The 57,671-nt window shown below is 46.2% G+C and carries 44 protein-coding genes, 2 tRNA genes and 1 pseudogene (2 of these 47 only partly in view); 20 read left to right on the top strand and 27 right to left on the bottom strand.

The features are described 5' to 3' along the window. On the top strand, positions 1–1,941 hold the final stretch of the coding sequence (locus QUB12_RS05220; RefSeq protein ID WP_333305783.1) for an AAA family ATPase. 3,531 nt of this gene lie to the left of the window's left edge; only the last 1,941 of its 5,472 coding nucleotides appear in the window; its start codon lies off the left edge, out of view; its stop codon occupies positions 1,939–1,941. A gap of 416 nt (positions 1,942–2,357) precedes the next feature. Here QUB12_RS05220 and QUB12_RS05215 read toward each other — a convergent pair. The 9 genes and pseudogenes from QUB12_RS05215 to QUB12_RS05175 all read right to left on the bottom strand — a co-directional run bounded on the left by QUB12_RS05215 (position 2,358) and on the right by QUB12_RS05175 (position 11,240). Next, positions 2,358–2,444, bottom strand: a tRNA-Ser gene (locus tag QUB12_RS05215). 60 nt (positions 2,445–2,504) lie between these two features. Next, positions 2,505–5,114, bottom strand: a complete 2,610-nt coding sequence (locus tag QUB12_RS05210; RefSeq protein WP_333140058.1) for a ComEC/Rec2 family competence protein — start codon at positions 5,112–5,114, stop codon at positions 2,505–2,507. Positions 5,115–5,343: 229 nt separating this feature from the next. Further along, positions 5,344–6,613, bottom strand: a pseudogene (locus QUB12_RS05205) (RNA-guided endonuclease InsQ/TnpB family protein). A gap of 133 nt (positions 6,614–6,746) precedes the next feature. Continuing rightward, positions 6,747–7,226: a DUF4079 domain-containing protein gene (locus QUB12_RS05200; RefSeq protein ID WP_333140054.1), complete on the bottom strand. Its 480-nt coding sequence runs from the start codon at positions 7,224–7,226 to the stop codon at positions 6,747–6,749. Positions 7,227–8,074: 848 nt separating this feature from the next. Beyond that, positions 8,075–8,413, bottom strand: coding sequence for a DUF1815 family protein (locus QUB12_RS05195; protein ID WP_015176985.1), 339 nt, complete (start codon positions 8,411–8,413; stop codon positions 8,075–8,077). Between the two features lie 317 nt (positions 8,414–8,730). Continuing rightward, positions 8,731–9,462 (bottom strand): RadC family protein, encoded by a 732-nt coding sequence (gene radC, locus QUB12_RS05190; protein WP_333140050.1) that lies wholly within the window; start codon positions 9,460–9,462, stop codon positions 8,731–8,733. A 122-nt stretch (positions 9,463–9,584) separates the two neighbouring features. Then, a complete protein-coding gene (locus QUB12_RS05185) occupies positions 9,585–9,803 on the bottom strand; it encodes an excalibur calcium-binding domain-containing protein (protein ID WP_333140048.1) in 219 nt (72 codons plus the stop codon). A gap of 264 nt (positions 9,804–10,067) precedes the next feature. Further along, complete coding sequence (locus tag QUB12_RS05180; protein ID WP_333305781.1) at positions 10,068–10,547, bottom strand: hypothetical protein; 480 nt, start codon at positions 10,545–10,547, stop codon at positions 10,068–10,070. Between the two features lie 450 nt (positions 10,548–10,997). Then, positions 10,998–11,240 (bottom strand): hypothetical protein, encoded by a 243-nt coding sequence (locus tag QUB12_RS05175; RefSeq protein ID WP_333305779.1) that lies wholly within the window; start codon positions 11,238–11,240, stop codon positions 10,998–11,000. 238 nt (positions 11,241–11,478) lie between these two features. On the opposite strand from QUB12_RS05175, the gene QUB12_RS05170 reads away from it, so the two are divergent. The 3 genes from QUB12_RS05170 (at position 11,479) to QUB12_RS05160 (ending at position 14,054) form a co-directional block, all read left to right on the top strand. Beyond that, positions 11,479–12,495, top strand: coding sequence for a succinate dehydrogenase/fumarate reductase iron-sulfur subunit (locus tag QUB12_RS05170; protein WP_333140042.1), 1,017 nt, complete (start codon positions 11,479–11,481; stop codon positions 12,493–12,495). A 94-nt stretch (positions 12,496–12,589) separates the two neighbouring features. After that, positions 12,590–12,778, top strand: coding sequence for a chlorophyll a/b-binding protein (locus QUB12_RS05165; protein WP_333140040.1), 189 nt, complete (start codon positions 12,590–12,592; stop codon positions 12,776–12,778). 139 nt (positions 12,779–12,917) lie between these two features. Further along, entirely contained in the window at positions 12,918–14,054 is a 1,137-nt protein-coding gene (locus tag QUB12_RS05160) for a leucine-rich repeat protein (RefSeq protein ID WP_333300243.1), read from the top strand. Between the two features lie 292 nt (positions 14,055–14,346). On the opposite strand, the gene QUB12_RS05155 is transcribed toward QUB12_RS05160, so the two are convergent. From QUB12_RS05155 to QUB12_RS05130, 6 genes are all read right to left on the bottom strand, one after another. Further along, on the bottom strand, positions 14,347–14,967 hold the full coding sequence (locus QUB12_RS05155) for a pre-peptidase C-terminal domain-containing protein (protein WP_333140036.1): 621 nt from the start codon (positions 14,965–14,967) through the stop codon (positions 14,347–14,349). A gap of 132 nt (positions 14,968–15,099) precedes the next feature. Beyond that, the gene (locus tag QUB12_RS05150) at positions 15,100–16,548 is read right to left on the bottom strand and encodes a trypsin-like peptidase domain-containing protein (protein ID WP_333305776.1); all 1,449 of its coding nucleotides are present in this window, start codon (positions 16,546–16,548) and stop codon (positions 15,100–15,102) included. Positions 16,549–16,658: 110 nt separating this feature from the next. Continuing rightward, positions 16,659–17,783 (bottom strand): redoxin domain-containing protein, encoded by a 1,125-nt coding sequence (locus tag QUB12_RS05145; RefSeq protein WP_333305773.1) that lies wholly within the window; start codon positions 17,781–17,783, stop codon positions 16,659–16,661. Positions 17,784–18,070: 287 nt separating this feature from the next. Further along, complete coding sequence (locus QUB12_RS05140) at positions 18,071–18,880, bottom strand: Ycf66 family protein (RefSeq protein ID WP_333305771.1); 810 nt, start codon at positions 18,878–18,880, stop codon at positions 18,071–18,073. 281 nt (positions 18,881–19,161) lie between these two features. Continuing rightward, entirely contained in the window at positions 19,162–19,281 is a 120-nt protein-coding gene (psbX, locus tag QUB12_RS05135) for a photosystem II reaction center X protein (protein WP_190741405.1), read from the bottom strand. A gap of 121 nt (positions 19,282–19,402) precedes the next feature. Further along, positions 19,403–20,590 carry an RNA-guided endonuclease TnpB family protein gene (locus QUB12_RS05130; RefSeq protein ID WP_333305768.1) on the bottom strand — a complete coding sequence of 396 codons (1,188 nt, stop codon included), beginning with the start codon at positions 20,588–20,590 and terminating at the stop codon, positions 19,403–19,405. 126 nt (positions 20,591–20,716) lie between these two features. Between QUB12_RS05130 and QUB12_RS05125 the strand changes: the two genes are divergently transcribed. Further along, positions 20,717–21,001: a YggT family protein gene (locus QUB12_RS05125; RefSeq protein WP_006634856.1), complete on the top strand. Its 285-nt coding sequence runs from the start codon at positions 20,717–20,719 to the stop codon at positions 20,999–21,001. Between the two features lie 130 nt (positions 21,002–21,131). Here QUB12_RS05125 and accC read toward each other — a convergent pair whose 3' ends face one another. After that, the gene (gene accC, locus QUB12_RS05120) at positions 21,132–22,487 is read right to left on the bottom strand and encodes an acetyl-CoA carboxylase biotin carboxylase subunit (protein ID WP_333140026.1); all 1,356 of its coding nucleotides are present in this window, start codon (positions 22,485–22,487) and stop codon (positions 21,132–21,134) included. A 228-nt stretch (positions 22,488–22,715) separates the two neighbouring features. On the opposite strand from accC, the gene QUB12_RS05115 reads away from it, so the two are divergent. The 5 genes from QUB12_RS05115 (at position 22,716) to QUB12_RS05095 (ending at position 24,504) form a co-directional block, all read left to right on the top strand. Next, positions 22,716–22,799: transfer RNA gene (locus QUB12_RS05115), tRNA-Leu, on the top strand. A gap of 115 nt (positions 22,800–22,914) precedes the next feature. After that, complete coding sequence (locus QUB12_RS05110; protein ID WP_333305766.1) at positions 22,915–23,085, top strand: hypothetical protein; 171 nt, start codon at positions 22,915–22,917, stop codon at positions 23,083–23,085. A gap of 31 nt (positions 23,086–23,116) precedes the next feature. Further along, positions 23,117–23,329: a helix-turn-helix domain-containing protein gene (locus tag QUB12_RS05105; RefSeq protein WP_332973393.1), complete on the top strand. Its 213-nt coding sequence runs from the start codon at positions 23,117–23,119 to the stop codon at positions 23,327–23,329. A 21-nt stretch (positions 23,330–23,350) separates the two neighbouring features. After that, positions 23,351–23,920, top strand: coding sequence for a hypothetical protein (locus QUB12_RS05100; protein WP_333140024.1), 570 nt, complete (start codon positions 23,351–23,353; stop codon positions 23,918–23,920). Further along, a complete protein-coding gene (locus QUB12_RS05095; protein WP_333109560.1) occupies positions 23,917–24,504 on the top strand; it encodes a hypothetical protein in 588 nt (195 codons plus the stop codon). The genes QUB12_RS05100 and QUB12_RS05095 overlap by 4 nt, the downstream gene beginning before the upstream one ends. Here QUB12_RS05095 and QUB12_RS05090 read toward each other — a convergent pair. Then, positions 24,480–24,722, bottom strand: a complete 243-nt coding sequence (locus QUB12_RS05090; protein WP_333109561.1) for a hypothetical protein — start codon at positions 24,720–24,722, stop codon at positions 24,480–24,482. The genes QUB12_RS05095 and QUB12_RS05090 overlap by 25 nt on opposite strands. Positions 24,723–24,744: 22 nt before the next feature. On the opposite strand from QUB12_RS05090, the gene QUB12_RS05085 reads away from it, so the two are divergent. Continuing rightward, complete coding sequence (locus tag QUB12_RS05085; protein WP_333300238.1) at positions 24,745–25,125, top strand: hypothetical protein; 381 nt, start codon at positions 24,745–24,747, stop codon at positions 25,123–25,125. Here the strand turns inward: QUB12_RS05085 and QUB12_RS05080 are convergent. From QUB12_RS05080 to QUB12_RS05070, 3 genes are all read right to left on the bottom strand, one after another. After that, positions 25,122–28,445 (bottom strand): CHAT domain-containing tetratricopeptide repeat protein, encoded by a 3,324-nt coding sequence (locus QUB12_RS05080; RefSeq protein ID WP_333305764.1) that lies wholly within the window; start codon positions 28,443–28,445, stop codon positions 25,122–25,124. The two genes, QUB12_RS05085 and QUB12_RS05080, sit on opposite strands and share 4 nt — an antisense overlap. A gap of 80 nt (positions 28,446–28,525) precedes the next feature. Beyond that, positions 28,526–29,203 (bottom strand): DNA-binding response regulator, encoded by a 678-nt coding sequence (locus QUB12_RS05075; protein ID WP_333140017.1) that lies wholly within the window; start codon positions 29,201–29,203, stop codon positions 28,526–28,528. Positions 29,204–29,541: 338 nt separating this feature from the next. Beyond that, positions 29,542–30,813: an FAD-dependent hydroxylase gene (locus tag QUB12_RS05070; RefSeq protein ID WP_333305762.1), complete on the bottom strand. Its 1,272-nt coding sequence runs from the start codon at positions 30,811–30,813 to the stop codon at positions 29,542–29,544. An 89-nt stretch (positions 30,814–30,902) separates the two neighbouring features. On the opposite strand from QUB12_RS05070, the gene QUB12_RS05065 reads away from it, so the two are divergent. Beyond that, entirely contained in the window at positions 30,903–31,025 is a 123-nt protein-coding gene (locus QUB12_RS05065) for a hypothetical protein (RefSeq protein ID WP_333109292.1), read from the top strand. Between the two features lie 259 nt (positions 31,026–31,284). Here the strand turns inward: QUB12_RS05065 and QUB12_RS05060 are convergent, their stop codons facing one another. Next, the gene (locus QUB12_RS05060) at positions 31,285–34,791 is read right to left on the bottom strand and encodes a PAS domain S-box protein (protein WP_333305760.1); all 3,507 of its coding nucleotides are present in this window, start codon (positions 34,789–34,791) and stop codon (positions 31,285–31,287) included. A 580-nt stretch (positions 34,792–35,371) separates the two neighbouring features. Continuing rightward, positions 35,372–36,538, bottom strand: a complete 1,167-nt coding sequence (locus tag QUB12_RS05055; protein WP_333305758.1) for a serine/threonine-protein kinase — start codon at positions 36,536–36,538, stop codon at positions 35,372–35,374. A 261-nt stretch (positions 36,539–36,799) separates the two neighbouring features. Here QUB12_RS05055 and QUB12_RS05050 point away from each other — a divergent pair, with 261 nt between their 5' ends. After that, positions 36,800–41,746, top strand: a complete 4,947-nt coding sequence (locus QUB12_RS05050; protein WP_333140008.1) for an FG-GAP-like repeat-containing protein — start codon at positions 36,800–36,802, stop codon at positions 41,744–41,746. A 101-nt stretch (positions 41,747–41,847) separates the two neighbouring features. Next, entirely contained in the window at positions 41,848–42,384 is a 537-nt protein-coding gene (locus tag QUB12_RS05045; RefSeq protein WP_333140006.1) for a GUN4 domain-containing protein, read from the top strand. A 462-nt stretch (positions 42,385–42,846) separates the two neighbouring features. Here the strand turns inward: QUB12_RS05045 and QUB12_RS05040 are convergent, their stop codons facing one another. Continuing rightward, the gene (locus QUB12_RS05040; RefSeq protein ID WP_333140089.1) at positions 42,847–43,512 is read right to left on the bottom strand and encodes a glycosyl hydrolase 108 family protein; all 666 of its coding nucleotides are present in this window, start codon (positions 43,510–43,512) and stop codon (positions 42,847–42,849) included. 99 nt (positions 43,513–43,611) lie between these two features. Here QUB12_RS05040 and QUB12_RS05035 point away from each other — a divergent pair, with 99 nt between their 5' ends. From QUB12_RS05035 to QUB12_RS05020, 4 genes are all read left to right on the top strand, one after another. Then, positions 43,612–45,792 carry a tetratricopeptide repeat protein gene (locus QUB12_RS05035; protein ID WP_333140004.1) on the top strand — a complete coding sequence of 727 codons (2,181 nt, stop codon included), beginning with the start codon at positions 43,612–43,614 and terminating at the stop codon, positions 45,790–45,792. A 208-nt stretch (positions 45,793–46,000) separates the two neighbouring features. Continuing rightward, on the top strand, positions 46,001–46,597 hold the full coding sequence (locus QUB12_RS05030) for a tRNA isopentenyl-2-thiomethyl-A-37 hydroxylase MiaE (RefSeq protein ID WP_333140001.1): 597 nt from the start codon (positions 46,001–46,003) through the stop codon (positions 46,595–46,597). Positions 46,598–46,688: 91 nt separating this feature from the next. Next, positions 46,689–47,186, top strand: coding sequence for a GNAT family N-acetyltransferase (locus QUB12_RS05025; RefSeq protein WP_333139999.1), 498 nt, complete (start codon positions 46,689–46,691; stop codon positions 47,184–47,186). Between the two features lie 83 nt (positions 47,187–47,269). Next, the gene (locus QUB12_RS05020) at positions 47,270–48,658 is read left to right on the top strand and encodes a cytochrome P450 (RefSeq protein WP_333139997.1); all 1,389 of its coding nucleotides are present in this window, start codon (positions 47,270–47,272) and stop codon (positions 48,656–48,658) included. 56 nt (positions 48,659–48,714) lie between these two features. Here QUB12_RS05020 and QUB12_RS05015 read toward each other — a convergent pair whose 3' ends face one another. Beyond that, the gene (locus QUB12_RS05015) at positions 48,715–52,557 is read right to left on the bottom strand and encodes a PAS domain S-box protein (RefSeq protein ID WP_333305756.1); all 3,843 of its coding nucleotides are present in this window, start codon (positions 52,555–52,557) and stop codon (positions 48,715–48,717) included. Between the two features lie 69 nt (positions 52,558–52,626). On the opposite strand from QUB12_RS05015, the gene QUB12_RS05010 reads away from it, so the two are divergent. Continuing rightward, positions 52,627–52,797, top strand: coding sequence for a hypothetical protein (locus QUB12_RS05010; protein ID WP_333305754.1), 171 nt, complete (start codon positions 52,627–52,629; stop codon positions 52,795–52,797). 240 nt (positions 52,798–53,037) lie between these two features. Here QUB12_RS05010 and QUB12_RS05005 read toward each other — a convergent pair whose 3' ends face one another. From QUB12_RS05005 to QUB12_RS04995, 3 genes are all read right to left on the bottom strand, one after another. Further along, the gene (locus tag QUB12_RS05005; protein ID WP_333305752.1) at positions 53,038–54,429 is read right to left on the bottom strand and encodes a malic enzyme-like NAD(P)-binding protein; all 1,392 of its coding nucleotides are present in this window, start codon (positions 54,427–54,429) and stop codon (positions 53,038–53,040) included. Between the two features lie 81 nt (positions 54,430–54,510). Continuing rightward, on the bottom strand, positions 54,511–54,639 hold the full coding sequence (locus tag QUB12_RS05000) for a hypothetical protein (protein WP_333305750.1): 129 nt from the start codon (positions 54,637–54,639) through the stop codon (positions 54,511–54,513). A 649-nt stretch (positions 54,640–55,288) separates the two neighbouring features. Further along, positions 55,289–55,684 (bottom strand): hypothetical protein, encoded by a 396-nt coding sequence (locus tag QUB12_RS04995; protein WP_333305748.1) that lies wholly within the window; start codon positions 55,682–55,684, stop codon positions 55,289–55,291. A gap of 716 nt (positions 55,685–56,400) precedes the next feature. Here QUB12_RS04995 and argS point away from each other — a divergent pair. Then, positions 56,401–57,671: the 5' portion of an arginine--tRNA ligase gene (argS, locus tag QUB12_RS04990; RefSeq protein ID WP_333305746.1), read on the top strand. It continues 508 nt past the right edge of the window; 1,271 of the gene's 1,779 nt are visible here — the first part of the coding sequence; the start codon lies at positions 56,401–56,403; its stop codon lies off the right edge, out of view.

Raw genomic sequence — 57,671 nt, 5'->3', positions numbered from 1 at the left:
ACTGTTGCCATCTTCCATTTCTACGATTCTTTGGTGCGGTTGGCAGTGTATTCTGACACTCCCCAGTCTGAACAACAGGGCATTCTTGACAGAGTACAAGCTAACCAAGAAAAAATGCAAAAGTGGGCGAATCATGCCCCCATGAATCATCTGCATAAATTCTATCTAGTAGAGGCAGAACGGCATCGCGTTTTAAACCAAAAAATAGAAGCGGTCGAGATGTACGACAAGGCTATTGCCCTCGCCCAAGAAAACGAATACCTCAACGAGGAAGCACTTGCTCACGAACTCGCTGCCAAATTCTACTTAGAATGGGGCAAAGAAAAACTGGCAAAACCATATTTAATTGATGCTTACTATGCTTACGCTCGTTGGGGAGCAAAAGCAAAGATTGACCATCTAGAACAGCGCTACCCCCAATTGCTTGCTGTGATCCTGCAACAGGAGCGAACTCGCCAGAATCCGAGCGAAACAATTCACACATCGACCCATAGTGAATCATCCCTATCTAACACGAATAGAACAATTATCGGTAGCACCAGCAGTTGGGGCTTAGTAGATTTGCCGACCGTTATCAAAGCTTCTCAAGCTCTATCTAGCGAAATTAAACTCGATCAATTGCTCACTACGCTCATGCAAGTGGTGGTGAAGAATGCCGGAGCGCAAACCGGAGCATTAATTTTGAATGAAGAGGGAAACTGGAGGATAAACGTCCACTGCACAAACCGTCAAGACTGCCTTCTGCAATCTATTCCGGTTGAGGAGAGCGAAGTAATTCCTCTCACCCTAATCAACTACGTCAAACGTACAAAAGAAACCCTTATTTTTGATGATGCTAGCAATCAACCAAGATTTGCATCTGACCCCTACATAGTCCAACAGCAACCTCAGAGCGTGCTTTGCACTCCGATCAGCGAGCGAGGGAAAATGATGGGGATTTTGTATTTGGAAAATAATTTAGCCACAGGGGTATTCACGGGCGATCGCGTCGCCATCCTCAACATCCTGTGCTCCCAAGCAGCAATTTCCTTACAAAACGCCCGACTGTATCAACAATCCCAGGAATATGCCCAAAAACTAGAGCAGTCTATCCACGATCTCAAACAGATGCAACTGCAATTGGTGCAGGGTGAGAAGATGTCTGCTTTGGGAAATTTAGTCGCCGGTGTAGCCCACGAAATTAACAATCCCGTAGGCTTTATCGCGGGAAACTTGCAACCGGCTCAAGAATACGTGGGGGATTTATTCAATTTGATTGATTTGTATCAAGAAAAATTTCCCAATCCGGGAGGGGAAATTGAAACAGAAATTGAAGATATGGACTTGGAGTATTTGCGAGAAGATTTGCCTAAATTGATTGGCTCGATGAAGGAAGGAGTCGATCGCATCCGCAATATCAGTATAAGTTTGAGAACGTTTTCGAGGGCTGATAGCGATCGACCAGTTTCTTTCAATATTCACGATGGACTCGAAAGCACTCTGCTAATTCTCAAGCACCGTTTAAAAGCCAGCGAGTTCCGCCCTGCCATTGAAGTTGTGAAAGAGTATGGTAACTTGCCCCTAGTGAAATGCTTTCCCGGCCAGTTAAACCAGGTATTTATGAACGTACTGGCTAATGCCATTGACGCTCTGGAGGAGTCAAATAAGGAGCGCAGTTTTAAGGAAATTAAAGCCCTACCTAATCAAATCACGGTTCAAACTGCTCTGAGCGAAGACCAAAATCAGGTTTTGATTCGCATTAAGGATAATGGAGTGGGGATGTCAGGCGAAGTCAAGGAAAACATCTTTAACCACTTATTCACTACCAAGTCGGTGGGTCAAGGAACTGGATTAGGATTGTCTATAGCCCACCAAATTGTTGTGGAAAAACATGGAGGTACGTTACTCGTGAATTCTTCTTTGGGCCAGGGTTCGGAGTTTGTGATTTCTATTCCGGCGTGAGCATTTCGTAATAGGGCTGTAACGCAATTAGTGCCGCGTCGCAATTACCAGTTCCGTTATTAGCAGAAACAGGAAACGGGACACGGGGAACGAGCAACAGCCTAGGGGTTTTCGTGCTCGGAACTAGCGACTATGGACTAGGGAAACAAAGAATCTCGACTAATTCCCCCATCCTCCGCCCGCACCTTATTGGTGATTGAGACAGCGGTTTGCAACCGCCCGCTTTACCAACTCTCTTCGCTTTTTTTGTGCCCGGTTTTGAGTTAAGAGTTCCCTTGAGTTTTTCAGCCTCTACCTTACCGAAATGAAAGCAGCTATCATGCTACTGAGATTGGGGAGTTGAATTTCATAATATGATAAGGTGCGCGCACCCTAGGTTAATAAGGTGCGCGCTTGACGCTTGACGCTGAGATGTACGGAGAGGGTGGGATTTGAACCCACGTTAGAGTCACCCCTAAAGTAGATTTCGAGTCTACCGCATTCAACCGCTCTGCCACCTCTCCAATTGATTTGAGATGTGAGCTAAAAGTATTTTACCGCACAGTGCGCCAGATTGTAAATCTTTATAAAAAAGAAGTTTGATTTTCTTCAGATTCCAAAGTGGTCTTAAATCCCCCTGCAGGAGTCCACTGGAGGGCTCCGTCGCGCCCTGTCCAGAATATCTGGGTTTTGGTTTGGCGCAGTTGGGCTGCGGTTTCTGGGTCGATTTCGTCAGCAGAGGCGATCGCCACTTGTGGCCCAACCGCGCCCAATAACTCGGCCGTCAGGGCTTTTCCTGACCACCACAGCACTTGAGCCGGCTTCAAGGTTCCCGTTGCTGCCAATTTTTTTTGCGCTTCCGGTGTCATTTCACCGACGAGCAACCAAGTTCGATTTCCCACCAGGAATTCTACCACCGGAATCTCCGCATTCACGAACTGCAACCGCGTCGAACCCAGATCAACTGTACTGCTAGTTTCTAAAGGAATGTAAACGCCTTGGCGAGATTGCACAGCCGTTATAAATTCCTGATTGTTGCCACGGTGAATTTGTTTGGGAGCATTATTATCATAAAATGTTTTAATTGGCAAGCGTTCTAGTAATTTTCCCCAACCACTGCTCAAACCTAAATGACCGTGAGTGGCGATCGCAAAATTCACAGAATTAACTCCTTGCTTCTGCAAAAAAGGCAACACTGTAAACCTTACGGTATTTTCATCACCGCTATTAATTAGCGCCACTTTTCCCCTATCTTGAATTACTAAAACAGGCTCACCAGATGTCGCCAGCAAAGTAACTTGAAATAAAGATGATTGAACGTGCCAAGCTGGCAAAACTATGATACTTATTCCCGCCACCAGCGCCAGCGGTAAAATCCAAGCCGCAGAAAAAATCGGCAGTGCAATAACTCTGCTTTTCGCCTTCTTCCCTTTCCCCTTTTCCTGGTTTTTTCCTCTGACTGCTTCCGGCTTCCGTCTTTTTTCTTCCTTCCTCCTTCTATCCGTTACATCCGTTACAGAATCCGTTGCCGAACTTCCCCCGATCCAAACCCAGCAAATTAAACTGTAAAGCGCGATTAGCTGAAACACCGATACTTGACCGACAGCTACCGAATTACCGGGTAATTGCGAGAAATATTGGGCGATCGCAATTAACCCCTTTGCCGGATAGTCCAGCAGTTGCGCTAAAATACTGCCAGCGGGCGGAAAAATCAATCCAGCTAAAGCGCTAACCATCCCCCCAATACTCAAAATCCACAGCAAAGGAGCCGCAATAATATTGACTAAAATGCTGTAAGGTGATACCACACTAAAAACGTAAAGTAGCAGCGGCAGGACCCAAATTGAAGCTGCAATCGGAACCACAACAATCGAAGCGATCGCGGGCGGCATCCATTCCAACTTTGCCATCAGCGGCGGCGTTGTCACGATTAACCCCAAAGTTGCCAAAAAACTCAGTTGGAAACCTAAATCCCAAATCCACAAAGGGTTAACCAGCAGTAAAATAGTAGCAGCAATTAACAGCAATCCCAGCGGCTTAACTTGGCGGTTCAGCACCAAAGCAAATAGTGTTCCCAATCCCATTAAAGCGGCGCGGCATACTGAAGCTTCAAAGCCGGTTAATCCCACGAGGAAAAATAAAGCACCGACGCCAAAGCTAAATTGTAATTGTTTGGAAAAACGCCTGGTTAAAGCTAGAACTAAAGCCAAAACCATCGAAACTTGAGTGCCGGAAGCTGCGATCGCGTGGGCCACTCCAGCCTGCACAAAAGAGTCGCGGATGTTGTAAGGTAAATCTACTGCTTGTTTGCCGAGGGCGATCGCACTGATCAAGGGCCCTTCTGGAACATTTAACTGCGATAGTTGCGATCGCACGATCCGCTGCCGCATCGCTTGAATTTTCGATGGCTGCATCCCGCTTGACTCCCAGAAAGCAGCCGCTTGGCTGTTAACTCGATTTACATCCGCGATCGCATTTTCTCTCCTCCAGTCAATTTGACGGCCTTTGAGTCCGACAAAAGCCCCTTCTCTGGCTAAATATTTTTGAAAATCAAAAGCCCCCGGATTCGACGGCGGCTGCGGTTTGTACAAGGAACCCACAACTGCGATCGTATTGTCGGCGTACAAGCCAGTTGCTTGCAGCAGGGGCACTGTAACGTAGAGTTTGCCGGATACTGGGCGGTTGACAACTACTCCTCCCTCGCCGCCGTTGATTTCGCTAACTAAATCTGTTTCTAGCCAAAATTGCGATCGACCCGATCGAGTCAATCGAGGCGTACTGGCAACTCTACCGCGAACTGTCACCGCCACTTCTTGAGTGTTTCCAACCGCCGGAATCAGTTTGCTGATGTCATCTATTGCTGGTTGGGGCGATCGAACTGCAAAATAAACGCTAGCTAGAAATGCCACCAAACCCGCAACTGCCCACACCCATTTCCCTCGCGGCAGCATCTCCAACAAACTCAACTCTTCCCTCGCATCTAAGGGTGCTTCAAGAGCATTTTCTTTTTGTCTGCTGCGTCTTTTCTTAGTAACTTGGACAGAATTTTTAGTATATTTTCGCAACAATTTCGGCAGGGCGATCGCTACCGCTATTCCCAAAGCAAGTATCGCGTATCTACCCCAAGAAACCGCTGTAGAAATCAATCCCAAAATGTAGGCAAGACAGAAGATGACACCCGTTGCTTGATTCATTAATTAGCAAGTAATTAGCAATTTTTACTGTCAAAAGTAGAGTTGGTTTCAGTCCAGAACACATAATATCAATTCCGGTTATATCGGAATGATTTAACCACAGAGAACGCAGAGAACGCAGAGGAAGAGAAGAGAGAGAGACGAATAATGCCGATGAAGAGAGGATTTCATATAACCTCTGTATGTAGGGTACACATTGCGACCCTACATATAGCTGGTAAAAGTATAGTCATTTATAGGCATGGGAGGCTTCAAGTCCCTCCCCCTTCACTTTTACTTTGAGCGGATTAACCCGCATTGGCCCAACTACGCAGCTCCCTATCCCATCGCTGAAGGCATTTGGGATTGCTTTTCTGAGGATATTGTACGCTGCATTCACATCGGAATTAATTAACCGACCAACCGATGTTTTGTACAAACCTCGCTTGATACGCTTACCAGTAAACACAGGCTCTTTATCAGTTGTTCCGTAAACAGGAATTGGGTCTAGACCCAGAAAGTTGGCCCGTGAACTATAGGATTCTTCCTGCACAATTACCTTGATTCCCGCCAGCCGAGCTTTGTATTCCAACATCTCAATTAATCGAGAGTGAGGAATGTTGACAAAGTTTTGGTTGGTTTGCTTACCTAAGTTAATTTCGGTTTTCCACTGTGCATTTTTGCCGATGACCAGCGTTCCAATTTGGTTCACTACCAAATGGTCAACAATCACGCGACTAGCATGATGCAAGTAATTATCAACTTTTTGATGGCGACAACGAGTTAAGCGCGCTCATCCGGGGTGACGTTTTGCGGTTCCCTTTTAAGTGGGATTGCAATCGTGCTTTCCGCTTGTTGTAGAACTGGTTGATCGATTTCAATGGTCGCCCGTTAATCAACAAAGGGATAAATCCCGGTTGATTTGAAGTTAACGCCACTAAATTATCCAGTCCCAAATCAATACTAGCTACAGAGTTGGCATTGCCAAGGGTGGACTCCGTTTCATCATAAATCACCTCAATTACATAGGCATCACATTTCGGAACCAGTCTAACTTGACAAATCAGGTTGGGATTGAGTTTGGTTTTAATTGAAAGTTCAGTGCCGGAAAGTTTAATGATTCCTTTCTTCAACTGTTTGCTGCTAATTGCTTGAATCGTGTAGACGAGAAGGTTTCGCCCTTTAGTCTTATCTTTGTACTTTGGCAATTTTGGGCTACCCGTGAATCTTGAAGAGTCAGCTTTGTAAGCTTTAACGGCTTCAAAAAACGATTTCCAATTCTTGTCTAGCACCATCAAGATTTGCTGACTTACTTTAGCAGGCAAAGCCTTATATGCTTCGTGAGACTTCATCAATCGGTTCATTTCGTTATAACTGACATAACCCCATCCATAAATAAAGCTCTGACGAATGACGTAATTGGCGGCATTGTAGAGGTTTTTCGACTGGAAAGCTAGTTCGTCTATTTGGGCGAAACGGTGTTCCGTTGATTTAATGATGTGCCTCTGTGTTAGTTGCATTTGAGACTTGCGTTTTTTGGGCTATGCGTATTCCTTGTTCAACACTCACAACAATAGAATACCATTATTGTTTATAATTGCTTATAAACTCAATGAAGTTTTACAATACTACCACTGCCTAATAAGTCTTCTTCTAAATAGACAGCCCCAATTTTAAACCGAAAGCCGCGTGCAGCACCATAAGTGCAAGGGCCGTCGTGCCTAAATAAGCGTGAACCGCGCGCAGTGCTAGCTTATTGCCCCCAAAACCCGTTAGCGAAATCAAGCTGCCAATAGCCAGCAAAACCAGCACTGCCGAACCCGTCCAAAAATGCGGGCTTTCCATGACTGGCTGGTGCTGCATCACCAGCGACAGCAAGCCGCCTGTATAGCCCAAAGCTAGAAACAGAAACATCCACGGTGCAAGCTTGCGGTGATCCGAGCGACTTGTGAGTGCGACATCTTTATCTGTGGCCAAACGTCCCTGCCATCCCGTATACCCGACAAAACTGCCCATCGCCACTACCACGATCCCCATCATTACAGGGTGTCCCCAATGGGTAATTGGTTCGGGAATTCCTAGACTGCGAAATTGACTGGCGATGGGTTCTAGTAGTTCGCTTAAATTTACCATTTGATACTGACTCCAAACTTGGCGATAAATATTTTCGGACTAATCATTAAAATATTATAAAATATTAGTGTAGCAAGTGCGATCGCGATTTCTAAGAGCTGTTTAATATCAAATCCTTGCTTCATCGTCGAGCGTAAAGTCTCCTTCAATCTGCAACCAAATAGAAGCACAATTTTCAGTTTTTGGGTTCACAGTCAACAGTCAACAGTCAACAGTCAACAATTCCGGAGGAGTGCAACCAGAATCTATCTAACATGATGGTCAAACATTGCGCCGAAGCCTGGATATAGGCAAAACTTAGCCGGCTTGGGCCGGCTGTGAGATGTTTTACAGCAGTGATGCTGCTTCAAGTTAATTCTTAGCCTGATAGGCTAAATCTAAGAGCAAAAATAAACGCCATTCGCCCGCACATCACACCCCGTGGGCTGCCTTTTGCCCAATCTTCACAGCCTCATCCTCACTCTGGATGTTAAATTTTACCTGCCTGCTCAAAGTTAATTTCAATTCCTTGACTTTTGAATGGCCAAGTGAGAAATTAACATCGCAGCCGACGAACCGTCACACTTCTACATTTTGCTAATCGTTCTCAAGGGAGAATCAACTGCTGAAAAAAACTAGAGGTTCCAAGTTTGAGACTTCTGGCATAAAGTATGCCGTCTGCCCAGGCTCACTTCGATCGACTGATCGCTAAACTGTCTCAAGGCACCCTGATAGCACCCTTGGCTGTTGAGCAGCCATCGCTGTGCACCTAAATGAACCCTCTCAACTAACTAGCTGGGGATTCGGTTTTAGCAGACAAGCAGTGACTTTCTTGCGTCGCCTTCCTCGGAACCGTGCAATCGCTACACTCACTGCGCCGTCGCTAAAGTAGCTTCCGAAGGTTGGATTTGATACTTTACGAGATTTGCCAGTTCTTGTAACTGATTAATCGCTTCTGCACCTTCTAGTTTCATCAGTTCGCGGTCGTCCCGCATCTCAGTCCAAGTGATACCGTAATCTGACACTAAAAATCGAATCAGATGGTTGTCCGTCAAACTGACCATAAATGAGGCACTGTTCATCTGACCCCCGCAAGTGTAGCAGGATGCCAGATAACCCCGATGCTCTAGCACGATCGCTAAAGCTTGGAGGTTCATTACCAAATCTTGAACGAATTTACGGTGTTGTTCTGCAAGTCTCAGAAACACAGTTCTCCTCCTATCACCACACCGTGTATTTTACATCCCATTTAATAATTTCTTAATAAGTGGGTATTTAGGTGCTGGTTCAGTATACGTTTAGTATGCTCAAAAAAAATCGGATTAGCGACCTCTTCAGCCTACCTATACTACATTAACCCAGTTGTGCTCGAAACGCAGTATCAGCAGCGACATTCAGCCAAAACAGGCTCTAGCGGGGAACTCCAGCCGGAAAATTTGCCTGCTGTCAGGGCTGATTCAGCCGTCGCAGAGCCCAAAGATACAAATAACTAATGATAGTAATGAAATTAGTTAAGTAGAAGAGTTCAATCACCCTGGGGATACTCCTCCCAAAGCGTCGTCGTCTGCCGCAAGCTCAGAAAATCGCCATTCCCCAAAATCAAGTGATCCAGTAGCGGAATCGACAAAAACTGCGCTCCCGCCAGCAACTGTCGCGTCAAAGCAATATCCTCTGGGCTTGGTTCCACAATCCCCGATGGGTGATTGTGCGAGATAATCGCCCGCGTCGCCCCCTGGCGGATCACCTCGCGAAAAATATCCCGTGGGTGAGCCAAAGTTTCCGTTGCTGTGCCGATCGTAATTACCTGAGTACCCAGCAGCCGATTTTTCACATCCAGCAACACCACAGCAAAACGTTCCTGAGACTGCCACATCAAATCCTGACTCAGGGCATCCGCCGCCGCTTGGGGAGAGTCAACCACAGCCATTTCCGGCGGCCGCGACTGAAACACCCGCTTCCCCAACTCCACCGCAGCCAAAATCGAAGTCGCCTTAGCAGGGCCAATCCCGTGAATCTGCGTCAACTCCTGAACGCTAATAGTGCGTAGCACAGCCAGAGGATCGCGGTGGTGCAAACTCAACTGATTTAAAATATACTGTCCGAGCCCGACGGCCGAAAGTTTGCCGGGGCCCTGACCAGTACCCAGGAGAATCGCAATCAATTCTGCAGTCGCCAAACTTTTCGGGCCACCCGCCATCAACCGTTCCCGTGGCCGTTCACTCGTTGGCAAATCGACAATTCTCAAGCTGTAAGTCATAGCTGCACCCGCACCGCAAGCTCAACAATTAGACAATTTTAGCCGATCGATTTGCCTTCTTCAATTCGTACAATCACCGAAAAAAGCCTTCATCATTAACCGAGGATTTTGGCAGATTAAATCTAACCCAGCGTTTCGCAAGCGATCGAGTCTTGATCTCGATCGAGCTTAAAAGGATCGCCCGGATATGCCTCTAAAACTCGCTGCGCTTCAGCTTGAGTCGCAAAGTCCGAACAGTTGCAATCCGAGTTAACGCAACTCGGAAAATCGGCACTTTTAACCTTTGGTTTAGAAGACTCTTGACATACTCCCCTGCCTAAAGGCGAGAGGATTCTTAACACTTCATCGACCAATGCTACCGAAGTAGTCTTACGAGCGCCTCCATGTTCATTTTAAGTCGTGGCAATGCCCTATCCCGACTATATGTATCGTTTTGTTTGAAAAACATTAACAATACTTTGTTTTGCTTCCAGGTTGGATTTTAACCATTGCCCTTGGGTCTTTCCCTATTACTGGATCAGTCCCGGTTTCAACTCAAGATGAGTATATATCGCTGCAATCTTAGGTGGGGATTTCAACCAATTAAACTATAGCATAAAGCCGTCCTAAAAGGACGGGGCTTGCATCCCATTTTCTCGGTCAATAACTTTCTTGGTATCTTTTTTTGGCTGCTGTGCATCAAGAGCAATCTCTGCGGTTCGTTCAACAGATTTGACTGAAGATGGCAATTTGCGATCGGGCTCTGGTTTGGCAAGTGCAGGTGCGGGAGTAGAAATGGCAGGTTTCGGTGTTGGTGTCGGCGTTTTCACAGTCTGAGACTTGGGTGTCGGCACTGCCGAAAGCGGTGATGGCTTAGCGGTTTGAGATGATTCTAGCCGATCGGTTGGGGCCGGATGCGCCACCGAAACTTCCTGAGACGGATTGGGTGCGGCGACGGCAACAAGTACAAACGAAGCCGCCATCAACCCGCCGTACATCGCAGCCGATCGCTTGCGGGTTGGTGCACCCACCCATTTCGGATTAACAATACCCAGAAAAAAGGCAGGTATCGACACTAGAAAGCTTAAGATGAAAAAATTAAACATAGCGACTTTTACCAGTAAAAAAGAGAAGTAATCCAGGACGCAGAAACCGGGTTTCTTTTAGCAAAATCCGAGGTGAAGCACGAAGGATATCTGTTTAAACAACCCAATTTCTTTAATTTCTGTGTGTAAGTCCTGAGAAGTTAACTTCCTTATTTATCCGCAGGCAAACTCACAAATCCCTATGATTTACGAAGTAAACTAGAACGTTGGAGACCCGACCCTGGTGCAACCGGGTTTCTGATCGTATTTCTCCTTGCTAAGACCACGATTTTTTCCTACAGTTCGCGAGCGCACTCCGACGCCTAGAAACCTGGGTTTTTAATTGCAGTAAATTAGTAGAACCAAGTATTTTTCTTAAAAAACTAAGTTTCTCGCCCCAACCGGGCGTAACTCCTGGTAAAATTTCTTGTAATGCTGCCAAAAAAGTGAGAAGCATACCCCCAGCTACTTTCAGCGCAAAGGTGCGCTGACCCTCAATTCTGGCCATTCACTTGAGGCCAGCAGCCCCGATGAAACTGCTTGCGGCGGCTTAGGTGCTGTAACCCCAAGCAAAACGAACGAAACTGCCATCAAGCCGCCGTACAAGGCAGCCGATCGCTGGCGAGTTCCCAGTCCCACCCATTGAGGATTTAGCAGACCCAGACAAAAAGCCGGTGTGGAAAACATGAAAGTTAATACAAACAAGCTGGACATCACGCACCTCCGACTAGCGAATTGCAGCGATTAATTACTTTTATCTCCAATTAATAGCTCACAAATCCGCTTAAAAAAGTTGCAATTTATGATTTATAACTTTAGAATTATTGATGTTTATCAAACAATAATAAAACTTTTAAAATCTCTTACTTTCGGTAGTTGTTAAAAAAATAATAGGTTTCTAGAGAGACCAAAAATTTAGCTTAAAATAGAAACTAAATTCCTTACTCAAAATATGAAAGTCCGCTTTAACGTAGTCCGCCAAAATCAAAACGAGGCTCCCCGGGTTCACACTTACACCCTAGATGTGGAAGAGAGCAATACCATCCTAGACTGCCTCAACAGTATTAAGTGGGAACACGACGGCACTTTAGCTTTTCGCAAAAATTGCCGCAATACAATTTGCGGCAGTTGTTCTATGCGAATTAACGGTCGATCGGCATTAGCTTGCAAAGAAAATGTAGCCAGCGAACTCGCAAGATTGCAAAAAATAGCTGATTCCAGCTCAGCAGAAAGGCCGGCCGATTTCATTCCAGAAATCACGGTAGCCCCAATGGGAAATATGCCAGTAATTAAAGATTTGGTTGTTGACATGACCAGTTTTTGGGACAACCTGGAAGCAGTGGAACCCTATGTCAGCACAGCCTCGCGAGCAATTCCAGAACGCGAATTTCTGCAAACTCCAGAAGAGCGATCGAAACTCGACCAAACCGGCAACTGCATCCTCTGCGGCGCGTGCTATTCTGAGTGCAACGCCCGCGAAGTCAACCCGGAATTTGTCGGCCCCCACGCCCTCGCCAAAGCTTACCGCACGATCGCCGACTCCCGCGACAGCGAAACCGAAAATCGGCTCGAAAAATACAACGAAGGCACCGCAGGCGTCTGGGGATGCACGCGCTGTTACTACTGCAACTCGGTTTGTCCGATGGAAGTTGCGCCGATGGATCAAATTGGTAAGATTAAACAGGAGATTCTCGATCGCAAAGATGACCAAGCCAGTCGATCGATCCGCCATCGCAAAGTTTTAATCGATCTCGTCAAAGAAGGTGGCTGGATAGATGAGCGCAAATTTGGCATCGAAGTAGTAGGAAACTACTTCCGCGACGTTAAAGGTTTGCTGAGTCTGGGCCCGTTGGGTTTGAGAATGATCGCTCGCGGCAAGTTCCCGCTGTTTTTTGAGCCTTCAGAAGGTACCGAAACCGTGCGAAATCTGATCGAATCGGTTCAAAGTTTAGAAAAGTCAGCAGATTAGCGATCGGCGGGCATTTTCCTGGTAAATTACAAGTTGTGCGATCGTAAAGCTTCCCACAATTCATCACTCAAAACACGAAACTTAAAACTTTTCAATGACTGCTCAAACTCCTCCATCCTCAAAACCGACAACCCCAAATACCCCAAAACCAGAACCAGCCTTTGGGTGGAATGCCTACGCCGAACAAATCAACGGACGATTTGCGATGGTGGGATTCGTGGGACTTTTGCTGCTAGAATTCTTCACCCGTCAGGATTTTTTTACCTGGCTGGGCCTGCGTTAAATTAATCAAAATCAATTAAAAAAGGAAGCTGAAAAATTATCTATATTTCAGCTTTCTTTTGATTTTTAAGAGTTATTGGAAATACACTTTATCAAATTAGAGGTACCAAATTATAACATTTATAGTGGCATACAAACATATGAATTTACCCAAGTGGATAGTAGTTACTTGTAGCGCGATCGTCCTAGCATCATGCGGAAATGGATCTTCCACCTTAATCTCCGAACCGAAACCGGGAAACAGTGGACGAACATTTGCTGATTGGTGTCGCCAGCGGGCTTCTTTGATTCCTGAAGCTAAACGTACTGTTGATGTGCTGTTGCAGAAAGCAGGGACTACTGAATGCGATGAGGCTAATCAGAAACTTTCTCTGCTCACGGAACTCAGCCTCCGCAGCCATGAAATCAGCGATATTAAACCGCTAGAATCCTTGACTAACCTGACTGTGCTCAACCTCAGAGGCAATAAAATCAGCGATATCAAACCGCTAGAATCCTTGACTAATGTGACTGTACTCAACCTCAGAGGCAATAAAATCAGCGACCTCAAACCCTTACAATCTTTGACTAAGCTGACTGAACTCGACCTCAGCTTTACCCAAATCAGCGACATCAAACCGCTAGCATCTTTGACTAAACTAATCGATCTCGATCTGGGTGACAATAAAATCAGCGACATCAAACCCTTAAAATCTTTGACTAAACTGACACACCTCGTCCTCAGTGGCAATGAAATCATCGAATTCAATAAACCTTCCCCGTTAGTCGCAAAGAGGCAACCCGGAAAGAGTGGACAAACATTTGCGGATTGGTGTCGCAAAAAGGCTGATTTGAGTCTTGAAGCTAAACATACTGTTGAGGTGCTGTTGCAGAAAGCAAGGACTACTGAGTGCGATGAGGCCGATCGAGAACTTTTCCGACTCACAGAACTCGACCTCGGCGCCAATCAAATCAGCGACCTCAAACCGCTAGAATCCTTGACTAAGCTGACTGAACTCCACCTCGGTGCCAATCAAATCAGCGACCTTAAACCGCTAGAATCCTTGACTAGGCTGACTGAACTCGGTCTGATCAACAATAAAATCACCGACATCAAACCCTTACAATCTTTGACTAATCTGACGGGACTCACACTCGAAAGCAATCAGATCGGTGACATCAAACCGCTAGCATCTTTGACTAAACTAACTTTTCTCTCCCTCGGTCTCAACCCGATCGTTTCCAAAATTTGCCCGCTCAAACCAGAGTCTATCTGTCGCTGGGAACCCGTAAGTTAAATGCCAAATTTTTAACTTTACTGGTGTAAAAATTAGATGTACAAGATTATGAGTTTTATAGTTGCACGCCAACATATAAATTTACAAAAGTTAATAGTAGTTACTTGTAGCGCGATCGTCCTTGAATTATAGGGACACGGCATTGCCGTGCCCTGAATCCGAAGTTTCGTTCATATTCTGTTCGGTCGATGGCCCCTAATACGGTAGGGGCGGGTTCACGAAAAATATCTGCCAATAATTGACAATCTCAAAAACCCGCCCTTTTAATCGTTCGAGCAGACATGATATCAAACTAATTTCCAGTTGTTTCACGGACGGTCAAACTGTACTTGCCTCTACCTTTTGGAGGCGGATCGTAAGCGTTGACAATGACGCGATAGCGACCGTTCGCAGACAAGGTAACAGTAAGCTCTGAATTGGAATTTTGCTGCGTCGCATCATCATTTTCTCCAAGTAGCTCCCCCTGGGAGTTGAAAATAGCGAGATAAGTATCAAACTCGGTACTTTCTACGGTAATAATCACTTTTTGACCCTGAGTGCCTTCAAAGGTATACTCGTCGTACAAACTGCTGTCCGAGGGCAGTACAGAAGACTTAGCAGGGCTGAGTTCTCCGTTTTGCTCTAAAATTACCTTAGATGAACCCGCATCAGGACTCGATCGAGGTTCTACACTTGGGCTCTGAGTTGGCGAACTTTGTGGTGATGGCGACGGGTTGGGGCTTGCTTGAGCTAAAACCGCCTTGCCAGCAGGCTTCGCATCAGTTAAATTTTGAGGAAATTCTGCTGAAATGAGGGTGGAACTACTGTTAGCAACTCCACCTAAATTGGAAACTGGCAGGGAGACAGTCGGCTTGCCAGAAAAAGTAGCTACCAGAGCAATTGGCGCGATCGCCCAAAATCTAACTTGACGCATGAATTACCTCGATTTGCAACGAAGAAGGAAGGAAGAAGTCAGTAGTCAGTAGTCAGTAGTCATGGATTATTTGTTAGGTGCTACCAATGCCCCATGCCCCATGCCCCATGCCCCATGCCCCATGCCCAATTTTCACCGGACAGTTAGAGTGTAACGACCCCGGCCCGAAGCATCGTAAGCATTGACAAATACGCGATAGCGACCCGTAGCGGGCAAAGTAACGCTTAGAAACGCATTTTTAGTCGAATCGCTCCCTTCGTCATTTTGTGCCAGTAATCGGTCGTTAGGGCCAATGATAGCCACATACGGCTCGAAATCTGTACTTTCGAGGGAAATGGCTACAGACTGACCAGCTCGACCTTCAAAAGTATACTCTCGATACAGACTGTTGTCAGACGGCAATACTGGGCCGCCTGCGACTAAAGCGCCTTCTTCTTGCAAAATCGCCCGAGAAGGCGCGGTAGCACTCGCTTTCAGTTCTAACGTATAAGCCCCCGACTGCCTAGCTTCGTAGGAATTTGCCACTAACGTGTAAGTGCCGTCTGCTGGCAGCCTGACTGTAATTCTGGCGTTTTTACTGCCGGCTCCGTCATGGTCTTGCGCGATTCGGCGCTGGTTGGGCCCGAGCAATATTAAATAAGGGTCAATTTCTTGACTTTTCATTTCTATTGTGATTTGCTGGCCCGCTTTTCCCTCAAAGGAGTAGAGGTCAAAAAAGCTGTTGTCTTCGGCCAGAACGCTAGAATTGTCGGTGAGTTTACCGCTGATGGCGGGCCCGTTGAGCGCGAGTTTTTCAGGTGATTTGTTGCCACCAAAGGGCGATCGGGCTTGAGCCACGCGGGGAGCTCGCCCTTCTCGTACCGCTGTCAGGAAAGCGGGTACTTTGTCTGCTGAAATTGCAAAACCGATACCGATATTACCTCCACCCCGATCGCGAGTCAAAATAGAAGAATTGACGCCGATTAATTCTCCAGAACTGTTGAGCAGCGGCCCTCCAGAATTGCCGGGATTGATGGCGGCGTCGGTTTGAATTAAGCCCCGAGAAAGGTCGATGCGGCTGACGATTCCGACTGTAAAAGTACCTTGAAGTTGACCGAAGGGATTGCCGATCGCAAATGCTTGTTGCCCGACTTTCACCGAACCGGGACGGGCTAAAGGAATGGTCGGCAAATTGTTTTGACCGCGAATCTTAACCACGGCTAAGTCTAGACCTTCTTCGCCGAATCCGACAACATCGCCGACAAGTTTTCTGCCGTCTGCCAGAATTATATTCACGGTACCGCCGGCCGAAACGACGTGGGCGGTCGTTAACACCATGCCGTCAGGGCTGATAATTGTGCCGCTGCCCTTAGATTTACCGGTATCGACGGTAACAACCGCCGGACTGGCCTTTTCGTAGACCCGAATATTGGTTTGTTCTGCGACATTTTGGGCGATCGCACCCTGGGAATGCACCGAGTTAAATTCTGTTAAATCTGTTGATTGCCGCCCAGGGGATGTCGTAACAACCGCACTGGCGCTGGCTGTTACCCCAACCGTTAAAATTCCCGATACTGCTAAAGTTAGAAGTTTTAAATTCATGGCGATCGATTTAGTATTTAGCGATGGGTAGCTAGGAATTAGGTTTTGTGCTTAACCGCTAACTACCTTCTGTAATTATTTTAAGACTTGCACCACGGTAGTGACATTCCTCACGCCGGTTCTCCAATTCGGGAATCTGAATCAGCAGCTAAATACTTAAAATTAGCTTGTCGTAGCGCAGCATCCTCATTGCCGTAGAAAAAAGACAGCAAAGCAAAACGCTGGCCGCTAATCACCGGCGTCGCTTCATGCAGCAAAGAACACGAAAAAATAATCGCCGTGCCAGAATCGCCTTTATAACCGTGCGGCGCGTACTCGGGAAACCGTAAAAATCCCCCCGTGTACTCTCCCACATTCAAGTTTAGCGTCATCGCAAACCTACGGTGCACCGTAGCTTTGCTAGTGTTGTCGCGGTGCGGCAGAAAATAACCGCCGCTGTCAGCATCGTAACAACCTATCAAATACCGCTCAAACCTGGTAATTGTAAACTGAAAAGCTTTTTCTACTTCCGGCCGCACCCGGCGCCAAATAATCGCACTCAATCGCTGCTGTAACTTCGGGTCTTCAATAAAGAAATCGCGGCGCTTCTTGAAAGTGTCGTCGTGCAGGCCAACTGTTTTCCCGCCTATTTGCCTCATAAAGCCGGAAGGACTGCCACCGTGATTTTTGTACATATCGATTAAACTGCGGCAAGATGCTTTGTCCAAAACGTTAGGAATTACCAACACCGGGGCGTGGCGAGTGGCCGATCGGGCTTCCTCAATTGGGGGTAAAGTTTTGAGAAAATCTAATACTTGTTGGGCGTGTTGGTGCGGTTCGCCCATCGGCAAAATATTAATTACCTGAAGGTTTTCGTTGAGAACAAAAGTTTGTGGTGCATAGTGAACTCCGGCAACTCCATTTTCTTCGACATCTCGGAAAACACCGTACTGCTGGCTGACTGTTTTATCCAAGTCCCAGAAAAAGATGAATGACGGAGCAATTGTTGTTGGTCTGTTTTGTTCTTTGTCTGCTGGGTCAACGCTCACTCCAAACTGCGGTACTTGCAAGCTTTGGAATTCTTCTGAAAGCTCTTGAAAGCTTTTGAGGATAACTTGGATTTGTTCAAAAGCTGCGCTGGCAAAGAAAAACAGCACGACGCGCCGGCCGGCAACGGTTGAGAAATGAAATAAGGGGTTATTTGTAGAAGGAATGGAAAACCAGGGAGCCGGATCTCCTATTTCGAGTAATGGCATCTTGCTGATTTAATAATTGGGATTTTATATTTAGATTATTATGCTGTCGATTAGTTCCACATATTCGGTATGTTAATATTGTTTTTTTATACAAAAATTAGCTTATATCTGTGTATATCTGCGTTTTTCTGCGGTTTTAAACTCGCAATTTAGAGTCTTTTTAATAAGTTGTTTAATATCGGATAATAAGTAGATGGGTATCAATAAACGCAACTTAGATTTCTGCGGTTTCCCAAGCCAGATCTACGGGATAAATGTTTAGTTTCACCCATCTACTTAGTGTTTGCCTATTTGTCGAAACTGGGGGAATTATCCGGTTGGTCTTCCGGGTATTCTACAGGTCGATACTCCACGTAATCTGACGGCGGTGCTTCCACGTCGCGGTTGCTGGGGCGAGACCTCGATGATTCCGTAGGACGGGGTTTTTTGGTTCTCGGCGGCGTATCGGAACTGCGGTTTTCCGAAACCGGGGGGCGACTGCTGCGGCTGCGGGTCGGTCTTTCTTCGGGGTTGTCTGAAACGTCCCAGTTGTCAGACTCTTGGGCAGGCGGGGCTTCTGGGCGAGAGGGACGTTTGCGCGAGGCTCGATCGGGCGAGTCGGGCCGTCCGGTGTTAACGCTGCCGTTGCGATTCGAGGGGCGGCGGCGGGGTTCGTCGTCGTAGGCTTCCCGAGAGGAACGGTAGTCTTGGCTGCCTCTGATGCGGGGACGCGGCGGATAGTCTTCCTCTGGTTCTAGCTGTTCCATTTCGGAATCATAGCCGTCGTAACCATAGGCGTTGCTGACCGGTCGCTCTTCATCTACGTATTGGGCGCGACTTTTGGCTTGGGCTGTGGTCGCTCCTCGCAGCTTAATGCTTTCTGTTGCAAAAAATATGGCGGTACCGCTGAGCAGAAATTGACCGAATGCCAGAATTGGGTCAAGCCGCCACCCTTGAAATAACAGAATACCGCCGCACAGCAAGCCGACTGCTGCAAAAAAAATATCGTGGTCTCGGGCTAGTTTGGGACGCCACGATCGCAGAAAATACAGTCCTGCCCCTGCTACTGCTAGGATAATCCCTAACAGGCTGCTCCAGTTCAATCCTAAATTGACCATTAGCCTATCTCCTATGTCTTTCCTATGTTAGCGAGTTAGATTTTACATCTATCATTAAGTCTGTCAGCCCGACTGTGCTTTCTGGGGCAGCGTCCGGTCAGGGTTTCAGCTTGGGAAGTGAGTATAATAATGAGTTTAACGGGAAAAAACCTCAGCTTGGCAGTCAACTGAAGGTTTTGCCTTGACAGTTGCTGGCAGCCGAGGTTTCTCGGATCGGGCAAATGCCCGACGTTTAGCCCACAATTGACTTGCAGCGCCGGACTTAGAAACCCGCTGACTTTTTAGGTGCGCTTGATTTTGTCTTTTTGGCTGATGAAGATCAGGGCGATCGTTGCTGGAATCACTACTACCACCACGCCCACCAGCAGGCTGTACAAAAAGTTCGCGAGAGAAGGAGTCATAGATTCAAAGCCTTTGTTACAACAATTTGATTTTTATTAATTTTATACTTTCGATCGCACCTGTGAAACGGTTAAAATTTTGACATCCACCCCGCCGTAGAACGGCGAGGACTCCCAAACCTCACGATTTAGGTTTCTGCTTCTGTCCCTTACGGGGTTTCGCACCTGCCTTAACAGATTTACTCTGTTCGGGTCTTACGGTCGCTCCACAGACTGACACGGCAAGCCCTGCCGCCAAAATATTCTTTGCCGCGTTGATGTCTCGGTCATGGTGCGTCCCACAATTAGGACAATCCCATTCCCGGATATTCAACGGCATCTTGTCAACGATGTGTCCGCAATTGCCACACCGTTTTGAACTCGGAAACCATCGGTCAATCTTAATTAAAGTACGACCGTACCAATCGCACTTGTAGTCAAGTTGTCTGACTACTTCCCCCCAACTTGCATCACTTATAGAAGCGGCAAGTTTGGGATTTTTAATCATATTCTTCACAGCTAAGTCTTCTACGGCGATGGTTTGGTTTTCGCGCACCAACCGCGTTGTTAACTTGTGAAGGTTATCTTTTCTTGCATCAGCAATTTCTTGATGTACTTTCGCTACTTTGAGTCGTGCTTTGTGACGGTTGTTTGACCCTTTCTGTTTCCGGCTTAAAGCTTTCTGCGCTCTTCTAAGTTTGCGATATTTTGCCTTGAATCCTTTGGGATTGGCAATCTTTTCACCACTGCTAAGAGCGAGTAAACTTGTAATGCCCAAGTCAATACCAACTTGACTGCCTGACTGAGGTAATGCTTCAATTTCAACATTCACCAACAGGGAAACTGACCACCTACCAGATGGTGAAAGCTTCACCGTAATGGTTGATGGTCGGCAACCGACAGGTAGCATCCGGCTCCAACGAATTGGCAACGGGTCGGCACACTTTGCTAAGTAAACTTGTCCATCCTTAAACTTGAAAGCAGATTTGGTAAACTCTGCGCTACCACCATTGCGTTTTTTCTTGAAGTTGGGATATTTCGCCCGCCCATCAAAAAAATTGGTGTAAGCCGTTTGTAAATGTCGCAAGCATTGCTGTAACGGTACGCAGCTAACTTCCGACAGAAAATCTAACTCTTCTGTTTTCTTCCATTCGGTTAGCATTGAAGAGGTTTCAGCATACCCTACCCGTTTTTGGTCTTTGTACCATGCCTCGGTTCTTACGGCTAAGGCACGGTTGTATACTAAACGAGCGCAACCCATTGTCCGTCGCAACAAACTCTCTTGTTCCGGAGTTGGGTAGAATCGATAGCTGAAGGCTTTGAGCGTCATGCTCACAGTCTAACACTTCGATTGTGATATTGTGCTAGACTCAATCTAAAATCTTTGTAAAGCCGTCAAGCGAAGGCGATGCACTGAGCGTAGCCGAAGTGACGGGGTTTCAAACCCAAATTTCTGATGACTGGTATTACCGTTGCAAGTTGGATTCTGGGCTCTGTCCTAGTCGTGATGACCTTGCTGTTTATTTTTCGGATCGTCCTGACTTGGTATCCCGAGGTGAACCTGAGCAAGTTGCCGTTGAGTCTGATTGCTTGGCCGACGGAACCTTTTTTAGCCGTAACTAGAAAGATTGTACCGCCGATCGGCGGGGTGGACATTACGCCGATTATTTGGGTGGGTATCTGTAGCTTGCTGCGAGAAATGATTCTCGGCCAGCAAGGGCTGCTGACGATGATGATGTAAGAGTCAGCGGGCATGGGGCATGGGGCATGGGGCATGGGGCATGGGTTAGTTGCCAACTGCCAACTGCCAACTGCCAACTGACAACTGACAACTGACAACTGCCAACTGACAACTGCCAACTGCCAACTGACTAATGACTGTTTTGGTTCAAGAACTGTTCGACGAAATTCGTGTAAACTTCGCCGCTGAGAAACTCGGGGGAATCGAGGATTTTTTGGTGAAAGCCCAGGGTGGTAGGAACGCCAGTGATGGCGCATTCCCGCAATGCCCGTTTCATCCTGCGGATGGCGGTCGGTCGATCGCGCCCCCATACAATTACTTTACCGATTAAAGAATCGTAGTAAGCGGGTATTTCGTAATCGGTGTAAACGTGAGAGTCCATCCGCACGCCAGGGCCACCGGGAGGCAAATAACCGCTGATTATGCCGGGGTGGGGTCGGAAATTGCGATCGGGGTCTTCAGCATTGATGCGGCACTCGATCGCGTGGCCGTTGAGAATTACTTGGTTTTGCTTGATTTGCAGTTTTTCTCCTTGGGCGATGCGGATTTGTTCGGCTATCAAGTCGAGGCCTGTAATCATCTCGGTGACGGGATGTTCTACTTGGATGCGGGTGTTCATTTCCATGAAGTAGAACTTGCCCGATTTGTCAAGCAGAAATTCGACAGTGCCCGCACCCGTGTAGTTGATGGATTTGGCAGCGGCAATGGCGGCGTGACCCATTTGATCTCGCAGTTTCTGGCTGAGGGCGGGGCTGGGGGCTTCTTCGAGGAGTTTTTGGTGTCGGCGCTGAATCGAACAATCTCTCTCGCCGAGGTGGATGACGTTACCGTAGTTGTCGGCGAGGATTTGGATTTCGATGTGCCGGGGTTTTTCGATGAATTTTTCGAGGTAAAGTCCGGGGTTGCCGAAGGCTGCGTCGGCTTCGCCTTGGGCTGCTGAGAATAGTTTGGGGAGTTCGGATGCTTCTTTGACTAGCCTCATCCCGCGGCCTCCACCGCCGGCGGTGGCTTTGATCATCACAGGATAGCCGATGTCGCGGGCGATCGCCAAAGCTTCGCGATCGTCCGCCAGCAATCCACCGCTACCGGGAACTGTGGGGACTTTCACTCGCTGCATAGTTTCTTTGGCGGTGGATTTGTCGCCCATCGCCCGCATTGCTGCCGGAGAGGGCCCGATGAAGGTAATTTGATGGTCGGCGCAGATTTCGGCAAATCGGGCGTTTTCGGCGAGGAAGCCGTAACCGGGGTGAATGGCTGCGGCGTTGCGTGTCAGGGCAGCCGCGATGATGTTGGGAATGTTTAAATAGCTTTTGCTGCTGGTGGGGGGGCCGATGCAAACGGCTTCGTCTGCCAACTGGACGTGCAGGGCGTGTTTATCTACGGTGGAGTGTACGGCGACCGTGGCAATCCCCATTTCCTCGCAGGTCCGCAATATGCGGAGAGCTATTTCTCCCCGATTAGCGATTAAAATTTTCGAGAACCCCATCTTCGCTGCTTAATTCACTCAATATTCTGTACAATAATGCCTTTCGGTATGTTCTGGATAATCGTTTTCCAGAAATTGTTCACAAAAATTTATTTTACATTTTGCTGGTAGTGGTGCTATGATTGTAAATCGGCGGTGTCAAAGGGCAAGTTACAAGTTAAATGTCAGGAACCTCAACCTGTGAATCTTTAACTGGTAACGCAAAAATCCCGGAGATTGCCAGAAAGAGCGGATGTGGCGGAATTGGTATACGCGCACGCTTGAGGTGCGTGTGGCAATATGTCCTTGCGAGTTCGAGTCTCGCCATCCGCATTGAATATAAAAAACAACTGTTGACGGTTTTGGCTGTCGGCAGTTGTTTTGTTTTTGATGGGTGGGTGGGCAGAAACCGGGTTTTTGCGAGAATATTTGGTTACGGTGGGAAGATTTGGGAAAAAACCCGGTTTCTTTGATTGTGCGCGAGTACGGTAGGGTGCAGATTCATCCGATATCCTCAAGTGCGATTCCCTACGGGATAGCTTCGCTTCACGAACTTCTGACAGATCCGCACCCTACAAAATACTGTTTAACTGTCGATCGACAATTGTGTTTGAATTAAAAACATAGATACTTATCGTTTGTCAAGTAGAATGGGGTTAGTTAGGTTCCGAATCCGAGAGTTGGCTGACGAAAAAGGATGGACGCTAAAGGATGTTGCCGATCGATCCGAGGTTCCGTACAGCACAGTCAGGCACTATGCTCGATCGGAAGGACTAGCAACGGTTGATATCACATCCATTCAAAAAATAGCTCGCACCCTCGATGTTTTGATTGAAGAGTTGATGGATGTTGTCAAAGAGTAATAATGAGAATGGTGTTGGATAGTGCCACAATATTTTGGGGAGGCTAATCAGAAAGAAATCCGTCAATATGCAGAAATTATCGCCATGACGGATGATGTGTATACAATAGCTAATTATCTAGAGATTTCTGAACAAATTATCCGCCAAGTAAAAGAGCACATATTTATCAAGGAACACGAGCTTGACATTCCCAATGATGAGACAAATACTATTAGTCATGTCCGAGGTAATTTTACACCCGATGGTGAGATTGCTGATTTATGGATAAGTGCAAAAAATGGTGAGCTACAACCGAGAGAACTTAACAAGTTTAAACGGTTGATAGCCCATGAGTATATAGAGCAAGCACTAATGGCTGATGGACTTCCTTATCGATCGCCTAAAGCTTGGATAGACCATCCCATGTATGGTTTTGGCAACTGGCCAACCCCGGAGAATTTCGGAGCACACGATATAGCTCCTCATACCAGCAAGCCCAATCCATTTTCCCACTGGGTTAACATAATAGGTAAGTCAGCGGAAGGACTGAGGCTTGCGGACAACCTCTCGAATCTTGATGAGTTGCTTGAAGCTATTAGAGAAAGAATATGACTGCGAAAACAATTACCGACACTGCACTAGAGCGAATTTTAGCAATTAAATGGGAGCCAGACGATAGTCGCGTTAACTCTCACATTGCCCTTTTGCGAGAATACTTGAGACGTGCTGCACTGTGGGCCAAGGCTTTAGATTGTACGGATGAATGGCCGTTTTTTGATGTGGCGGCTCATATTGATTCTCTAGATGCCGATGAAACTAAGGTTAAAGTGCTTAAGACTCATTTCACAGAGACACCGTTTTATGTGGCGGGTATTATTGAGAAAACCTGCGAGTGGTTCCTTCATTGGGATAGCGCGAAAAATTCACCAAAAGTCAGTGAATTTACTCTACCTGAACCCTACGAACCGCTAATCCTAATGTATGAACGCGGTGGCATATTCTCTATGGAACATGGATTTTTTGATTTTGCTGTTGGGGGTTTTCCTAGAGGTAAATGGCAGAAATACGACCAAATCATGCCTTTGTTGAAACTAGATGCGAGAACTTTAGATCGACTAGATATTGATTCGGGCGATGGGTTGAATGCAATTAACCCGAAAGCAGAGGGAGGTTACACATCAATAGAGCGATGTTGATTTTCGGAACTAGGTAAACTTGTCTGCGCGGATGATGGTTTTAACACTTTACGATCAATCAGCCAAGCAACTCCTCCCAAGACTCCACCGCCTAAGCAACTAACTATAATGGCAATAAAGAAGGGATGAAGTTTCTTTGTTTGTGTAGCTGCATTTTCAACCGCCAGGTTTCTACACAAAAGAAGTACAAAAATTATGGCAAAATAAGAATTACTCATTTATTTGCTCGCCATTATCCCAATGACTACCGTTACCCAATCAGAAATTGAACAGTATCGCTCCCAATTACAAGAATATCCCGATGCTCTAATAGCTCTTGATGTACTTGAAGAGTGTGAAGGCGATTTAGAATATGCAGCCGAAACCTTAGCAATTAAGTCAGGAGAATTAGACAACGATCTAGATGCAAAAAACCCAAATGAGCCTAGCTGGTTAGAAAAATCAGCCGAGAAATTGCGTCCTCATATTTGTACGCAAGCCTTTAAAGACGTATTGAGTCAAGGTTTTGCTGTTGCATTGGGTTCGCTAATAACTGCTGGCGTTTACCCAGGAGTACCATTAACACTGGTACTTATTTACATAAGCACGAAAAATTTGGACAATTTTTGTCAGGATTGCTAAACGCCGATTGCAGTGAAGCCAGCCCAGTAATGAGGTTCAGCAAAAGGAAACGGCTTCCGGTTCAGTGCGCCATCCAGAGGAGCATTAACAAAGCGTGTGCGTTCTTTTTTGGGCAACAGTTTAAATGTTTGATCGATTTGCGGTTTGAGGCATTTTAATAATGCTTCAAGCGCCTCTGAGGTCAGATTCCGCAGCCATTGTTGTGCCTCATTGAGAGCAGTAACCGTTGATAGAGTTTCTAGGTTTTCATAGAACCGAATCAGTAACAAAGTGCTGGCGAGTTCATCCACTTTCCAAAGGGTACTTACCATACTAGGGCTACCTGCTAAGAGAAATCCGAAAGGTAAGCCAATATATTCATCGCTGGTTCTGGATTCTGTCAATCCAGTTTCGCAGGCGGAGAGAGTGACAAGACGACATTGATTTAGGTCAAGATTAAAGATTTCCAATAGTGTCAAACGTTCTTTATTGGCGAATACCAGGGATGATTCCAAAGGGGAGGCAGGCTCGAACTTGCCGTGACAACCGAAATGGGCGCAGTTGGCAAAGCTGAGTTTCGCGTTTAGAATTGCGTTCTTATTAGCATCATCTTTTGCCAAGAAATCATTAGACTTGAATTTGTGACGGATGTTAGCGGCTTGCAGTTCAAGTAAGTAGCGGTCTTTGGTAGGATTGGCAATAGCAAATAGGTGAGAGAAATTAGGGCGTTGTCGCTGTTTCGCCTGTTGCAGTAGTTGGCAACTAGGGGCATAGCTGACTCCACCAGGGAATAAGTCGAGAAGGCACGATTCGGATTTGGACAGGGATACAGTGATAGAAGAATCGATTTCATCGGTGCATCCGCTTTCAAAATCCGTTTCGTGGGAGATTGGCAACGCATGAAGGGGGAAAAGATGCAGGAAGCGATGGGGAATTAAAATCAGTTGATCGCACGGTTTCGGAATATTCTTTAATATCTCATCAAGATGCAAAATCTCAGCTAGGTTTTGGAGGCGGGAGGCTAGTTTTTGCTTCCATTGGGGTTTTATCTCTTTGTACTCTTTCCGATACTCGTTATCCCAATTTACCAAGGCTTGAAAGTCTTCTGTTGAAGATTGCCAGATTATTGGTGTTGGGGATTGCGGGGTGATGATGAAAGTTAGAAATTTATCGCCTATGATGTACCACTCAAGAATAGCGGTGTTTTCACCTGTCAGAGTTTGAATGTCTTTGTAGAGGATGGGCTTAACTTTTTGGGTTAGGCTAAAATCAGGATCAATTGATGTAATTTCATGAGCAATCAATTCATCTAGTTGTTTACGCAAATTGGTGAGATGAGTAGAATCGCGACTAGTGGTTAGGCTGTCGATTTTGAGGCTGGGTTCTCCCAATATTCTGCCACCATTACTGTTACGGTTTATCTGTTCGATTTCCAGTTGTCGCTGTTCGGCCTCAATTTCTCGACGGAGGCGCGACAATTCGTTGAGAACAGTTTCGGGGATATTGCCTTTAGGTTTGATGTCACGGTTGGCAAAGAGTTCTACAAGGTTGCGGGCTTTGCTGCGTTCGGCATATTCCACAGCTTCGGTGTAGCGTTGCAGTTCGATGCAAACTTCTACCAGGCCCAGATAAAGTCTATTCCATTCTTCGGCTAATTTCTGTTTGGTTTCATCCCCAGATTGAATCTCGCCCCGTAAAAATTCTACTGTTTCAATCGCTGGGGCATAGGTATCATAAGCTAGTTGCCATTGCTGGTTACTTCGGTAAAGATTACCTAAATTAAACAAAGTTTTTGCATGATTTTGTGGGAAAGCTTCGCGGGTACGAATTGAAAGTGCATCTCGGTAACAAAGGATCGCCCGTTCCAGATTTTCGGCCTCGGAACCGCTGATTCTGTCACTGTAGGTCATAGCTAAGTTATTTTGAGTCATTGCCCAATCTTCGGGGAAATCCTCACGGGTACGAACTGTTAAAGCAGCCTCATAAAACTCAATCGCCCTCTCCAGATTATCCGCCCGCGAACCTTTGATTGTGTCACTGTAGGCATTACCTAGGTTGTTTTGAGTCATTGCCCATTTTTCAGGGAAATCCTCAAAGGTACGAACTGTTAAAGCACCCTCAAAAAAGCCGATCGCCCGTTCCAGATTATCCGCCCGCGAACCCTTGATTCTGTCACTGTAGGTCATAGCTAAATTATTTTGAGTATCGGCCCATTGTTCAGGGAAATCCTCAAAGGTACGAACTGTTAAAGCACCCTCAAAAAAGCCGATCGCCCGTTCCAGATTATCCGCCCGCGAACCCTTGATTCTGTCGCTGTAGGCATTACCTAGGTTATTTTGAGTTATTGCCCAATCTGCTGGGAAATCCTCAAGGTTATAAACTGTTAAAGTAGCCTGAAAGAAGCCGATCGCCCCCTCCAAATTATCCGCCCGCGAACCGTTGATTCTGTTTCTGTAGGCATTACCTAGATTATTTTGAGTCATTGCCCATTTTTCGCGAAAATCCGCAAAGGTATAAACTGTTAAAGCAGCCTCATAAAACTCGATCGCCCGTTCCAGATTATCCGCCCGCGAACCTTTGATTCTGTGAGTATACGCATTAGCTAGGTTATGTTGAGTCGCTGCCCATTGTTCAGGGAAATCCTCACGGGTAAGAACTGTTAAAGCAGCCTGAAAGAAGCCGATCGCCCGTTCCAGATTATCCGCCCGCGAACCTTTGATTCTGTGAGTATACGCAGCAGCTAGGTTATTTTGAGTTTGAGCAAACTTTTCGCTCCCCGGTTCCCGATTATTTAAAACTATTTGATAACCAGTAATTGCTATTTCAATATTATTTGTTTTCTTCCCACCGGGAAAGTTACTAATATGAATACTTAAATTTCCGCTGTCACGGAGAATTAACTCAATTGCTTCTGGATGTTTGGCAATTAAATTCTTAGCCACTTCCTGTAAAATTTCGGCAAAATTAGCATTGAGGAGATGTTGCCGTTTACGGAGAATGGAGTAAATTACTTTAATATTGCTACTGCTAGGTTCGGCTTGCAATAATTCTAGGATAAAGTTTTCATACTCTTGTGAATTTTCAATTTCACAGTAATCGCGCTCTCCGTCATCGTTCGTACCCAATAATTGCCCTATCTGACTGGCAAAATTCCGTAAAAAATTAGCGTGATTTTCCTGTCCTTCCTCTGCCAGGTTTTCTGCTACTACCTCGCAAACTTGGAGAAACCCCGAATCTACCAATTCTAAGTTAGCCTGTAATATCTGCTGTGTCTCACCTTTGGGACAAGTCAGGAGTGTCTCTATCAATTGCCGATAAGCTTGGGTGCGGGTTTCTTCCATTGTGGGGAGTTGTCAGTAACACCGATGTTTATTTTACCATGATTGATGGTTTGGCGGTTGACGCTCCCCCGTATCAATTTCTACCCCATCCCGAACAAGTAATCGAAGTTACCGTCTCCCACAGAGTTTTTAAGCGTATTGATAATTTTCCTTGTATTATCGTGAGGCCCTTCAATATAATAAGGTTTTCCATTGCGACCGAATTTCAAGCCAATTTCGCTGGTTGATTCTCCTAAATGAGCCTTCGACTGCTCGAAATCGCGATGCGGTTCAAAGCCTAATGTTTTGGCATAAGCGATCGCACCCCAAACCAGGGCTTGTGCTTGCTCTAAACTAATCTCCTCGTACTCTTGCATAAACTGCGAGTAACAAAGCTGAACGAAATTTTTATATTGGCTATCGTTGCAGTTACGTGGCGGGATGGTATCCTTGACTCCCAAACACCAGTAGTCGATCAAATAAGAGGCTGTAACAAAACGATTGTATCCCTTGGAACGAGTCACCACCACTAAACCCAAACCGCTCGTTTCAGAGGTTTCATTCCCCAACAATACCTTCGCAAAATTTACATCCACGAGACATTGAGCAACGGGCAATAACTCTCCTTTTTCGGCGCTAGCGAGGGCTGTTTGTTCTGCATGAGATTGAAGAAAGGTACTGACTTCGGATGCTTTCAATCCTAACTTTCGGGCAATTTGTTTGGGCGTTAATTGGCGATCGCGCAGGTTGAGAATTTCTTGTTCTTGTTCGGGCTGCATAGTTTTTCTATTGCCGTCAGGGCTGGGTTCGAGCTGAGTCGATCATTGTACCGCGTTTTTGCGACCAACTTCGTAACATTGCAAAGATTGAGGAAAAAACCCGGTTTCTTTGATGGTGCGAGTGGCGAGAAACCTCGGTTAGCCCGATAGTCCGCCAGGGGTTGAAACCCCTGTCTCATAGCAAAAGTCCTCTGAAGAGGACTAAAGAGTTTTTCATTTTTATATCGGATTTTCAGTCGGTTTCAACCGACTTTCGCTATTAGCCAGGGGTTTCAACCCCTGGCGGTTGTGGCAACACCGCTAGAATGCAAGCAACATAGGAAAAAACCCGGTTTATTCTAATTTTGCGCTAATTTGGGCGGCCGCCCCATTAAACCGGTCATCAAGCGCAAGGCTAAAAATCTCACTGGGGGAATTGTCCGCAAACACCACAATCCGAAGCGGCGAAATGCTACAATTGGCAGCCAAGTATTAGAAAATAATCTGTCTAGAAAATCGGTAAATCCTAACACGATTAAATTCTCTTTTTTGCGCCAGTTGTGATACCGTTTCAATACTCGCAAATCGCCGATGTCTTCGCCTTTTTGGTGCGCTTGCTGCAAGATTTGGGCGATCGCCCCAGCGTCTCGAATGCCCATATTTAATCCCTGGCCGCCCACGGGATGGCAGCAGTGGGCCGCGTCCCCAATTAGTGCTAATCTGGGCAAAACGTAGCGATCGCTCTGCATTAACTGCACCGGAAACAAAAAGCGATCGCTCTCCAATTCCAAACGCCCCAAAAGCCCGCCCGTGCGCTGTTCCAACAAAGTCAAAAACTCTGTTTCATCCATTTGTTGCAAAGCTTTTGCTTCCGCGTGGGGTGCTGTCCAAACAACTTGACAACGGTTCCCAGGTAATGGTAAAACTCCCATCGGGCCGCTCGGCCAAAAGCGCTCAAAAGCGATATCATTGTGCGGTTTTTCTGCTTTAATAGTGATAGCAACGCAGGATTGCCAGTATTTCCAGCCGCGAGTGCTGATGTTGGCTTCCGTGCGGATGCGCGATCGCGAACCGTCGGCGGCGACTAATAATTTAGTGCGAATTGTCCGAGTTTCGCCGTTTTGTTTGACTTCTATTTCCGCGCAATCGGTTAAATATTTTACCTCGACTACTTCCGCCGGACAAACCCAACTAAAATTCGGGTTTTTTGCCAAACATTCGTGCAAAGCTGACAGCATGACTCCGTGCTCGCCAACGTAACCTAAAGCTGCTTTTGGTACGGGCAATTTGCCAGTATTTCCCAAATCCGGGCGGTGGAATTCGACGACACCGGGATAGTCGCCGTCGCAGAGGCTAATTTGCTCGAAGGTGGTGATTTGCGGCAAGATTTGCTGCCACACGCCGATACCTTCTAAGATCATTCCTGATAGCAGGGTGATTGCATAGGCTTGTTTTTTGGCTGCGGCGGCGGCGGGGAGTTGGGTTTCAATTATAGCGATTTTTAATCCAGAATCTTTTAACGCGCTGGCTAAGGTGGCCCCGACTATGCCACCTCCGACGATGGCTATGTCAAAGTCGAGTGTCGGTGTTTGCGTGGAGGCTGTTGTTGGAGAAAGTTGGTTTACAGGCATTTTCAAGGGATTTATTTAAGTGAATAATCATATTTACTATTTTATTGTAAAGAATTATTGCAGTTTGGGGCGATCTTGAGGCAGAGCTTATGTCATATCAATTCTGGCTGTGCCGGAATGATATCAAATCCCATCGCACATTTCTCTCAAATTCGATCGCCCATCAACCCAAAAATCCCATCGGCCATCAACCCAAAAACCCCGGCGGTTGAAACCGCGTCTACACAGACAAAACCCGCCTCCGCGGGTTGAAGAGTCGTAGCGTAGCGGGGCGTAAGCCATCGCACATTTATCTCAAATTCGATATTTCTTCGTCCGCGGAGGCGGACATCGTTTGTGTAGACGCGGTTTCCAACCGCCCGGTTATATCAAATCCGCTAGCTTCGGAATGATATAATTGTAGGGAAACGGCACTGCCGTTTCCTGATTTCGGGTAATATTAATTCCGATGCCACCGATCGCAACTAACAATTAACTACCAACTGCTGCTAATTGATTATTTCCTGTGACTAGAGGCGATACTTTTTGGCAAATGGGAATCTCGATGACAAACTCTGCACCTTCCCCAGGCGTGGAAATACACTGCAATTTGCCTCGGTGTTTTTCAACTATAATCTGATAGCTGATTGACAGCCCCAAGCCTGTGCCTTTGCCGACTGGTTTAGTAGTAAAAAATGGGTCGAACAACTTGCCAATAACTTCTTGATTGATTCCCATGCCGTTGTCGGCAATCCGAATTGTTACTGTCTCGGAATTCGCACTTGTGCTAATCCGAATTCGGTTGTGACGAGCATATATTTCTTTTGAAGAATGAGTGCTGTTGTACTCTTCGAGGGCGTCGATCGCATTTACTAAAAGATTCATAAATACTTGATTGAGCTGACCTACATAGCACTCGACTTTTGGAAAATTGCCGTATTCTTTGATAATCTCAATAGCGGGACGAAGTACATTAGCTTTAATCCGGTGCTGCAAAATTAGCAAAGTGCTTTCGATTCCTTCATGAATATCTACTCGCTTCATCTGCGATTCGTCGAGTCTGGAAAAGTTGCGTAAGGATACAACTAAGTCGCGGATGCGATCGGCTCCAACTTTCATTGATTCCAAAATCTTCGTAAAGTCTTCCATTAAGTAATCGACTTCAATATCTTCGGCTGCTTCTACAATTTCCGGGACGGGATTTGGGTATTTTTCCTGGTAAAGGTGGAGCAAACCGAGCAAGTCTGTGGCGTATTCGTTGGCGTGGGTGATGTTGCCGTAGATGAAGTTAATCGGATTGTTAATTTCGTGGGCGACGCCGGCGACTAGCTGGCCGAGAGAAGAGATTTTTTCGGTTTGGATTAGTTGAGTTTGAGCTTGGTGCAACTCTTGGACAGCTTTTTCGAGCTCGGCTGCTTGCGATCGATACTGTCCCTCGGACTGCTTGAGTGCTTCCAAAACTTGGACTCGATCGCTAATGTCGGTGTGAGTTCCCACCCATTCGCGAATGCTGCCGTCTGCTGCTAAAAGGGGGACGCCCCGCACCCAGAAGTGTCTGTAGCTGCCGTCTGCGGCCCGCAAGCGGTGCTCGACTTCGTAGAGACTTTTTGTTTCTATGGCCCCCATCCAAGCTTGAATTGTGCGATCGCGGTCTTCTGGGTGCACTGCTTCTATCCAGTTGTCCTTCTCTTTCCAACTCATGCCCGTATAAGCTATCCAATCAGGCTGAGGCTTGTCGAAGATTCCGCTAGCGTTGGTCGTCCAAACCATCTGTGCGGTGGCCATTGCCAGCGATCGGTATCTTTCCTCGCTCAGACGCACAGATTCTTCGGCTTGGCGGCTGGCTGTCACGTCGCGCAAAATAGTTGTGAATATGATTTCGCCTGCCACTTCGAGTTTGGAAATAGAAACTTCGGCGGGAAATTCCGTACCATCTCGGCGGCGGGCGAAAATTTCTTTGCGGTTGCCCATTTTTCGGGCTTGTTTAACGCCACCGCCGAAATTGCTGACGAGGTGACTATGATGCGTGGCAAAAGCTTCGGGCAACAGCAGGCTCAGGGATTGCCCGATCGCCTCAGCAGCCGTCCACCCAAAAATCCGTTCTGCACCTTGGTTGAACAGGATAATTTTTTGGTCAGCATCCACAGAAATAATCGCGTCCTCGGCAATTTCTAAAATGCCGGCGAAACGAGCTTGAGACAGTTGCAGCGCCTGTTCAGCTTGTTTGCGATCGCTCATGTCGCGGGCGATCGTCGAAATGTATGCGAGTTTGCCGTCCGGTGCGGAGTGGGAGATGATAACTTGGCTGATGGGAATTTCGAGTCCCGTTCCTGACACGAAGGCTGTTTCTCCACTCCAAAAGCCCTCGGAAACAGCGGTGGCGATCGCTTGATTCAAATTGCTGCGGCCTGACGCTGGCGTGAATTCTGCAACTTGTCGCTTGGATATATCTTCGTTTTCGCCTATACCCACCATTTTTCTGCCTGCTTTGTTGATGTAAATCGGGCGTCCTTCGAGGTTGGAGATACCTACAAAATCCGGGGTCGCTTCCAGAATTGCTGCCAGACTTCTGTTGGCGATTTCGGCTTGTTTACTCTCAGTAATATCCCGCGCGATGCTAACTATACCGCTGATATTTCCTTGCCCGTCCCGGTAAGCGCTTTTTGTAGAAAGAAATGTCCGCAAATTGCCTTTAACTGGCAGTTCTTCTTCGATCGCTTCCGTTGTTCCCGCTGCCATAATTGGGCGATCGGTTTTTATAATATTGCCCGCAATTTCCGGCGGAAATAACTCGCTGTCATCTCTGCCGATAATGTCGTCTACAGACTTGCCAATTATACTGGCTCCTGCAGCATTAAGCATTAGGTAACGGCCATGAATATCTTTGACAAATAGGGCGGCGGGCGTACTGTTGATGACTGCCATCAACAGGTTATAGTTTTTTTGAAGCGCCTGCTTTGTTGTTTGAGAGTCGAAAATTTGCTGCTGCAATTGCTCGTTGGTGATTTGCAGTTGGAGAGTCCGTTTCTCAACTTGAGTTTCTAAGTCTAATTTAGCTTTCCTCAGTCCCAGTTCCGCTCGATAGCGCTTCCGGTCTGCGCTGCAGAGAGTTTTGGCATTCTGCCAAATCAGAACTGTAAAAATAATCACGTTCAATACACTTAACAGCGATATCCCTACCTCCGGCGTGTAGGCTTGTAACCGATCTCCCAATAGGATGAAATAACCGACTAAAGGCGGGATAATGATTGCCCGTGGCAACAAGCGCCTCGCCATGATGCCGCCCGCGCGATCGCTCGTCATTACTGATATCAATCCTCGCTCTGGACTGGCAAATAAAATACCGAAGCTCAGCAACATAAATGCTGCGGCAGTGTGCAAAGCCATGCCGGTATTTTTGCCAATTTGGTAAAATAAAGCTTTGTCGTAGAAATAGCCTATCAAACCCATAAAGGCAATTAAAAATGCACAACAGCTTAAAATTTGAATCCGCAAGTATTTAGGCCGACGTTCTGACAGCAGCAGCAGCGCTATTCCCAGCAATAAAAAAGCACCAGCAGTATTCGGTGCCATGCGTCCTGGTGTTCCGGGGGTTGTCAACCTGTAACTTTCTTTAAATAGCAGTTGGTCGATGCCTAAATCTAAATTAAAGCTATATTGAACTAGGGTTAATAGGCTAATTAATATAATTAAAAATGAACATACCAAAATTAAATATTTATGCTTTTTTTGATACTTTCTTGCTGTTAATTCTGGCCGCCGCCGCTGTTGGATGAATAGAGAAAACCCGCCCAAAATAAAGCACACCGCAGTATTGGCTTTCATCGTCACGAGTCCGGGCAGAATGCTTTTTAAGAGTGGCAGATCGAATATCCACCCCAAAATGACTATACAGCCGATCGCCATTACTGCAATACTCGCTTTTTTGGAAAAAGACTGGACAGCAGCCATTCGGGTTGAGGGCGTTTGCAGTTGTTGTGCTCGTTCAAAAACTTCCAATTTCTCGCTCCCTCCAATTATTGGGGTTTATACGTATCCAAGGTAACAATTAAGACTTTAGGTATATTGTCGCCCGCTATACAAAGCTGCCTAAGATTTGGTTAAAACTGCTAAGCATAAAATATGAATTATTTTATCTAACTTTAGAGAGATAGTCAAGTGAAGGTTGAAGGCTCTTATGTAAAAGGCATTCGGCAGAATTCAATAATTTTTCTTGCTGGTTAGTTAAAACACAAAATTCCTTGTTTCTTCAGCCTTGTTCCTTGTTTCTTCAGCCTTGTTCCTTGTTCCTTCAGCCTTTTTCCTTGTTCCTTGGAAATTAGCGCCCGATTCATTGGTCGGGCTGAGCGTTTTTACTCAGTCCATCGAGGCGTAATGGTAGCGGATGAATCGATCGGCAATAAGATCACTCGCATTGTAAACCGGGTGCTGCGGGTGTGGGAAATGCGATCGGCACAACAATAAGACTCGGCGGTTGAAACCGCTACTACACAAACAAAGTCCGCCTGCGCGGACTAAAGAGGGGGATATTAAAGTGGGATTTGGTAACGGTCAACAGTCAACTGACAACTGACAACTGTCAACTAACTCCCAACTTTTGAAGTGCTTCCAAAGCTTCGGTTGCTGACGGGTAACGCTGGGGGAAATGGTAAAGCACCATCTTGTCTAAAACGCGAGCCAACTCCGGGGTGACAGTTGCATTTTTCTGCCAGATGAGATTGCCTAAATTATCAACTCTGAGTTGTTTCGGGCGCATTCCTGTCAAGGCTTGAATCCCGATGAGCCCCACAGCATAGATGTCGCTGCACAATTTCGGGGAACCGATGGCTTGTTCGGGAGGAATGTAGTCTTGCTGAGTACCGCCGCGCGATTTCGTTTGACCGATGCTGTTTGGTGAAGTGTTGATTTCTTTAACTGCCCCAAAGTCAATTAATACAATCTTGCCATCTGATGTCCGCCTGATTAAGTTTTGAGGGTGAACGTCGCGGTGAATTACATCTTGTTTGTGAACAAAAACAAGCACTTCTAAGATATCTTTCAACAAAGCGATAACCTGATGTTCTTGCCAGGGTTGACCTTCGATTAGTTCTTGATACAAGGGTTGCCCTTCGATGAATTGATAGACTAAATAAAAATATCCATCTTCTTCAAAGCGAGCTAACAATTCTGGTATCCGATCGTGTTGGCCCAATCGATATAAAACGCGCGTTTCTCGATCGAATAAATGGCTGCTTCTCTCAGACTGGCTTTTGAGGCGCTTGACGAGGCACAAAGGTCGATCGGGCAAATTTTCATCTTCAGCCAGATAGGTATCGCTGTACTCGGTGTTCACCAAATGTTCTCTAATTCGGTAACGCATCCGCAGCAGCTTTTGCAACATCGGATCGACAGATTTAGCGGGTTGTGTGCCTTGTACAGCTCTCATGATACAGTCCCAAAGATTTGCTCCGACTACTCTTTCTTCTTGACCGAGAATTTCTGCTTGTCTCAGTACCTTTGTCAGTTCTTTCCACAAGTTGTAGCCGACATACCGCCCCAGGTAGCCCACTGTGTACCCGCGGGCGATCGGATCGTTTTGCTGAATTTCTTGATAGGTCAAACCCCCTACAACGCCTCGAATTATCGACTGTTGCAACCGACTCAGGTGTTTTTCCGTTTGTTCGTATACCAGATTGTCCAAAAAGATTATTGCTTCTTCTACCGTCATAGTTTCATATTTTAAGTGATTTGTACAGGAGCCACGCATTTTTATATCCCTAGATTTCTGTTATATATGATTTCTCTTAAATTTGCTAGATTGTCTACTTATTGAAATATATTTTTACCAATATGACTTTTATGACTTTAGGTTATGAATTTTATGAATTGACGTTTTAAGTAGTTACTGGTACTATCTCAAATACAACTTTTAACTAGAGAGTACATTGCCAAATTAGGGTCTCGCAGATTCGGCTTTACAACTCCAAACATCAGAAACGACTGTTGTCAATTAATAGGTAAATTAATCATGTCTATCTTCAGTACCGCAACCAGCTTCCCTGTCGGCGAAGGGCCGAGTGACGTTGTTGTAGCAGATTTTAACAAAGACGGTAAGCCAGATATCGCCACAGCGAATCAAGGAACTAACAACATCTCGATTCTGTTGGGCACAGGCACTGGCAGCTTTGGCACTGCCAACAACTTTAACATCGGCTTTAAGCCCATAAGTCTGGCATTAGGGGACTTTAACAGCGACGGCAACCTCGACATAGCTTCTGTAAAGAGGGACAGCGCAGATGTAGGTCAAGTAGCCATCCTGTTGGGAAATGGCACAGGTAGCTTTGGCACTCCCACGAACTTTGATACGGGGGAAGCTGATGGGAAGTCAGATTTTGGCCGTGGTGTTGGTGTGGGTGACTTTAACAGCGACGGCAAGCTAGATTTAGTTACGATAGGCAATAACAATCTATCGATCCTGTTAGGAACTGGTACAGGCAGCTTTGGGGCTCCTACTAACCTTAATGTTAATGGGTCGAATTCGCGGTTTTTCGCCGTGGAAGACTTTAATGCTGACGGCAAGCTCGACTTAGCTTTCATAGACTCTTCTGATAATGTATCGATCCTGTTGGGGACAGGGACAGGCAGCTTTGGGACTCCTACTAAATTTAAGGCGGGGAACGATCCGATCGGGCTCGCCACAGGGGACTTCAATGGGGATAACAAGCCAGATTTAGCTGTAACAAACACCGAATCTGACGAATCTGACAACGTATCAATCCTGTTGGGGACAGGGAAAGGCAGCTTTGGGGCTCCCACTAACTTTAATGCGGGGGACTTTCCCAATAGCGTTGCTGTTGGGGACTTTAACAGCGATAACAAGTCAGACTTAGCTGTGACGAACGATGATGGTATCTCCATTTTGTTGGGAAATGGTACGGGCAGTTTTGGTGCGCCCGCCAACTTTTCGGCTGGGGAATATCCCTTTATCATTGCTGTTGGGGACTTTAATGCTGATGGCCTGACAGACTTAACTACGACAAACGATACTGAAGAATCTAGCAACGTCTCGGTTTTGCTCAACAACAACAATACGCCTGTAGTGAATTTTGGTGCTGCTACCTACAGCGGCAGAGAAGGAAACGCGAATAGGGTTGTTGATATTCCGGTGACAATCAGCAGCAGTCCCGTCAAAGATTTGACAGTCCCGATCGTAATTGACTCTAGCAGCACAGCCACCCAAAATTCAGACTACACTTTTTCACCTGCCACTGTCACATTCCGTGCAGGTACTAACACTCTCACTCAGAATGTTGCTGTCACTATCAAAGCTGACAATATCGCAGAAAACGCCGAAACAGCGGTCTTCAACTTTGGCACGATTACTGATGGGATTGCAGGTAAAACAAATCCAGCAAAATTGACGATCGCAGCTAATGATACTAATGCCATAGCTTACGCCATTGCTACTGATACTGCCAGTATGACCGAACGCAACATTATCACTACTCCCGTTACTTTTACCGTGACTCGCAGTGGAGGTATCAATGCTGCCAGCAGTGTAAATTACGCAATAGGAGGAACTGCTACAAATAGCAGCGATTACAACAATATCGGTGGCACTTCTGGAGCAACTGCTACTACTGGTCAGATTGATTTTGCTGCGGGTCAGAAATCGAAAACGATTACTCTCAATGTGTTAGCCGACACCATAATTGAAGCAGATGAAACTATTGCTGTCACCCTGTCAAATCCCACAGATCCAGGGGTAACACCAACTATTACCACTGAAACGGCTACTACTACTATCAAAAATAATGATTTGGCCGGCTTTAGGGTTAATCGAAAAGCGGTATCAACAACAGAATCTGGTGGCAAAGCAGAATTTACGGTCAAATTAAAGGCTGCACCAACTGCTGACGTTACCATCGGCTTGAGTAGTTCCAATACAGGGGAGGGAACTGTTTCGACGAATAGCTTAACTTTCACTCCCGCTAACTACAATAAACCGCAAACAGTAACGGTGACTGGTGTTGACGATTTGGTAGTTGATGGCAATATTGATTACAAAATTGTCACGGCGGCTGCTGTCAGCACCGATCCTAATTACAATAACCTTAATCCTAATGATGTCACCGTCACCAACAGTGACAATGAAACTTCGGGAATTACGGTTAATTCGACTGAGGGATTAACTACTGACGAAGATGGGAACACTGCCAACTTTGATATAGTCCTGAATACCAAACCAACTGCTAACGTGACTATCGGTTTAAAAAGTGACAATGTTGCCGAAGGAACAGTTTCGACTAATAGTTTAACATTTACTCCTATTAACTGGAATACACCGCAAGAGGTAACAGTAACTGGGGTTGACGATCGCATTGGTGATGGTGATATTGACTACACAATTGTCACGGGTACTACTGTTAGTACCGATCCGAAATATAACAACCGAAATGTAGCGGATGTTAGCATTACTAATGAGGACAATGAGACTGCTGGTGTTTCTGTTAGTCTTACCGAAACGGAAGTTACAGAAGGCGGCGCGAATGGCAGTTACCAGCTCAAATTAAAGTCGCAGCCAACAGCCCCCGTTACCATCAATCTCACAACCAATAATCAGATTCAGCCGATCGCCCCTGTGACTTTCACTCCAAATAATTGGAATGTTGCTCAAACCGTTACGGTAAAAGCTGTTGACGATACAGTTGCCCAAGGTACAGACAGCGCTAATATTACTCACACTGCAACCAGCACTGATGCTAAGTATAACGAAATTTCGGTGCCAGGGGTGATAGTGGCGATCGACGATAACGACACTACGCCGACACCGACGCCGACACCGACACCGACGCCGACACCGACGCCGACGCCAGTTACGCCGACACCAACGCCGACGCCAGTTACGCCAGTGACGCCGACACCAGTGACGCCAGTCACCCCGACGCCAGTGACGCCGACGCCAGTCACCCCGACGCCTGCAGAAGTGACGCCGACGCCTGCAGAAGTGACGCCGACACCAGTGACGCCAGTGACGCCGACACTAGGGACGCCCCCACTGATACTTGCAACTCCAGACATTATTATTAATGTACCACTGGGATTCTTAGTCACTTGGGAAACAGGTGACGCAGCCAGATTCTTTGTCAAACTCAACAGCCCACCTACTGCTGATGTGAGTATTACTTTTAGTACCAATAATGCGGGAGAAGGAGTAATTGACAGGCCAACTGTTACCTTCAATTCTACTAATTGGAATGCAATACAGATGGTGAGTGTAAGAGGCGTTGATGATTTTGTATTTGATGGAGACCAAAATTACCTTATTATTGCCGACCCTGCTGTTAGCGCCGATCCCAATTACTCCGGGTTAACTACATCAATTGTTTCCGCTTACAATAATGACGATGACGATCCTCTTCTTGAGACGAGCGTTATTATAGGCAACGTTATTGATGGTTACATCTCCGGTGCAACCATCTTCCTAGATGCTAACAAAAATGGCATTAAAGATAGTAACGAACCATCAACTACTACTGACTTTAACGGTGCATATCAGCTCGATATTCCCTTGGAGACTTTCGACAAAAATAAAAATGGGAAAATCGATGCAGATGAAGGCAATTTAGTTGCTTTTGGCGGGACGGATACTGCGACAGGTTTGCCGCTGGAAATGCCTCTTTCTGCACCTGCGGATGCTAATGTTGTCACTTTGTTAACCAGTTTGGTAACTGATTTGATGGCTGGGGGAATGACGCAGAGTGAAGCCGAGTCAAAAGTTAAATCTACTCTGTCTATTCCTGCGGGAGTTGACTTGAGCGACTTAGATCCGATCGCCTCTACAGCAAAAAATGAGCCTGGGGGCGTTGAAACTCTAGTCGCCATGACAAAAGTCCACAACGTCATCACCCAAACCAGCAGCCTCATAGACGGTGCATCTACGGCGGACAATGCTGCGATCGTCAAAGCTGTTGTCGGGGCAATTAACAGTAAAATTAAATCCGGTGGTTCCCTGGATGTGAGCGATGCGGCACAGGTAGAAAGCATTATCGAGCAATCTGTTGCCAAGGTCAAAGAAATTGACACCAATCTCAACACTGAAAAACTTTCCCAAATTGCCCCGGAAGCTGCGAAGGTAATGGCTGAGGCAAATCAAAGCACGGATAAAGTTAAATCTAACTTTTTGCCTGAGTTTATTCCCTCGGAAATTGCCAAAGTCCAAAAGGTGACATTAGGTGAAAGTTCGATCGCCCTCGAAGAAGCGGCGGCTGGCACAAAACCAATCGCACAGGTAGTTTCCGAAAATACAGGCGAATTTTTAACGGCCAAAATTCAAGGTAATCCAGCACCTTCTCAACCTGCTGTTCCGGTTGTACAAGGTGATGTGGAACTTGTCAATAATTCTCCTGAAATTCTCGGTGATGAGGGCAAAAATCTTGTCGGTACTGATGATAGCGATACTTTAATCGGCGGCAGCGGTAACGATTTTATCAGTGCCAGAAAAGCTAGTGATTCCCTCGATGGTGGCAGCGGTAATGACAGCATTTACGGTGGCCGGGGACTAGATATGCTGACAGGTGGCAGTGGATCTGATATCCTATTTGGAGGCCGCGGTGCTGACAGTTTGGACGGCGGTATCGACAATGACAGTTTGTACGGTGGCAAGGGAGATGATACTTTGCTTGGCGGTTTGGGAGATGATTTTTTCAGCGGCGAAAATGGCAACGATTTTCTGACAGGAGGTAGCGGGATCGATCGCTTTTTGTTAACTCCAGGTGGCGGCTCGGATACGGTGCTTGATTTTGAGGTGGGTATCGATAAATTTGCGATCGATAACAGTTTGAATTTCCAGCAGTTAGAAATTAGTCAAACTGCGGGAGGAACGCTGCTGAAATTGGCCTCAACTAATCAACTTTTGGCAACAGTCACTGGGTTGAATAGTTCGATTACTGAATCGGATTTTGTGTTGGTTTAGAGCCAACTCCAGCGTAGGGGCAATCCTGTGATTGCCCTTCTCAATGAGGTAGGCACTAAAAACGAATCATTTGTTAAATCACTTTTACTGGGAGGAGCATCATGTTTAAATTTGGAAAAATGACCCTAGTATTCATCACCGCATCTGTTGCTGTTTTGCAGCCAGCTTTTTCAGCTAGCGCCCAAGAAACCAGCAGCGAATTCAGGCAACTGCAAACCTTATTAGAAGCTAAGAAATGGGACGACGCCGATCGCGAAACCGTCTCTATACTCCGCAACAACCCCACGTCTTGTCCTAACCTCCGCGCGATCGACCAATTGTGGATGCAACACAGCAATAATAAATACGGCTTCACTCCGCAGTTAGAGATTTGGCAACAGACGGGGAAGGGTTTAAATTGTCAAACTTGCGAAGAAGAAATTAAAGAATTTAGCAGAAAGGTAGGATGGAAACTTGACTCGCGAGACATTCCTCTGCTAGGGGATTTTCCCGCTCAGTACCCAACTGTTGCTGCATTAGGTTGGCAAAGCTACGTTGGTAGAGATACAAGTTTTTTTGGCGATCGGCGTAATACATGGCAAGCGTCGAAAGTTCAAGGTCATAACTTGTTCTCTACTTTTGCTAATTGCGGCAAGTAATATCAAATCCGTTAGCATCGGAATAGTAAATTCCAGTTCACTGTTCACTGTTGACTGTTCACTGTCAACCGTCAACCGTCAACCGTCAACCGTCAACCGTCAACATCATTCCGGTGTAACCGGAAATGATATAAGTAGACAAACCTAAAAAAACAGAATACTCAGATACCCGACTTCTTAAAGAAGTCGGGTATCTAAAGCGCGAGGTCGTTTTACGTTCTTTTGCTTTCATACTTCTGCTTCTTTTAAAAAGCTGGTTTTGCTGAATACAGGTATGAATTAAAAATTTCCCAATTGCTATGGGCCAAGTATGGTGAGTTTTGTAACGTTGGAGAAAAGTTTATTCATACCGTAAATCAGCAACGCCATTTATAGAACACAGGCAAGATGTCTGTTCCACAAATATAGAATAAGAAATAACAATCAACTGTCAACTGTCAACTGTCAACTGTCAACTGTCAACTACTTAATCTTATTTACATAGCCCCACAAACTATAATCGCGACTCAACCAACCCCGGAAAAAAGCCATCTGAGTCGGATCTTCTTGCACCCTTTTGTAGCGGTAAATAATTCGTTCATTAATCATTTGCAGTGCGGTATTTTTGTTATTTGCCCCTTTCAGCGCTTCCTTGGTGCGCGGGTCAAAAACTCCCGTTTGCGGCAATCCTAATGCTTGCTGAAGAAAGGTAATTGAGTTATTAATACCGAAATTAACGGCGGTGTCAAACATGACGATCGCCAAAGCCGGCTGCATCGTGCCCGAAAGGCTCGAATCCCAGTAATATTTATAAATTTCTAGGAGCTCTGCTTCCGACATCTGCGTCACGTCGAGGGGCGGAAGCCCACGACTGTAGCGGTAGGCGTTGTATTCCGTTTGCAAGACGCCCCGATAAGTTCTGCCACCCTTATCGGCAGGGTGATTGCTGAATCCACCCTCAAAATATAGGGTGAAATAAAGAGCAGTTTGAAATAATTTCTGCCGAAAGCTGGCTGTCTGCTGCTGCTGTGCGAAAGTCTTTTGGGCAAAGGGTAAGGGGATTGCTAAGGTTAACAAGAGTATCCCCAGCAGGAGGTTTGGTTTCCACTTGATGTTATGTTGGCGCTGTGTCGCTTGCTTGTCGCTCATAAATTCTCTGTGACGATCGCCCGTAGTTCCGCTAAAACTGCTACTCTGCAAAATAATATAGATTCAACCTTTAACTTGATAGCACAGATAGGCCGCAAAATGAATTCCGATTTTCGCAACCAATCCGAAACACCCCAATTTGAAGATGCTGCATCGCTGACAGTCGCTGCAGAAACCTATTACTCTCAAGGCAATTTAGCAGCAGCCGTCGCTGCTTGTCGCCGAGCTCTGGAATTGCAACCGGATTGGGCGGCGGCTTACGTGACAATGGGCAATGTGCAGCAAGCAAGCGGCCAAATTGAGGAAGCGATGCGGTTTTATTCCGAGGCGATCGCTCTGAATCCCGATTTTGCTGAGGCTTATGCTAATTTGGGCAGTATGCTCTACAAACAAGGGCTTTTGGTGGAGGCGGTTGTCAATTACGAAAAGGCGATCGAACTTAAACCAAATTTGGCTGCTGCTTACTGGAATTTGGCAGGGGCACTGAAGCAGCAGGGGCAGCCGGATGCAGCCGTAGCATACGAGCAAAAAGCTCTCGAACTCAATCCCCACCTTGCTCAAGTAGATTTTCACTTAAATTTAGGAGATAAATTAGCGCAGCAAGGGAAGTTAGATGAGGCGGTGGCTGCATGGAAGCAGGCGATCGCATTCAAACCCGATTTAGCCGAAGCATACTGTCAAATTGGCCGAGTTTTGCGCTACCAAGGTCAATTTAAAGACGCAATACCCAACCTTCAAAAAGCCCTAGAAATTAAACCAGATTTTATTTCTGCCCACCAACATTTGTGTGGCATCCTCAGAGATACTAGCGATTTAGCTGCCGCGCGGCAAGCCGTACACCAATACAGCCAAATGTGTGCCGAAACCGATCCAATTATGACCGCGATTTACTTCATCAGCACCTATCAAGTGTCGGGATTAAATCAAATTGCGGGCGATCGATTTTTAGAACTAGAGTCATACTTGCAGCAAAACTTAGAAACCGCTAGCCCGGTGGAAATTAAATCGCTTTATGCAAACTTGTTATTCAGCACGCCCTATTTGCGAGATGACTTGGCAGCCAACTCAAAACTTTACAGATTAATTGCCCAAAAGTATATCGACCAATGTATTAAACCTAATTTTTCTCAACCCGCAAATTACAGTTTCAAACCAAGGGTTCCATCCAGCAAGTTAAAAATCGGCTTTTTGTCCAATCACTTTAGCCGCCATTCTGTAGGTTGGTGCAGCGCTGACATCATTCGCGAATTGTCCGATATCACACCCCATGTGTATTTGTACGCTTCCGAAAGAATTGTTCCTGACGATCGCACTCAGCAATTTGAAAGTTTTGGCAAACTGACTTTTCCCACAACCTACCCGAACGGACTTGCCAATTCTGCCGAAATTATCGACCAAATTCAGCAAGATGAATTGGACGTTTTAGTTGATTTAGATTCTCTCAGCGTACCAGTTCACGCTGACATTCTCTACCAAAAACCCGCACCAGTTTGTGTTTCTTGGCTGGGATTTGACGCCCCTTACATATCGCCGGAAAATTACTTTCTTACAGACGGGCACTCGCACCCAGCAGGGCAAGAAAAATATTATGACGAACAGCTAATTAGGATGCCTGATTCCTTTGTAGCGGTGTCCGGTTTTCAGAGATATGGAGTCGATCCAGTTGCATTGAGAAGGTCGCATCGGATCGGCTTGGATCAGATAGTTTACCTGTGCGTCAGTCCCGGCAGAAAATTCAATAGCGAGTTGGTAAAAGCACAAATTGCGATTCTCAAAGAAGTGCCGAACAGTATCTTAATTCACAAAGCTTTAGGGGATGCAGCAGTGTTTGAGGGTGCGTATCACCAAGCTTGCGAAGCTGAGAAAGTGAGCAAGCACCGAATTAAGTTTTTGCCGAGGTTTGCTACTGAGGAAGAACACAGAATTATCTATTTGCTGGCAGATGTTTTGTTAGATTCTTATCCTTACAACGGAGGAACTCAAACTTTAGAGGCTTTGTGGTCTAATTTGCCGGTGGTGACTCGCACAGGAGAGCAATGTTTGTCGAGAATGGGTTATTCGTTTTTGCAGACTTTGGGAATTGAAACAGGCGTGGCTTTGTCTTGGTCGGAATATGTGGAAGTGGGTGTAAAATTGGGCAAAGAACGTGAATTGAGAAATGCAATTAAAGCACAGTTGGTGAAATCTAAAGATTCCGCCAATTTGTCGCCGCTGTGGAATCCGAAAAAGTTTGCTGGTGATATGTATGCGGTGTTTGAAAAATTGTGTAAAATAGGATAAATGCTGGCTAGTGACTGCTGATAATGACCGAAAGCATCCAGGATACCCGCCACGTGATTCATCCGTCCAGAAATAAAAAACCTGTATCCGATGAAACTTGCCCCCCGACTTTATCCGTGGGGTCAATGCTTGAATCTAAAATCTAAAATCTAAAATCTAAAATCTAAAATCGATTGACTGCTGACTACTGACTAATGACTACTGACTAATGACTTCAACACTGCCAACTATTAAGTTTTTGAAACAGCCGACTTCGGAAGCTTGGGTGCAACAGGCGATCGCCCATTTGGATACAATCTTATTAGACCATTCTCACTGCGAGCGGAAAGCGGCGGGAGTAGCGTTAAATTTAATGTTTCGCTACCCAGCCCGCGAAAAATTGGTGAGGATGCTAACGGCGATCGCCCGCGAAGAATTAGAGCATTTCGAGCAAGTCAACCAGCGGTTAGAACAGCGCGGCATTGCTTTAGGCCCTTTGGCCGCACCCCCCTACGGTGCCGGTTTGTCCGCCCAAATTCGCAAGCAGGAACCGGAGAGACTTTTGGATTCTTTGTTGGTTTCTGGTTTGATAGAAGCGCGCAGTCACGAACGGTTGGGGCTGCTGGGCGATCGCTGTCCCGACGCCCAATTAGCTAAATTTTACCGCAGTTTGATGGCTTCGGAAGCTCGCCATTACGGTGTATATTGGATTTTAGCAACAACTTATTTCGATCGCACTCTTGTGATTGACAGGCTGGAGGAATTATCATTAGTAGAGAGCGAGTTGCTGGCAAGTCTTCATCCCGAACCGAGAATTCACAGTTAAAATCTAGGTGCATTTAAAGACTGTAAAACCCAAAAAATGAGTAATTTTACAGTTGCTAAAGTCAAAAAATAAATATACGTTGCAACAACCAATGAAAACCCAACATCTGGATTTTTTAATTCGTTCCTGGGAAACGCGCGATCGCGCTGAGGCGTTCTATTTAATTAGAGATGTTTTAGCAGAGTACGGTTTAAAATGCGAACCTCACGGGGCCGATCGAGATGTCTATGATGTAGAACTACATTATCATAATCAAGGCGGCGAATTTTGGGTAGTTGAACGGCAGGATAAAATAGTGGGTACGGCGGCTTACTATCCGATTGATCGGGGAAATAATGCTGTGGAAATTCGCAAAATGTATATTTTGCCAGCAGCAAGAGGACAGGGTTTGGGTAAATTTTTACTGCAAGAATTGGAAAGTAAAATTATCGCTCGCGGCTTTGAGGAAATTTGGATAGAAACTGCTAGCATTCTCAAAGAAGCTGTGAAAATGTACGAAAATAGCGGATATCTACCGACAACTGGTGTGGAGACGCACAGGTGCGATCGGGTTTACGTAAAATCTCTAGGTATAAAAAAAGTACAATAAGGTTTGTGAAAACAATGATTAATTTACTCAGTTTCAATCAACAGTTGATTGAAACTGAGTAAATTAATCTAGGAGGAAAACACATGACTATCACCACAGAAAACTCTCACTCTCAAAATCATGCTACCAACAAATTGCTAGACGGCCCTAAAGACGCTAGATTTGTTCAGACAGTGCGGGGAATTTTAAATCCTCTGTATTATTTAGATAGTAATTCTCAACGCTACGGCGACCTTTTTACCAGCGAATTCAGCAACTTTCCGCCGCAAGTAATTATTAGCAATCCTCAAGCTATTCAAGAAATTTTTACATCCGATTCCAAACTCTTTGAATCCAGTACGGGAAACCAGATAACGCTACCTTTAGTAGGCTCGAATTCGTTATTGTTGTTAGATGGCGATCGACATTTGCAGCAGCGCAAACTTTTAATGCCACCTTTTCACGGTGAACGGATGAAAGCTTACGGACAAATCATCCGCGATACAACCGAAAAAGTAATTAATAATTGGACTCCTGGTAACTCGGTAATCGCGCAATCAACTATGCAGGAGATTTCCTTGGAAGTAATTTTACACGCTGTTTTTGGGCTGAGCGAAGGAGAACGCTACCAGCAAATTCAGCAACTAATGATTAATATGTTCAGCCTGTTTAGCAATCCATTAAGCGCTACCTTTTTGTTTATCAAGTCGTTGCAAAAAGATTTAGGTGCTTGGAGTCCTTGGGGAGGATTTCTGCGACAAAGACAGCGTTTAGATGAACTGCTTTATCAAGAAATCCGCGCTCGCAAAACTCAGTCTGAACCATTGGGCGAAGACATCCTGAGCTTGTTAATTTCCGCTCGTGATGAAGCAGGAAAGCCGATGAGCGACGTTGAATTGCGGGATGAATTAATGACAATCTTATTCGCCGGACACGAAACTACAGCCACAGCTTTAGCCTGGGCTTTGTATTGGATTCACTACATCCCAGAAGTCCGTGAAAAACTGCTGCAAGAGCTCAATTCTATTGATGTCGAAAATTGCGAGCCGACGGAAATAAGTAAACTCCCGTATTTGAATGCTGTCTGTTGCGAAACGCTGCGGATTTATCCGATCCTATTTTTTGCATTCCCGCGCCTTCTGCAAGCTCCGATGCAGTTAATGGGTTATAATATTCCCAAAGGAATGATACTTTCTACCTGCATTTATTTGGTTCACCACCGACCGGATATTTACCCGGAACCAAAACGTTTTAAACCCGAACGTTTTCTAGAAAGGCAATTTTCGCCTTACGAATATTTGCCGTTTGGAGGAGGGAACCGCCGCTGTATTGGGGCGGCATTTGCCATGTTTGAAATGAAGTTAGTATTGGCGAAAGTGCTGTCACGGTACTCTTTAGAACTTGCAGAAAATCGTCCGGTTTTGCCAGTACGCCGCGGTTTGACAATGGCACCCGCTGGTGGTGTGCCTCTCGTGGTAAAGGCGAGGATTTGAATCTTATCAAATCCGGTCGATCGATCGGAGATGATATGATACCGATACAATGGGTTTTAATTGATCTTTTGCTGCAGAGGAATCTCGATCGCAAATTCGGAACCTTCTCCCACTACAGAATTGCAAGAAAGCTTGCCACCGTGTTTTTCTACTATAATAGAGTGCGAAATCGCCAATCCTAAGCCAGTTCCTTTGCCAATGGGTTTAGTAGTGAAAAACGGGTCAAACAAGCGCTTTTGCACATCTTCGCTCATCCCAGGGCCGCTGTCAGCTATCCATATGGCAACGCTGTTATTGTCGGTTACTTGGGTGCGAATCGTAATTGCGAGATTTTTGGCGGTGCGATCGGATTTCTTCATCTCCATTTCCAATGCGTCTAGCGCATTGCTCAACAAATTCATAAATACTTGATTTAACTGACCGGGATAACATTCAACTAAAGGCAAATTACCGTATTCTTTAATCACATTAATTGTCGGGTGATCGGCTTTATGTTTCAGGCGGTTTTGCAAAATCAGCAGCGTGCTTTCAATGCCTTCGTGAATGTCAACTTCTTTCTTTTCGGCTTCGTCAAGTCTTGAAAAAGTTCGCAGGCTCAAAACTATGTCGCGGATGCGATCGGCTCCGACTTTCATAGATGCTAAAATTTTCGGTAAATCGTCAATAAGATAATCAATTTCAAAGTCATCCCTGGCATCTACAATTCTTGCGCTAGGCTGGGGGTATTCCTTCTGGTAAAGTTGCAGCATTTTTAGCAAGTTTTGAGTGTATTCGCTGGTGTAGCTGAGATTGCCGTAGATAAAATTAACTGGGTTGTTAATTTCGTGGGCTACACCTGCTACTAACTGTCCCAAACTAGACATTTTTTCACTTTGAATTAATTGAGTTTGGGTACGTTGGAGTTCGCGCAAAGTTTCTTCTAGCTGTTGAGTTTGAGCTTGAGCTAGTCGGGCCGCTTTGCGGGTTTGGGTGTAAAGTTCAGCGTGGTCGATCGCGATCGCAATTTGAGCGACCACCGCTTGCATCAGTTCGACTTCCGATTCGCTCCAATTTCGCATGGACATAGCCTGATAGCAGGTAATCACCCCAATATCGCCTGCTGCAGTATGAATTGGCAGCGACAGCACTGAGTTAAAATTTGAAGCCTGGAAAAGTTCGCGCAATTCTACATCTTCAAAAGTGCTGACATCATCAATTCGCAGAATTTCTCGCCGCAAAATCTGTCGCACTGCGAGACTAGATTTGTCGTCTATAAGATAAGTGCCGAGTAGACTCGGCAAATCTGCATTCTTCGCTTCGTAAGTTACGTCCCAAAGCGGAGGATTGGTGTTGGGGCGATACCAAGTGAAGATGCACCAATCTAGGTGCATGAGATTGCGAATTTCTTGAACTGCTGTTGCTAAAATTGTGTCTAAATCTAAAGAAGTGCGGATTTGGTTGGCAATTTGATTGAGCAGTAATTCTCGCTGAGCTTGTTGTCTGAGCGCTTGTTCCGATCGCACTAAAGTTTCTTCTGCAAGTTTGCGATCGGTTAAATCTTGGATCACTACTTGGATAATTTTTTCATTTCCCACCTCGATGACTGTCAGCACCACTTCTGCGGGAAAATCAGTACCGTCTAAGCGCTGATGAACCCAATCAAAACGGTGCTTTCCCCGCTCAAAGGCGATGGCTATCATGTCGTGGGCCAAGCTCAAAGAATCTCTGCCGTTGGGTTGCAAAGGAGGTGAGAGTTTGCCAGGGTTTTGGCCGTACAACTCTTGCGGGGTAGTACAGCCGAATAGTTGTAGGGTGGCTGTGTTGGCATCGGTGATGGCATTGTCACATAACATAAAAACAGGCAAACTGGTTAATTCGTAGAGCGATCGAAATTTAGCTTCCGACTGCTGCAATGCGGCTTCTGTTTGCTTGCGATCGGTAATGTCGGCAACCATTGCCAAAGCGCCCACATAGCGTCCCTGTTTGTCTGCCAAGGAATTAGTAGAAACCATCGCCCACAAGCCGCTGCCGTCTCGGCGACGGAACTTAAAATCGAGCTGTTCGCGAATTCCTTCACGGCGGCGTTCGAGACTGATTTGTGCGAGCGCGATGCCTTCTCCATCCATGAAAGCAAATAGCGACTGTCCGCTCATTTCCTCTGGAGTGCAGCCGAGCATATCGGCCATTTTTTGGTTAACAAAAGTAGTTTTACTCTCCGTATCTATCATCCAAATTCCTTCGTCTGCTGTCTCGACAATGCACCTGTATTTGTCCTCGCTTTCCCTGAGCGCTTCTTCTGCTAATTGGCGAGCCGTAATGTTTTGAGTCATTAGCAATCCGCCGATGATTTCTTGCCGTTCGTTTCTGACGGGCAAAGTATAACCGAGGTAGATGCGATCGCTGTAAATAAATTCTGTAACAACTGTTTCTCCTGCCAGTGCCGCCAGATAATTTGGCTCGACAGCAGCGCAAAAATCTGGCTCGAATACTTCCCAGATTGTCTTGCCTTCCATCAATTCTTTGGAAAGCCCCACGGCGGCTAATTCTGTACCTTCTACCAGCGTGTAGCGCATTTCTGGATCGAACAACATCACCGCGCCGTTAGGAAAGTTGCTTGCCATAGTGCGGTAAAGCTGTTCGCTTTTTTGCAGCGCAGCTTCTGCTTGTTTGCGATCGCTAATGTCAATTACAACTGCACCGATGCCGATCGCCTCCCCATCTTTTTCGAGCAGGGGAAAATAAGAGCCTGTCAGGTGTCGGACAAACCCAGGCTTTCTGGGATTGTCACCACTCATCTCCATGTTAATTAAGGGTTGTTTCGTCCTCAAAATTTGTTCGTACAAAGGCTCTATTATGGGAGCGATATTCGGCAATATTTCGCGTACAGTCTTGCCGATGTGTTCTGCTGGACTCAGGCAATTTATTTCTGCTAAAAATTGATTAATTTGCACGTACCGCAGTTGGGAGTCCAAAATGCAAAGTCCCGCCGGCGCTTCCTTCAAAAAGGCATCAAATAGTGCTTGTCTCTGTGCTAATTCTTGTTCTAAAGCTTTGCAAATGCTGAGATCTGTTAAAGAGCCAATCATCCCCACAACTTCTCCCGTTTTGTCTTTCAATAGCGAAAGCATCAGGTGCGAGGAAAAATCTTCTCCCGATTTACGGCGTGTTATAACTTCTATTTCATGCTCGCCTTTTTCTTGTAGCGGTTTGATGACTTGCTCTAACAAAAATTCGTGCTGTTCAGGCGGGTAAATTAAAGAAACGTGCTGTCCGATCGCCTCAGTTTCTTCATAGCCGTATAACTTTTGGCAGGCTTGATTCCAAAGGGTAATCGAGCCGTCCATATCTGTAGAAATCACCGCTTCGTGAATTTGGTCGATAATTTGACTTTGGAGACGCAATTTGTCTTGAGTTTGTTCCAGTTCGGCGATTTTTTCTTCGAGTAGCTTCTGAGTTTTTGCCAGTTCGGCAGTCTGCTTTGCCAGCAATTTTTCTAGATGTGAATTGCTGTGCGGCGGCGCTGATTCCAGCGGCTCGCTATTTTGATCCCGATTATTAAAGATTTCTTCAACACTTAGCCAAATCGCGCACTGTCCCTCTGTTTCAATTGCCCGCTCGGAAACTCGCACGGGTACGAGATGCTGGTTTTTATGTTTGTATGCTGCTTCGCACAGGTGCGTGTGGCTATTCTTTGCTTGACATTCTAGATATTTTTCTGGGCCCGCGCACTGTGTTTGCTGAATTTCCCAATAGTTGAGGTGGAGAGTTTCTGCAACTGTGCGGCCGATAATACTTGCAAAAGCTGGATTTACGTCGATAAAAGTCCCGTCCGTCCGGCACAATGCCAGCCCGATCGGGCACAGTTCTAACAATGGGCGGTTGCAGCGAGCGCGCTTGGCTTTTCCTAACTGGCTTTGCATCTGACCTAGCGGGACTTGGGTGATTTAATTATATCTTTATTATCTTGTTTATTGTTGTGAGTTTTATCCTTGATTAAGGAAGAGAGAAGAAGGAAGTTCGGCAACGAGCCGTCTACGGGATTTAACGGATGTAACGGATGGATGCTGAGGTTCGAGGGAAGAAGGAAGAGGTTGGATGTTGGAGGTTCGAGGGAAGTTCGGCAACGATCGCGCGATCGGGATTTAACGGATGGATGTTGAGGAAAAAGACAAGATGGGGAAACAAAAGTGAGTAATAATCAACGGGGAGGAAGAAAGAGGGAATGAGAAGAAACCAGAAAAATCACAAAAGAATAAGTACAAAAATGGTACAAATACCATTAATTTATACATGGTATCTTCCCTCCAACCTTCTTCCTTCTTCCTTCTTCCGACGGACATCCGTTACATCCGTTACATCCGTTACATCCGTTACATAATCCGTTGCCGAACTTCCTTCAATTAATCGCGGGCGATACCTTCGGATCGGGCCGCCAACTGCACTGCACCGGCGACAGCAATGGCAACTCTTTCGTCAAAAACAGACGGTATAATGTGCTCTTTGTCAAGCTGAGAAGGACTGACTAAAGAGGCGATCGCATAAGCTGCTTCCAAATACATACTGGGCGTAATCGTGGTTGCTTTGCAGTCCAAAGCACCTCGAAATATCCCCGGAAATGCCAAAACATTGTTAATTTGATTCGGGTAATCGCTGCGTCCGGTTGCTATGATCGCCGCATCTTCCATAATTAATTCGGGCTGAATTTCGGGAATGGGATTTGCCATTGCAAAAACAATGGGATTCTCGGCCATCGAACGCACCATCGAACGGGTGACTACGCCGGGGGCGCTGACGCCTAAAAATACATCGGCACCGGCGATCGCATCTTCCAAAGTACCGCTCGAAGCCACGGCAAATTCTAGTTTTTCTGGGTTCATATCCGTGCGGTCTTGGGAGAGAACGCCTTTGGAGTCGCACATGATGATGTTTTGGGCACCTGCTTTACGCAACAACCGGGCGATCGCGACTCCGGCCGCACCGGCTCCGTTAATCACGATACACACTTCTGCGATGGTTTTTTTGACGATTTTCAAGGCATTAATTAATGCTGCCAAACTAACAATCGCAGTGCCGTGCTGGTCGTCGTGAAAAATCGGAATATCTAAGGTTTCCCGCAATCTTGCTTCGATTTCAAAGCAGCGGGGAGAAGAAATATCTTCGAGGTTAACGCCGCCAAAAACCGGGGCGATATTCTGCACTGTGCGAATAATTTCCTCAGTATCTTGGGTATTCAAACAGATAGGAAAGGCGTCAATACCTGCAAATTCTTTAAATAGCATGGCTTTGCCTTCCATGACTGGCAGTGCGGCGGCAGGGCCGAGGTTTCCCAGTCCCAAAACTGCGCTACCGTCGGTAACAATGGCAACAGTATTTTGTTTGATTGTCAGGTTATAAACTTGTTGGGGGTCATTGGCGATCGCCGTGCAGATGCGGCCGACTCCAGGGGTGTATGCCATTGCCAAATCTGACTGGCGTTTGAGGGAAATTTTGCTAACTACGCTGATTTTTCCGCCGCGGTGCAAGTTGAAAGTGCGATCGTACACGTCGATCACTCTGATATCTGGCAGTGCTTTCACTGCTTGCACTATTTCTTCATTGTGCTCGAGGCTGGAGGCATCGACGTTGATATCGCGAACGGTAGTGGCGCGGGTTTGCTCGATCAAGTCGATTTGGCCGAAGTTGCCGCCTACAGATGCGATCGCGCTGGTGACTCTTGCCAGCATTCCCGGCTGGTTCGGCAGAGCAACCCGAATTGTTAAACTAAAGCTGGGATTTGGTGTCAGTTTTACCATGATGTCTTGATTTCAGATTTGAGAATTTCAATCTTAGATTTTATCGCCAATGTTAGGCATAAAATTTAATAATTTAAATTTTCAACTGAAATTTTTAACAACTTCTATGAGCCTGTGGTGCGATCGCTCTGCACTGCCTTGCGTGCCGCTGGGAAACTCATCTTTTTTTGAGTTGAGCTTTGCTCTGTCTATAGCTTGTGACTCGCCCACAAATAGCCTATTTTCTGTCAAGTTCGCAGCGAACCGCGAATATGAAGCGCGGGCCTCTCATACCAATTTAATGTGAAGTTGCACATATCTCGATCCCCCTAAATCCCCCTGATTGTTGGGGGACTTTGAGCGGAATCTTGTCCCCCCCTTATTAAGGGGGGCTAGGGGGGATCTGATTCTACGGGGCCTCATAAAAAATTGGTATCAACCCGGTTTCTGAGGTCAACGCGCGCAAATCTTATCTATTTTTGATAATATTTCTGCTTATTCTGAACCTCAGCAGATATTTCGCAAAACTCTATTTTCCAGCGATACCGCCTAATTCCTGCTGCTGTCTTTTGAAGCGAGACACCGAGGAGAGTTGATGCGGCTTTTTGGTGGCCTTTATTGGAAATGTAAAAAGTAGATGCACGGCTGTTTGAGCCGGCAGGTAAAAATCTGAGCGACTGACAAGCGGGCCTTTGATATATATTTTGTCTGGTTTAACAGTGGCCAAAGATTGCGAGTGCAACCTTGCAAACGCTCTAAATTACCTGCACGCTTTGCCCGATAATTCCAGGGAGTGTAACTAACAGACAATCTACCCCGCGCCGACACAGGCACAGCTTGGGCCGAACCGTGTTGAGTTGCTGGTTGCTAACTGTCAATTTTACCGATCGGCCGCAGCATCGGCCCATATAATTGTAAAGAATTTGCAAGCCAGACAATCCGGGGGAACATTTTCTAAGTTTTGCAGATCGACTGATTGCTCTGCCTCGCTGCCGGCGGGAAGTATGCACAGGGCAACCTGTCCGACTCCTGCCATGAGTTCGGCAACTCGCTCCAAAATACTGTCCATTTTGTCAATTAGTTGCTCTGCTGCATCCAGACTCGGCGCGATGATGAAAAAGGTTTTGACTCCATCGGGACAGGGAGCGAAGCCGAGGGTAGACTCTCGTAATAGTGCTTGGGTGGAGAGACTGAAACCGTCGTAGAAGCGCTCGATTACTGCTTGATAAAAGACGTGGGTCAGAGAGCGATCGCCAAAAATTGGTTGAGATAACATAACTACTTCCTTTCGTAGGATTTTTGGGAGCATTGAAAAAATTTTAACATACCTTAATGTAAGCGATTTAACAAAATGATCTAGCGATCGAGATCAGTGGCTAGATGTGATAATTTTAAATTTGTGTAGCGATCGCAACTGTGATAAAATGTACTCTGTGCTATCACGGCCAGTCAGTAACTCAGGGCTGAAGCCACTGAGCTTGTAAGAGTAATTGAGCAAGCTATACTGACCAGCCTAAGTCTTAACTGACTACGTTATTTGAGTCACGACACCGGGAGAATGCGAAGCTAGTTCCTTGCTCTGTCATCTGCAATTAAACAGTTTTAAAGTCACTGAAACAGTGTTGCAGGTCTAAAAAGCTCTCATAACCTTGGCGAAGCTAACATTACCCGTAAGGGCTTGGAGACAACCATATCTCCGCAGAGGGGCAACCATACCCCTCTACCCCGCAAGGGGATTCAAGGCGGTTGAAACCGCCGAGTCGTTTTCCTCTCAGGTCTAAAGACTCGCTCGTTTCCCACTTACCGAGTATTTTTATGATTTTGATCGCATCAGCAGCTCAAAGCTAAGTACAAAATTTCCTACTAGGTGAGGAGAGGGGGAGAGGGCCAGAGGGAGAGAACCAGAGGGAAATTACCTAAGTAGTGAGAGTATTATTGCCACAAAGTGCTTAATCTAGAGTTTAAAATAAACATCCAATCAAAATATTCAAGATGAACTCGATCGCCCAACAGTTAAAAGCAAAATTTGAAAAAGCATTCACCGCTGCATTCGGCGAAAGTTATGCAGGTGCTGATCCGATGCTAGCCGCCGCCAGCAATCCCAACTTTGGGGACTTTCAGTGCAACGCGGCGATGAGTTTGGGGAAAAAGTTAGGAAAGCCCCCACGGGCGATCGCCTCGACAATCATCGAAAACCTAGATATTACTGACATCTGCGAAACCCCAGAAATCGCCGGGCCCGGTTTTATCAATTTGAAGCTGAAACCGGCTTATTTGGAAGCGCAAATTAGTGCGTTAGCGAAGCCCTCGAAGAGGATCGCCGGCGACTCGCGTTTGGGGATTGAACCGGCGAAAACGCCTCAGACAATTGCGATCGACTTTTCGAGTCCGAATATAGCCAAAGAAATGCACGTCGGACACTTGCGATCGACAATCATCGGAGATGCGATCGCCCGCATCCTCGAATTTCAAGGCCACGACGTACTCCGAATCAACCACATCGGCGACTGGGGCACGCAATTCGGAATGCTGATCGCATATTTGCGCGAAGTTCACCCTGAAGCGCTCACAACCGCTGACGCCCTAGATTTAGGCGATTTAGTCGCATTTTACCGCCAAGCAAAACAGCGCTTTGACGCAGACGAAACCTTCAAAGAAACCGCCCGCCAAGAAGTAGTAAAACTGCAAGCAGGCGCCGAAGACACCCGCCGCGCTTGGAAATTGCTGTGCGATCAATCTCGCCGCGAATTTCAAGTAATCTACGACTTGCTCGATATCAAATTAACCGAACGCGGCGAATCGTTTTACAATCCTCTATTGCCCGCTGTAGTCGAAGATTTAACAAATCTAGGTTTGCTAGTAGAAAGTGACGGCGCGAAATGCGTTTTTGTAGACGGTTTTACCAACAAAGAAGGCGAACCACTGCCACTAATTGTCCAAAAAACCGACGGTGGCTACAATTACGCCACAACAGATTTAGCAGCAGTGCGCTACCGCATCCAAAAAGACAATGCAAAGCGCTTAATTTATGTCACCGATTCTGGACAAGCCAACCATTTTGCCCAAGTATTTGCAGTAGCGAGAAAAGCCAATTGGATTCCCGAAGATGTCGAAATTGTCCACATTCCCTTCGGTTTGGTATTGGGCGAAGACGGCAAAAAACTCAAAACTCGTTCTGGGGAAACAGTGCGGTTGCAGGATTTGTTAGATGAGGCGATCGTCCGCACGCGCCAAGATTTAGAAGAGAGATTAAAAGTCGAAGA

Origin of the sequence: Microcoleus sp. B7-D4 (genome assembly GCF_036705125.1) — a bacterium.
In the GTDB taxonomy this organism is placed as follows: Bacteria; Cyanobacteriota; Cyanobacteriia; order Cyanobacteriales; family Microcoleaceae; genus Microcoleus.
This window is presented reverse-complemented; position numbering and strand designations above follow the sequence as displayed.

Coding starts and splice junctions, on each gene's coding strand:
- QUB12_RS05090 (WP_333109561.1), bottom strand. CDS start 24,722: ATGAGTAATTCTTATTTTGCCATAATTTTTGTACTTCTTTTGTGTAGA.
- QUB12_RS05085 (WP_333300238.1), top strand. CDS start 24,745: ATGACTACCGTTACCCAATCAGAAATTGAACAGTATCGCTCCCAATTA.
- QUB12_RS05160 (WP_333300243.1), top strand. CDS start 12,918: ATGAATTTACCCAAGTGGATAGTAGTTACTTGTAGCGCGATCGTCCTA.
- QUB12_RS05165 (WP_333140040.1), top strand. CDS start 12,590: ATGACTGCTCAAACTCCTCCATCCTCAAAACCGACAACCCCAAATACC.
- QUB12_RS05025 (WP_333139999.1), top strand. CDS start 46,689: ATGAAAACCCAACATCTGGATTTTTTAATTCGTTCCTGGGAAACGCGC.
- QUB12_RS05065 (WP_333109292.1), top strand. CDS start 30,903: ATGTCATATCAATTCTGGCTGTGCCGGAATGATATCAAATCCCATCGC.
- accC (WP_333140026.1), bottom strand. CDS start 22,487: ATGGGGTTCTCGAAAATTTTAATCGCTAATCGGGGAGAAATAGCTCTC.
- QUB12_RS05130 (WP_333305768.1), bottom strand. CDS start 20,590: ATGACGCTCAAAGCCTTCAGCTATCGATTCTACCCAACTCCGGAACAA.
- QUB12_RS05150 (WP_333305776.1), bottom strand. CDS start 16,548: ATGAATTTAAAACTTCTAACTTTAGCAGTATCGGGAATTTTAACGGTT.
- QUB12_RS05055 (WP_333305758.1), bottom strand. CDS start 36,538: ATGCGTGGCTCCTGTACAAATCACTTAAAATATGAAACTATGACGGTA.
- QUB12_RS05030 (WP_333140001.1), top strand. CDS start 46,001: ATGACTTCAACACTGCCAACTATTAAGTTTTTGAAACAGCCGACTTCG.
- QUB12_RS05155 (WP_333140036.1), bottom strand. CDS start 14,967: ATGCGTCAAGTTAGATTTTGGGCGATCGCGCCAATTGCTCTGGTAGCT.
- QUB12_RS05045 (WP_333140006.1), top strand. CDS start 41,848: ATGTTTAAATTTGGAAAAATGACCCTAGTATTCATCACCGCATCTGTT.
- QUB12_RS05020 (WP_333139997.1), top strand. CDS start 47,270: ATGACTATCACCACAGAAAACTCTCACTCTCAAAATCATGCTACCAAC.
- QUB12_RS05125 (WP_006634856.1), top strand. CDS start 20,717: ATGACTGGTATTACCGTTGCAAGTTGGATTCTGGGCTCTGTCCTAGTC.
- QUB12_RS05050 (WP_333140008.1), top strand. CDS start 36,800: ATGTCTATCTTCAGTACCGCAACCAGCTTCCCTGTCGGCGAAGGGCCG.
- QUB12_RS05080 (WP_333305764.1), bottom strand. CDS start 28,445: ATGGAAGAAACCCGCACCCAAGCTTATCGGCAATTGATAGAGACACTC.
- QUB12_RS04995 (WP_333305748.1), bottom strand. CDS start 55,684: ATGTTATCTCAACCAATTTTTGGCGATCGCTCTCTGACCCACGTCTTT.
- QUB12_RS05005 (WP_333305752.1), bottom strand. CDS start 54,429: ATGGTAAAACTGACACCAAATCCCAGCTTTAGTTTAACAATTCGGGTT.
- QUB12_RS05180 (WP_333305781.1), bottom strand. CDS start 10,547: ATGTTTAATTTTTTCATCTTAAGCTTTCTAGTGTCGATACCTGCCTTT.
- radC (WP_333140050.1), bottom strand. CDS start 9,462: ATGACTTACAGCTTGAGAATTGTCGATTTGCCAACGAGTGAACGGCCA.
- QUB12_RS05105 (WP_332973393.1), top strand. CDS start 23,117: ATGGGGTTAGTTAGGTTCCGAATCCGAGAGTTGGCTGACGAAAAAGGA.
- QUB12_RS05210 (WP_333140058.1), bottom strand. CDS start 5,114: ATGAATCAAGCAACGGGTGTCATCTTCTGTCTTGCCTACATTTTGGGA.
- QUB12_RS05170 (WP_333140042.1), top strand. CDS start 11,479: ATGAAAGTCCGCTTTAACGTAGTCCGCCAAAATCAAAACGAGGCTCCC.
- QUB12_RS05095 (WP_333109560.1), top strand. CDS start 23,917: ATGACTGCGAAAACAATTACCGACACTGCACTAGAGCGAATTTTAGCA.
- QUB12_RS05175 (WP_333305779.1), bottom strand. CDS start 11,240: ATGTCCAGCTTGTTTGTATTAACTTTCATGTTTTCCACACCGGCTTTT.
- QUB12_RS05070 (WP_333305762.1), bottom strand. CDS start 30,813: ATGCCTGTAAACCAACTTTCTCCAACAACAGCCTCCACGCAAACACCG.
- QUB12_RS05200 (WP_333140054.1), bottom strand. CDS start 7,226: ATGGTAAATTTAAGCGAACTACTAGAACCCATCGCCAGTCAATTTCGC.
- QUB12_RS05035 (WP_333140004.1), top strand. CDS start 43,612: ATGAATTCCGATTTTCGCAACCAATCCGAAACACCCCAATTTGAAGAT.
- QUB12_RS05145 (WP_333305773.1), bottom strand. CDS start 17,783: ATGCCATTACTCGAAATAGGAGATCCGGCTCCCTGGTTTTCCATTCCT.
- QUB12_RS05075 (WP_333140017.1), bottom strand. CDS start 29,203: ATGCAGCCCGAACAAGAACAAGAAATTCTCAACCTGCGCGATCGCCAA.
- QUB12_RS05140 (WP_333305771.1), bottom strand. CDS start 18,880: ATGGTCAATTTAGGATTGAACTGGAGCAGCCTGTTAGGGATTATCCTA.
- QUB12_RS05040 (WP_333140089.1), bottom strand. CDS start 43,512: ATGAGCGACAAGCAAGCGACACAGCGCCAACATAACATCAAGTGGAAA.
- QUB12_RS05015 (WP_333305756.1), bottom strand. CDS start 52,557: ATGCAAAGCCAGTTAGGAAAAGCCAAGCGCGCTCGCTGCAACCGCCCA.
- psbX (WP_190741405.1), bottom strand. CDS start 19,281: ATGACTCCTTCTCTCGCGAACTTTTTGTACAGCCTGCTGGTGGGCGTG.